Here is a 55,360-nt window from a genome sequence, read left to right on the forward strand (position 1 = left end):
CCCGATGAAGCTGTCGCTGATCCGCCAGGGCGACTGGCTCGGCATCATCACCATGGCGATCGGCCTCGCCGCGCTGCAAACCGTGCTGGAAGAAGGCAACAAGGACGACTGGTTCGGCTCGCCGTTCATCGTCCGCCTGTCTGTCATCGCAGCCGTCGCGCTGGTCGCCTTCCTGATCGTCGAATTCACCGTCGAGAAGCCGCTGCTCAATCTGCGCCTGCTCGCCCGCCGCAATTTCGGCTTCGGCATGCTGGCCAATTTCCTGCTCGGCATCGCGCTGTACGGCTCGGTGTTCATCCTGCCGCAGTATCTGGCGCGCATCCAGGGCTACAATGCCGAGCAGATCGGCATGGTGCTGGCCTGGACCGGCCTGCCGCAGCTTGCGCTGATCCCGCTGGTGCCGCGGCTGATGCAGCGCTTCGATCCCCGCATCATCATCAGCATCGGCTTCGCACTGTTCGCCGGCTCCAACTTCATGAACATCTTCATGACCAACGATTACGCCACCGACCAGCTGTTCTGGCCCAACATCGTCCGCGCCATCGGCCAGGCGCTGGTGATGGCCCCGCTGTCGGCGGTCGCGACCGCGGGCATCGAGCTGGAGAACGCGGGCTCGGCCTCCGCTTTGTTCAACATGATGCGCAATCTCGGCGGCGCGGTCGGCATTGCGGTGTTGCAGACGGTCCTGACCAAGCGCGAGCAGTATCACTCCAACGTGCTGATGCAGTCGGTCTCGCTGCTGGAACAGGCGACCCGCAGCCGGATCGAGCAGCTGACGCAGTATTTCATGAGCCACGGCGTCGCCGACCCGATGTCGGCCGCCAACCGCGCCATCGGCGCGATCGGCAAGGTCGTGCAGAAGCAGGCCTATATCCTCGCCTTCAGTGATACTTTCTATTTGCTCGGCGTGGCGCTGATCGTCGCGCTGGCGGCGACGTTGTTCCTGAAGAAGCCGGGCCAGCTCGCTGGCGGCGGTGCGCACTAATCAATATTCACCACAGCAAGGAGAACGACCATGAAACCCCGCATGAACTTCTACCAGGCCGCGCCCGAAACCATCAAAGCGCTGGTCGGCGTGGAAAGCCAGATCACCGCGAGCGGTCTCGAGCAATCGCTGATCGAGCTGGTCAAGACCCGCGCCTCCCAGATCAACGGCTGCGCCTACTGCATCAACATGCACACCGAGGACGCCCGCAAGCACGGCGAGACCGAGCAGCGGCTCTATCTGCTCGACGCCTGGCGCGAGTCGCCGCTTTACTCTGAACGCGAGCGCGCGGCGCTGGCCTGGACCGAAGCGCTGACGCTGATTGCAGAGACGCATGCGCCCGATGCCGACTACGAGGCGGTGCGCGCCCAGTTCACGGACGGCGAGCTGGTCAACCTGACTACGCTGATCGGCGCCATCAACGCCTGGAACCGGATCGCGATCGGCTTCCGCGCGGTGCATCCTGTGAAGGTGAAGGTCGCGGCGTGAGGACGATACTGTCCGCCATATATTCAGCTGTCATGCCCCGCTTCATGCGGGGCATCCAGTACGCCGCGGCTTCTCGGCTCAAGCACCGCGGTCTCTGGAATACTGGATCGCCCGGTCAAGCCGGGCGATGACATTGCGGATGGGGATTGATTAAACCGCAGTCGCCAGGGCGAACTCGACATAGATCTCGCGCAGGCGATCGGTGATCGGCCCGACCTTGCCGTTGCCGACCGTCTTGCCGTCGATCGCGACCACGCCCTGCACGAACACCGAGGCGCTGGTGATGAAGGCTTCCTTGGCGGCGAGCGCTTCCTCGACCGTGAAGGCACGCTCCTCGATCCGGAGCTGGCGCTCCTCGGCGAGCTTGACCACCGCCTTGCGGGTGCAGCCGGGCAGGATCTCGTTGCCGTTCTGCCTGGTCACGATGACATCGTCCTGGGTGACGATGAAGGACGAGGACGAGCCGCCCTCGGTGACCTTGCCGTCCTCGATCATCCAGGCCTCGCCGGCGCCGGCCGCCGCCGCGGCCTGCTTGGCCAGCACCTGCGCCAGCAGCGCCACGCTCTTGATGTCGCGCCGCTCCCAGCGGATGTCGGGCACCGTGATGACGTTGATGCCGGTCTTGGCCGACGGCGCGTTGATGATGTCCTTTTCCGAGGTGAACATCACAAGCGTCGGCTTGACGTTCGCCTCTGCCTTCGGGAAGGCGAAGTCGCGGCCCTTGTCGGCGCCGCGGGTGACCTCGAGATAGACCATGCCGTTGACGAGGTCGTTGCGCCTGACCAGTTCCTTCTGGATCTCCTCGATCCGCTCCAGCGTCTCCGGCAGCGCGAGCTGGATTTCGCCGACCGACCGCTTCAGCCGGGCCAGATGCGAGGCATTGTCGATCAGCTTGCCCTCCAGCACCGCCGCCACCTCGTAGATGCCGTCGGCGAACAGGAAACCGCGGTCGAACACCGAGACCTTGGCCTCGGAATGCGGCACGAACGAGCCGTTGACGTAAGCGATCTTTTCCACGCGAGTTCTCCTGCGGACGAAAGGCTGGGTTTCAGGCCTTCGTATACGCAAAATGTTAACGGGGGAAAACCCCTGAGGGGGCCCGTGGCCCTCCCCGTCATTGCGAGCGGAGCGAAGCAATCCATGGCTCCGCATATGCGGACAGCTGGATTGCTTCGTCGCTGCGCTCCTCGCAATGACGAGGATGGGCCCTGCCCTAGTGCTGCAAGATCTTCGACAGGAACTTCTGCGCGCGGTCGCTGCGCGGCGTGCCGAAGAAGTCGGCCTTCTTGGCGTCCTCGACGATCTCACCGCGGTCCATGAAGATCACGCGGTCGGCGACCTTGTTGGCAAAACCCATTTCGTGGGTCACGACCATCATGGTCATGCCCTCGCGGGCGAGGTCGACCATGACGTCGAGCACCTCGCTGATCATTTCCGGGTCGAGCGCCGAGGTCGGCTCGTCGAACAGCATCGCGATCGGGTCCATCGCCAGCGCGCGGGCGATCGCGACGCGCTGCTGCTGGCCGCCGGACAACTCCGCCGGATACTTCCTGGCGTGATCCTTCAGCCCGACGCGCTCCAGGAGCTTCGTCGCCTTGGCGGTGGCATCGTCATGCTTGCGGCCCAACACCTTCTCCTGCGCGAGGCGGAGATTGTCGATGATCCGCAGATGCGGGAACAGCTCGAAGTGCTGGAACACCATGCCGACGCGCGAGCGCAGCTTCGGCAGGTCGGTCTTGGGATCGTTGACCTTGACGCCGTCCAGCACGATTTCGCCGCCCTGGATCGGCTCCAGCGCGTTGACGCATTTGATCAGGGTCGACTTGCCCGAGCCGGACGGCCCGCAAACCACCACCACCTCGCCCTTGGCGACGCTGGTGGTGCAGTCCTTCAGCACCTGGAAGGCCGGCCCGTACCATTTATTGACGTGATTGATCTCGATCATGACGGCTCAACTTGTTTGTTCAGCGAACAATGGCGATCCGCGCCTGCAGGCGGCGGACGCCATAGGACGCGACACAGGAAATGACGAAGTAGACCAGCGCGGCGAACAGGTACATTTCGACCAGACGGCCGTCGCGCTGCGCGACCTTGCTGGCGGCGCCGAGGAAGTCCGGGATCGACAGCACGTAGACCAGCGAGGTGTCCTGGAACAGCACGATGGTCTGCGTCAGCAGCACCGGCAGCATGTTGCGGAACGCCTGCGGCAGCACGACGTAGCGCATCGACTGCGCGTAGGTCAGGCCGAGCGCGCTGGCCGCGGCCGGCTGGCCCTTCGAGATCGACTGGATGCCGGCGCGCATGATCTCGGAGAAATAGGCTGCCTCGAATGCAATGAAGGTGATCAGCGAGGAGGCGAAGGCGCCGACCGTGATCGGCCGCGACGCGCCGGTCAGCCACTGCCCGATATAGGGCACCAGGAAGTAGAACCAGAAGATCACCAGCACCAGCGGCAGCGAGCGGATGAAGTCGACATAGAAGCCGGCGATGCGCCCGAGCACCTTGTAGCTCGACAACCGCATCAGGGCGATCAGGGTGCCGAACACGAGGCCGCCGAACGCGGCCAGCGCCGTCAGGGTCAGCGTGAAGCGCATGCCCTCCAGAAACAGATAGGGCAGCGCGCGGCGGATGACGTCGAAATCGAAATTGCCGAGCATCGTCATTTGCCCGTGATGTAGCCGGGGATCGCGACATAGCGCTCGAGGAAGCGCATCGCGGTGACCACGACGAAATTGAGGAGAAGGTAGAGCACGGTCGCCGCGGTGAAGGCCTCGAACACCTGGAACGAGAATTCCTGCATCGAACGCGCCTGGCCGGTCAACTCGATCAGGCCGATGGTGATCGCGACCGCGCTGTTCTTGATGGTGTTGAGGAATTCGGAGGTCAGCGGCGGCAGGATGATGCGGAACGCCATCGGCAGCAGCACGTAACGATAGGTCTGCACCGTGGTCAGGCCGAGCGCGGTCGAGGCCTGCTTCTGCCCGCGCGGCAGCGAGGTGATGCCGGCCTGCAATTGCACGGCAACGCGCGCCGACATGAACAGGCCGACGCCGATCGCCGCGGTCCAGAACGGCGCGTTCGGCAATTGCTTCAGCCAAAGCCCGGCGGACCTCGGTAGCAGCTCGGGCAGCACGAAGAACCACAGGAAGAGCTGCACCAGCAGCGGCATGTTGCGGAAGAACTCGACCCAGCAAAAGCCGATCCACGACGCCGTCTTCGACGGCAGCGTGCGCAGCACGCCGATCACCGAGCCGGACACCAGCGCGATGATCCAGGCGAGCACCGACACCTTGACGGTGACCACCAGCCCCGACAGCAACAGGTCGAGATAGGTGCCGGTCCCCATCGGGTTCGGCTCGAGAAAGATGTGCCAGTTCCAATTGTAGTTCACAGGTCCCCCACGCGGCCGCGCCGGTCACGCATTACGCCGACATTGCGCGCGGCGTCTATGCAAATGTCCGGCCATTCTCCTCCAAAAATGGCCGGACACGCTATCTCAGGACCCGCCGCCGAGCGGCGACAGGTCATCCGCAGCAGTGCGATCAGTTGACCAGATACGCATCCGGATCGGGCGAGTCCGACGGCTTCGCAAACTGCTTCTTCATCTCCGGTCCAGCGGGCGAGTTGAGATTGAGGCCCTTCGGCGGGATCTTCTGGGTGAACCACTTGTCATAGATCTTCTGGCCCTCGCCGCTGGTGTAGAGCGCGGTGGTGGCGGCGTCGACGACCTTCTTGAACGGCGCGTCATCCTTGCGCAGCATGATGCCGTAGGGCTCGGGCTTGGAGAATGCGTCCTTGGAGATCACATAATCGTCCGGCGACTTCGAGCCGGCGACGAGGCTCGCGAGCAGGATGTCGTCCATCACGAAGGCCACCGCGCGATCGGTCTCGACCATCAGGAAGGCCTCGGCATGGTCCTTGGCCGGGATGATATTGACGCTCAGCCCGCGCGCGAGGTTGGCCTCGGTGAGCTGCTTGATGTTGGTGGTGCCGGCGGTCGAGACCACCGTCTTGCCCTTCAGATCATCGATCGAATTGATCTTGCTCGCCTTCTTCGTGACGTAGCGGCTGGCGGTCAGGAAGTGGGAATTGGTGAAGGCGACCTGCTTCTGGCGCTCGGCATTGTTGGTGGTCGAGCCGCATTCGAGGTCGACGGTGCCGTTGGCCATCAGCGGGATGCGCGTCGCCGAGGTCACCGGGTTGAGCTTGACCTCGAGCTTGTCGAGCTTGAGCTCCTTCTTGATCGCATCGACGATCTTGTAGCAGATGTCCATCGCGTAGCCGACGGGCTTCTGGTTGTCGTCGAGATAGGAGAACGGGATCGATGAATCGCGATAGCCGAGCGTGATCGCCCCGGTGTCCTTGATGTTCTTCAGCGTTCCGGTCAGTTCCTGGGCCTGCGCCTGGCTCGCGCCGAACGCGGCGGCGAGCGCGAGGCCGATGAGATATTTGCGTGTCATACGTCTACTCCTTCGTGGAACGGTCGATTTAGTGTGTGAGAATATCGGCGAGGACGGGTGCGATGTAGCGGCGAAACTGCTCCGGATTCTCGCTCATTGGAAAATGACCGAGCTGCTCCATGATCGTGACGCTGGCGCCCCCTATAGCCGCTGCTGTCCGCCTCGTGTCCTCGGGCGTGCAGGAGAAATCATACTCGCCCGTGAGCAGATACAGGTTGCATACTTTAGTATCGATTGACGCGACCCTGCCGCGCAGGTCGCCATCGACACGGTAGAAATACAGGTCGCCCTTGAACACGCCGGGGCCGCCCTGCTTGTAGGCCCACAGCGTTTCCATTCTCGCCGCCTCCGGACTTTGCGGCGCAATCAGCCCGGACACCAGCGCGGCGCAGACCTCGCCGCCGTGAACATCGGGGCGGTTGAGCCAAGCGGTGTCATACCACGGCGCCTGGAAATCGGCAGCCTCGAGCCCGATCAGCGCGCGAAACTCGGCGGCATATTCGATCGCAAGGTTAAGCACGATGCGGCCGCCGATCGAGCAGCCCATCACGACCGGCTTCTCCAGCCCCAACGCGCGGCAGAAGGCGCGGATGGTCTCGGTGTAGCGCGCAGTGGTGAGTTGATATTCATCGCCGGCCCAGCTCTTCGGCGGATTCGACTTGCCATGCCAGGGCATATCGAAGGCAATGATGCGGAAATTTTCGGCAAATTGCGCGTCTGCGAGCAGGTGCCGCCACTGCCGCGCGTCGGATCCCGCGGTGTGCAGGCAGACCAGCGGAATGCCCGTGCCGTTCTCCTCGAAATAGATGCGGTGCAGCTCGCCGCCGATCTCGACGTGAACATAGCGGCCGACCATCGGCTCGATATGACCGTTCATGACGCGACCGCCGCGAAATGCTGCCGCGGCAGCGCCAGCAGGTCCTTGAAATACTGTAGATGCGTCATGAAGGGATACAGATCGCCTTCCAGCACCGCCTCGCCGCGCTTGGTCAGCGCCAGGAGATCGTGCCAGCCGGGCTTCGGCTTGGCCTGCCAGTAGGCCGCCCAGGCCTGCGGCGTCGCGCGATAGGCAAAGCGCCAGGAGCGCATCAGGACCGGTGCAGGCACGAGCTCGACGATGCGCCCGGTGCGGATCACGGCATGGAACGGCCGCGCCGTCGGACCGATCAGACAGTCGCAATCGAGCAGCCGCCCGCGCGAGACCAGCGAAGGTGCCTGGTCGAGCAACGCGGGAAGGCCGGCAAACGCCGTCGTCACAGCGTCGTCGGTGGCGTCGGGCGATCGCGTCATCTGTAGGGGAAGTTTCCTGCGGCGGACAAGGCCATGATGACCGGAAGGGCGCGATCCCGCAAGGCGCCGATGCCCTTGGGTTCCCTGGATTATTCGCTTGACCAAACGGCCCATGCCGGTCAGGGCGCTGACCCGCGCACCCTCCCCGCATGCTGCCAGAAACTGCCAATCGGTCCGACCAAAGACCGAGCTAATTCCGCGGCTCGGCAGGCCGCGCAGGCCAATTGTCGCAGCCGGCGCCTTCGCTCTTCCGTTGCCCGCGCCGTTCTGTCCAATGCGCTGATACGTCCCTGCGATGACAGGGACGATCATTGCCAACGCCAAACAAGACGCGGCCGCGATCGAACGCGGCTACAAGGGAGAGATCGAGATGTCGCAGCGCAATCGCTTGATGGTCCTCGCCGCTGCCGCCGGCATGCTGCTGTCGGTCGCGGCACGGGCGCAGGATTATCCGACCAAGCCGATCACGCTGATCGTGCCGTGGCCGGCGGGCGGCTCCACCGATATCTCGATGCGCGCGATCGCCGAAAGCGCCTCGAAGGTGCTCGGCCAGCCGATCGCGGTCGACAACAAGGCGGGCGGCGGCGGCACCGTGGGTCCCGCAACCATGGCCGCGGGCGCCAAGCCCGACGGCTACACCATCGCGCAGATCCCGATCACCGTGTTCCGGCTGCCGCTGATGCAGGATGTGTCGTGGGATCCGGCGAAGGATTTCTCCTACATCATCCATCTCACCGGCTACACCTTCGGTATCACCACCAATGCGGAATCGCAGTTCAAGACCTGGCAGGACGTGGTCGATTTCGCCAAGAAGAATCCCGGCAAGGTGACCTACGCGACGCCCGGCACCGGCACCTCGCTGCACATCGGCATGGAGCAGATCGCGCTGATGGCCGGCGGGATCAAGCTGACCCAGGTGCCGTTCAAGGGCGGCGCCGAGACCAACGCCGCGGTGCTCGGCCAGCACACCATGCTGCAAGCCGATTCCACCGGCTGGCGGCCGCTGGTCGACGCCGGCAAGCTCCGCCTGTTGATGGTGTGGACCGGCGCGCGCTCGCCGAACTATCCCGACGTGCCGACGCTGAAGGAGCTCGGCTACCCCATGGTCTATGACTCGCCGTTCGGCATCGCCGGCCCCAAGGGCATGGATCCCAAGATCGTCGCCAAGCTGCACGACGCCTTCAAGAAGGCGATCGAGGATCCGGCCGTGATCGCGACGCTCGCCAAATACGACATGGTGCCGAACTACAAGAACACCGAGGACTACAAGAAATTCGTGGTCGAGGTCACCGAGTCCGAGCGCAAGGTGATCGACACGCTCGGGCTGACGAAGAAGTAGAACTTTATCAGCCACAACCACTGACGTCATCCTGAGGTGCGCGCTCTTGCGCGCCTCGAAGGATGGACCCGGGCACCGTCGCCCTTCGAGGGCTACGCTGCGCTTCGCCACCTCAGGGTGACGCTGAACCAAGAGCGAGCGCTTTCACATGACAGACCAAACCAACGTCAAACTCCGCCTCAACAATTCCGAGCTCTGGGGCGGCCTGATCGGGCTCGCGCTCGGCGCGTTCGTGATCTGGTCGGGATTAAAACTCAAGCTCGGCACCATCAACGATCCCGGCTCCGGCTATGTGCTGTTCTACACCGGCATCCTGATGTGCGGGTTCGCGGTCTCGGTCATGATCGCAGCGGTCACCGAGGGCGGCCCGACTTTTGCCTCGCGCTGGCAGAATGCGCGCTGGGGCAAGCCGGTCCTCGTCATCGCCTGCCTCACCGCGTTCGCCTTTGCGCTGGAGCCGGCAGGCTTCCTGCTCTCGGCGATCCCGCTGATGCTGCTGCTGTTGCGGGTGATCGATCCGGTGCGCTGGTCGCTGGCAATCCCGCTGTCCATCCTTGCCCCGCTCGGGATGTGGTGGGTGCTGAAGCACCTGCTTGCGATCCAGTTGCCGAGCGGCATGTTCGAGATCGGTTGAGCGCTATGGATACTCTCGTCAACGTCGCCCACGGCCTCGGCGTCGCGCTGCTGCCGGTCAACCTGCTCTACTGCTTCATCGGCGTCTTCATCGGCACGCTGGTCGGCGTGCTGCCCGGCATCGGTCCGATCTCGGCGATGTCGCTGCTGCTGCCCGTCACGCTGTCGGGCACGCCCGAGTCCGGCATCATCATGATGGCCGGCATCTATTACGGATCGATGTATGGCGGCTCGACCACCTCGATCCTGGTCAACATTCCCGGCGAAGCCGCCTCCGTGGTCACCTGCATCGACGGCCACCAGATGGCGAAGCAGGGCCGCGCCGGCCCCGCGCTCGGCATCTCCGCATTCGGCTCGTTCATTGCCGGCACCTTCTCGCTGGTCGCGTTGATGCTGGTGGCGCCCTCGCTCGCCAGCGTCGCGATCGCGTTCGGGCCGGCCGAATATTTCAGCCTGATGGTGCTCGGCCTCGTGGTGCTGACCTTCCTCACCCAGGGATCGATGGCCAAGGCGCTGCTGATGGCCTGCATCGGTGTCGTGCTCGGGCTGGTCGGGCTCGACAGCATCACCGCGCAGCCGCGGCTGACCTTCGGCCGCATCGAACTGATCGACGGCATCGGCCTCGTGCCGGTCGTGATGGGCCTGTTCGGCGTCGCCGAGGTGCTGCTCAACACCGAGCAGGCGATCAAGCGCGACATCATCAAGACCAAGATCACCCAGCTGCTGCCGAGCAAGGAGGACTGGAAGGCCAGCGCCGGACCGGTCGGCCGCGGCACCGTGCTCGGCTTCTTCCTCGGCATCCTGCCGGGCGGCGGCGCTGTCGTGGCGTCGTTCGCCTCCTACGCGCTGGAGAAGCGGCTGTCGAAACATCCCGAACGTTTCGGCCACGGCGCGATCGAGGGCGTCGCGGGACCGGAATCCGCCAACAATTCCGCGGCCGGCGGCGCCTTCATTCCGCTGATGACGCTCGGCATCCCGCCGAACGTGGTGATGGCGCTGCTGCTCGGCGCCTTCGTGATCCACGGCCTGCAGCCGGGACCGCTGATGATCTCGCAGAACCCGACGCTGTTCTGGGGCATCGTCGCCAGCATGTATATCGGCAATCTGATGCTGCTGGTGCTCAACCTGCCGATGATCGGCATGTGGGTGCAGCTGCTGCGGCTGCCCTACAACGTGCTGTTCCCGCTGATCATCCTGTTCACGATCATCGGCGTCTACTGCTCCAGCAACAACGTGTTCGACGTCCACGTCATGATCGCGTTCGGCGTGATCGGCTATTTCATGCGCAAGCTCGGCTATGAGCCGGCGCCGCTGGTGCTCGCCTTCGTGCTGGGACCGATGCTGGAGAACAATCTGCGCAAGTCGCTGATCCTCTCGCAGGGCGATCTGATGACCTTCGTAGAGCGGCCGATCTCGGCGATCTGCCTGGCTTTCGCGCTGGTGCTCTTGATCGGCCCGCTGCTGCCGTCGCTGCGCAAGAAGCGCGAGCTGGTGGCGCTGGATGAGGGGGCTTAGGAGCGAGGCTGGATCGGATTGGGAAGCGGCCGCATCGGCACTGCGCTCCCTCGCCCCGTTCTTACGGGGAGAGGGTTGGGGTGAGGGGCCGTTTCCGCGGAAGCGGTGATGGTTGTGCTCGCGGAGGCTCCCCCTCACCCGCAACGCATCTGACGATGCATTGCGGCCTCTCCCCGCACGCGGGGAGAGGCGAAGCGGAGCAGCACTGTCTCAGCCCGCCTTCGCGCTCCGCCCGTTCTTCGGGGCCTGGGCCATCGCGCGCGCCAGCACCTGGGCTTCCTTCTTCAGCATGTCGGCGAGCTCGCTTTCGCGGCGGCGAATACGATCGGTCGCGGCGCCGATCGAGAGCGCGGCGACCACCTCGCCGGCGTCGTCGCGAACGGGAACGCCGACGCCGCCCATGCCGGGGAATGCGGCGTCGAGCAGCACGGTATGGCCGGCCTTGCGCGCCAGCGCGATCCGCTCGCGCAGGAATTTCGGCGTGATGCGCGGCGATTTCGCCAGCCGCGGCACGATCACCTCGATGATGGCCTCGATCTCGGCATCCGGCAGCCAGACCAGAAGCGCCAGCGCGCCGGCACCGACGCCGAGCGGGCGGCGGCTGCCGATCTGCAGATAATTCGGCTGCAGCGGATGGCTGCCGACCGAGCGCGCGAGATACAGCGCCTCGACGCCTGATCGTACCGACAACAGCGCCGTATCGGCCGAGCGCTCCGACAGCCGCAGCAGGCTCGGCTGCGCCAGCTCGGCAATATCGACCGAGCGGCGCGCACCGACCGCCATCACCCGCGCCTCCTGGCCGAGTTCATAGGTCTTGGCGCCTGCGACCCGGCTGACGAAACCTTCCTCGATCAGCGAATTGAGGATGCGCAGCGCGGTCGCCTTGTTCAGCGAGGTGGTGTCGGCGATGTCGGTGAGCCGCAGCGGCGAGCGCTGCGCCAGCACGCGCAGGATCGCGCAGACCTTCTGGATCGCGTTGAACTTGTCGGGCTGGCCCGGCTCCGGCGGTGGCCTCTTGCGGCTGGTCCGTGCGGTCGCAGTCGTGGAGGCGTTCATGCCTGGCTTTCCTTGCCTCGATTCCAAATCCTGAACCGGGCACGAAGAGACGCGCCCGGCGGCATCATCCTAAAACGGATGACGTGTGCCGGACATCGTATACTTTCGTCAGATGAAACTTTGATTTCAACTATCTACGCTGCTTTGCAGCAATCGTGAGTTTCGAATTTCGCTTCACGAAATCAGGCGAGCTTCATCCTGCGGATCGTGAACAGCGCGCCGAGGCTGAGGATGCAAACGGCGGTGAGATAATATCCCGGCGCAAGTTCGCCGATCAGCGCAAAGCTGCCCATCCAGGTCATGATCGCCGGCCCCATGCCGCCGAACACCGTGACGCCGATATTGTAGCTGAGGCCGAGCCCGGTCGCGCGCGTGGCCGGCGGAAACAGCTCCGACATCAGCGCGGCCAGCGGCCCGTAATACAGCGATTTGAGGACGCCGAGCCAGAGCACGCCGAGCAGGATGATCGCAGGCGTCGGCTTGCCGGTGAGCATCAGGAAGGCCGGGAAGATCGACACCAGCAGCAGCAGCGCAAACAGGATCATGTGCGTGGTGCGCCCGATCTTGTCGGAGACGAGGCCCGCGATCGGCGCGAGCAGCGCGACCGCCGTTTGCGCGGCGAATGCGGCGGTGAAGCCGACCGACGGCGCGAGGTTGAGCGTCTTCACCACATAGGTCGGCATGTAGACGATCAGATAGTTGACGGCGGTCGACACCGCGAGCGCGCCGATCGCAAGGATCGTGGGGAGCATCTGCCGCGCGAACACTTCCTTGACCGGCGAGTCCTGCTGCCCCGCCGCCGGCGGCGGGGTGGCATCGTCGACATGGTTGCGGATGTAGATGCCGACCGGACCGATCAGCACGCCGAACAGGAACGGCAGCCGCCAGCCCCAAGATTGCAGATCCTCGGGACTCATCAGCGAGGTCAACAGCGCACCGAAGCCCGCGCCGAGCAGGCCGCTGACGCCCTGGCTTGCGAACTGCCAGCTCGCCACAAAGCCGCGCCGCTCCGGCATGTGCTCGACCAGAAACGCGGTCGAGGAGCCGAACTCGCCGCCCGCGGAAAAACCCTGCACCAGCCGCGCCAACAGCACCGCGATCGGCGCCACGACGCCGATGGTCTGATAGGTCGGCATCAGCGCCAGCACCAGCGTGCCAAACGTCATCAAAACGATCGACAGCATCAGCGAGGCCTTGCGGCCGTGCCGGTCGGCATAGGCGCCGAGCACGATGCCGCCGATCGGCCGGATCAAAAACGACAGGCCGAAGCTGCCGAAGGTCAGCAGCAGCGAGGTGGTCGGATCATTGGCCGGGAAGAACGCCTTGGAGAGGTAGACCGCGAAATAGGCGTAGACCGAGATGTCGTACCATTCGAGCGCATTGCCGACCGAGGTGGCGACGATCAGGCGGGTGATGTTTTTCCTGTTGACCGTGCCGTCATGGACCGGCGTTGCGGTCGGCGTCGATAATGTCATTTGATTTTCCTTGACAGCGTCGGGCCACCATTTCTTCGCCCGTCATGCCTGGGCTTGACCCGGGCATCCACGTCTCCCCGTCATCCTGAGGAGCGGCGTCAGCCGCGTCTCGAAGGATCGACGGCCACCAGCCGGGCCGTGCATCCCTCGAGGCTCGCAAGAGCTCGCACCTCAGGATGACGGGGAAAACGCCGCTCGAACGTCACCCCTTCCGCGGCGCCTCGCCGAGATCCCAGAACAGGCCGGCCATGATGGTCAGCGCCTCCTCGGTCACCGGCAGCAGGATGTGCTCGTCGGGGGCGTGCTGCGAGCAGCCCGGATAGGAGTGCGGCACCCAGATCGTCGGCAGGCCGAGGCCTTCGGAGAACACGTCGTTCGGCAGCGAGCCGCCGAAGTTCGGCAGCACCGCCGGCGCCTTGCCTGTCGTGGTGCGGATCGAGTTCGCCGCCCAGTCGATCCACGGGCTGTCCATGTCGGTGCGCGAGGCGCCGAAGCGCTGCGCGCCCGAGACCTCGACCATCGGAAAGCCGTTCTTGTGCAGATAGTCGCGCACCCCATCGATCACTTCGAGATACTTCGTGCCGACCACGAAGCGAAGTTACAGCACCGCGTTCGCCTTGCCCGGAATCGCATTGGCGGGCTTGTCGATATTGCCTGACGACATCGCCAGCACTTCCAGCGTGTTCCAGGCATAGAGCCGCTCGGCCGCGGTCAGGCCCACCTCGCCCCAATCCTCCGCCAGCTGAGGTTCGTCCGCCGTCGGCTTGATCTCGACGTCGGCGAGCGCGGCACGGACCCGGTTCGAGATCGGCGGCGGCTTGAGAATCTCGAGCTTCATGCGACCCTTGCCGTCGACCAGGCTCGCGATCGCATTCGCCAGGATCGTCGCGGGGTTGGCGAGCACGCCGCCCCAATTGCCGGAGTGGTTGCCGCCCTCGCGCAGATTGACGTCGAGATGGATGCGGTTGCCGCCGCGGCAGCCGAGGAAGATGGTCGGCCGTTCCGCCGACAGCCGCGGCCCATCGGAGGCAATGAACAGGTCGGCCTTCAGCTCCTCGCGATGCGCCTCGCAGACCTCGCGCAGATCGGGCGAGCCGATCTCCTCGCCGGTCTCGATGATGAATTTGGCGTTGAAGCCGAGCTTGCCGCCGCGCGCCTGCTTCACCGCACGCAACGCGGCCATGTTGATCGAATGCTGGCCCTTGTTGTCGGCAGTGCCGCGGCCGTAGACGCGGTCGCCCTTGACCGTGGTCTGCCACGGATTGAGCCCGTCGCGCCATTCGCCGACCATGCCGTCGACGACGTCGCCGTGGCCATAGGTCAGCACGGTCGGCCGCGCCGCATCTTCCTGGTAGTCGGCGATCAGATAAGGCCCGCGGCCGGTCGGCGATTCGATCAGCCGGGTCTTGAAATCGAGCTCAGCAAAAGCCGGCTGCAAATTCTCGACCAGATAGGCGCGCAACGCATCGGCCTTGTCGGCGTTCAGGCTCTCGGTCTGGTAGCCGACCCTGCGGTCGAGCTCCCTGAGAAACTGTCCCGATTGAAAATGCTCCCGCACGTTTGCGATTGCGTCGGCCCGTGTCGCCATGATTGTTCCTTCGTCCGGTCGCGTCTTGGCATGAACCCGTCGGATCGCTGCGTCGCACATCCGGATCATGCTTCTGGAGAGGCGCAACCTATCGGGATCGGCTCGCCGCCGGAAGAGTGTGAATCGCGAAGGGGCCTTGCCAAAACGGGGGAAGTCGCAACAAGTTGATGCGCGAGCCCGGCATCGGACCGGGCGGCACGGCGCGCAAGATTTCGACCAAGGTTTTCGACAATGACAAAACAAATCCGGCTCAACGCCTTTGCCATGAACTGCGTGGCGCATCAGTCGCCGGGGCTATGGACCCATCCGCGCGACCGCACCAAGGATTACAACAAGCTGTCCTATTGGACCGATCTGGCGAAGACGCTGGAGCGCGGCCGGTTCGACGGGCTGTTCCTCGCCGACGTGCTCGGCGTCTACGACGTCTATGCGGGCAATCCGGATGCGGCGCTGCGCAACGCGGCGCAGACCCCTGCCAACGAACCGCTGATGCTGATCCCGGCCATGGCCGCGGTGACCGAAAATCTCGGCTTCGGTGTCACCAGCAATCTCTCGTTCGAGCCGCCCTACCCGTTCGCGCGGCGGATGTCGACGCTCGACCATCTGACCAACGGCCGGGTCGGCTGGAACGTGGTGACCGGCTATCTCGACAGTGCGGCGCGCGGCGCCGGCAAGGACAAGCAGACCGCGCATGACGACCGCTACGAGCTGGCCGACGAATATATGGAGCTGGTCTACAAGCTCTGGGAAGGCAGCTGGGAAGACGACGCCGCGATTCGCGACGTCGCGCGCGGCATCTTCACCGATCCAAACAAGGTGCATCGCGTGCAGCACGAGGGTAACAACTACCGGCTCAACGCGATCCACCTGTCGGAGCCGTCGCCGCAGCGCACGCCGGTGCTCTACCAGGCCGGCACCTCGCCGCGCGGCCGCCAGTTCGCGGCCGAGCATGCCGAATGCGTGTTCATGTCGGGCCCGTCGGCGAAGGTGATCGGCCCCCGGGTATCCGCGATCCGCGAGCTTGCCGCCGCAAAAGGCCGCAACGCAGCCGAGATCCTGATGTTCTCGATGATGTGCATCGTGGTCGCGCCGACCGAGGCGGAAGCGAAAGCGAAATACGCCGAGTATCGCAGCCATATCAGCCATGAGGGCGCGCTGGCGCTGATGTCGGGCTGGACCGGTGTCGACTTCTCGACTTACTCGCTCGACCAGGAGGTGCGGCATGTGCAGAACGATGCCGGCCGCTCCGCGATGGACAACGTCACCCGCGCCGATCCCGATCGGGTCTGGACCGTGCGCGAGGTTGCCGAGCATGTCGGCATCGGCGGCGCCGGCCCCGTGGTGGTCGGCACGCCGGGGCAGGTCGCCGACAAGATCGAGCAATGGTTCGAGGACACCGACGTCGACGGCCTCAATGTCGCGTTCGCGATCTCGCCCGGTGATTTCGAGGATATCTCCGACATGCTCGTGCCCGAGCTCGTCAAGCGCGGCCGCTACAAGCGGGAATACGCCAAGGGCACGCTGCGCGAGAAACTGTTCGGCGCTGGGCGCGCGAGGCTGGACGCGAGCCACCCGGCGAGCCGGTATCGCGTGAAGAAAAAGAGCGCCGCGCAGTAGCTGCATAGGGTGGGTTAGCAAGCGCAACCCACCATCTTCGTGCAACAAGCGCCAGTGCCAATGAGACACCGGCGGTGGGTTACGCTTCGCTAACCCACCCTGCGATTGGAGTCCCGTCACCCTGAGGAGCGCGAAGCGCGTCTCGAAGGGTCGACGGCCACCAGCCGGGCCGTGCATCCTTCGAGGCTCGCTCCGCTCGCACCTCAGGATGACGGGGATAGTTTGAGCGCGCAGTGAGACTCAATTTACCGAATTGCTCACCACCACCTCGATCAGCTTCGCGCCCGGACGGCTGAACGCCGACTTCATCGCGCCCTTCAGCTCCTGCGGGTCGGTGATCCTGATCGCCTCGAGCCCGAGCGAGCGCGCAAGCGCGGTGAAATCGACCGGCGGATCGATGAAGTCCATGCCGACATAGTTGTCGTCGCCATGGAAGGCGAGCAGGCGCTGCTTGATGATGCGGTAGCCGCCATTGTTCACGATCACGAAATTCAGCGGCAGCTTGTGGTTGGCGGCGGTCCACAGCGACTGGATCGAATACATCGACGAGCCGTCGCCGGAATAGCACACCACCGGGCGCTCGGGATTGGCGAGGCTGACGCCGACCGCGGCCGGCAGGCCCCAGCCGATGCCGCCGGAGGCCAGCGCGTGATAGCCGTAGCGATCGCGATGCGGCCGCAAGCCGATGATCTGCCGCGACGAGGTCAGGCCCTCGTCGACCAGGATCGCGTTGTCGGGCATCGCCTCCACCACCTGCAGCGCGAGCCAGTCCGGATCGATCGGCGCGGTGTGGCTGGCCTTGGAGATCTGCTCGACCAGCGCCTTGCGCTTCGCCGCCCAGTTCTTGGTCGACAGCGCCGCGAGGCCCTGCTTCGCCCGCGCCTCCAGCGCGCCGCCGCCCGCCTCCTTCAAGGCCGGCACCAGCGCGCGCAGCGTCTCCTTGACGTCAGCCTTGACCGCGATCTCGGCGCCATAATTCTTGGCGAGATCGCTGTCGACCAGACCGACCTGCACGATCGAGAGCCCCTCCGGCAGCGGATCGACCTCGCTGTAGACGGACATGCGCAGCGGATCGCCGCCAAGCGCGATCAACAGGTCATGCGGCGCCAGCACATCGCGGGCGACCTTCTGCAGCCGCGCGATCGCGCCCATGAAGCTCGGACTTTCCGACAGGAAATGCGAACCATAGGGCGTCGGCGATTGCCAGGCCGGGCAGCCCAGCGCCTCGGCGAGATCGGCCGCCTCGCGCAGCGCATCGCTCTTGACGATTTCGTCGCCGACGACGATCACCGGACGCTCCGCTTTGAGGATGCGCGCGGCCAGCGCTTTCAGCGAATCCTCCGACGGCCGGACCCGCGTGTCGATCCGGGTGGAGCGGCCGAGTTCGATGCCGGCCTCGGCATTGAGGATATCGCCGGGAAGCGAGATGAACACCGGCCCGGTCGGCGGCGTGGTCGCGATCTTGGCGGCGCGGCGCACGATGCGCGGCAGGTCTTCGAGCCGCGTCACCTCGACCGCCCATTTCACGAGCGGCGTCGCCATCTGTACCAGCGGGCCGAACAGCACCGGCTCGGTCAGACCGTGGCCCTGTTCCTGCTGCCCCGCAGTCAGGATCATCGGCGTGCCGGTGAAGCTCGCGTTGTAGAGCGAGCCCATCGCATTGCCGAGACCGGGCGCGACATGGACGTTGCAGGCGACAAGCTTGCCGGAGGCGCGGCTAAAGCCATCGGCCATCGCGACGACGAGGCTCTCCTGCATCGCCATCACATAGGTGAGATCGGGATGGTCCTTCAGCGCGTGCATGATCGGCAGTTCGGTGGTGCCGGGATTGCCGAACAGATGCGTGACGCCCTCATCCTTCAGCAGTGCCAGAAATGCCGAGCGGCCGGTAATGCGATTCTTCATGTTCCCTCCAGGCCTGCCGGCGCGTTGGCCGGCGGGATCGAGGGAGATCATCAAAATTGCGCGCGAGGGGCAATCGAGCGGCCGGTCATGGCCGCATTCCGCAGGCGCGCGCCTGACGTCACGCGTTCCTCAAAACATCCCCTCTCGATCGCTGCGCTTCTTCTTTTTCGAGCGTTGCCAGACCACGCCGGGATAGCCCTTCAGCGGCACCAGCGGCTCGCCGGTGTAGGCCCATTCCTGCAGCTCCTCGATCGCGATGTGATAGAGCGGCTGCCGGCCGGTGCGCCCTGAAAACAGCGCGCGTGGAATATTGACCATGTGCGGCGAGCGCGCGCGTTCGTAGATGATGGGCGTGCCGCAATTGGCGCAGAAGCTGCGCGCGGTCTTGGTCTTTGCGTCCTCGTAGCGCGACAGCTCGCTTTCGCCCTGGGTGATGCGGAAGCGCTTGCGCCAGCTGCCGACATAGGTCGCATAGACAGCGCCATGGGCACGGCGGCTGGCTGTGGTGTGATCATGCCAGGCCCAGCGCGCCGGCACGTCGATCTCGAACCGCACCTTGCCGCACAGGCATTGGCCCGCCGCGGGCTTTGCCAGCGCGACGGGTTTTGACTTCTTGGTCGGCTCGAACTCGTCGTCCGGAAACATGAGGGGTCTCCCATCAAGGCATTGTAGCCCGGATGAGCGAAGCGATATCCGGGAACGGCCTCATGTTCGGCCCGGATGTCGCTTCGCTCATCCGGGCTACGAAGACGACGAAGCGACGAAGTCAGGCCTGCTCCAGCTCATCGTGCACGGGATAGTCCGTGTAGCCCTTCTCCTCGCCGGCATAGAAGGTGGCGCGGTTGTACTTGGTCAGGGGATAGCCGCGCTGCAGGCGGCGCGGCAGGTCCGGGTTGGAGATGAAGTAGCGGCCGAACGCGATCGCGTCGGCATGACCTTCGGCGAGCGCGCGCGCGGCGCTGTCACCGACGAAATTGCCGGCTGTGATCAGCACCCCGCTCCACATCGGGCGATACAGCACCATCGCCGACGGCACGTTCTGCCAGTCGACGTCGGCGCGGCCGGTGCCGGAGGCACGCGGCTCGATGAAATGCAGGTAGGCGAGCCCGAACTTGTCCAGCTGTTTGATGGCGTGGCTGTAGAGCGGCATCGGGTCGGCCTCGCCGCTGCCATTGGCGATGCCGTAGGGCGAAAGCCGCGCGCCGACGCGGTCGGCGCCCCACACCTCGGTCACCGCCTGCGTCACTTCCAGCAGGAAGCGGACGCGGTTCTCGATCGATCCGCCATACCGGTCGGTCCGCAGATTGCTGCGCGATTGCAGGAACTGCTCGATCAGATAGCCATTGGCGCCGTGGATCTCGACGCCGTCGAAGCCGGCGGCAAGCGCGTTCTTCGCGCCCTGCCGATAGGCTTCGACCATCCGCGCGACCTCGTCGGTCTCGAGCGCCCGCGGCGTCTCGTAGTCGACCACCTTGCCGTCCGCCGTCATGCACTTGAACTCGGCGGGGATTGCGACCGCCGACGGCGCCACCGGCAGCGCGCCATTTGGCTGGAACGAGGAATGCGAGACGCGGCCGACGTGCCAGAGCTGCAGGAAGATCAAGCCGCCCTTGGCGTGCACGGCATTGACCACCTCGCGCCAGCCCGCGATCTGGGCCTCGCTGTAGATGCCGGGGACCCCGCCGTTGCCAAAGCCGGTCGCGACCACGGGCGAGGCTTCCGCGATGATCAAGCCGCCGGGCGTGGCGCGCTGCGCGTAATATTCCGCGTTGAGCGGACGCGGCGCGAGGCTCGGCCTTGCCGCCCGCAGCCGGGTCAACGGCGCCATCACGACGCGGTGCTTGAGCTCATAGGGACCGACCTTGAGCGGCGAAAACAGCGACGGAGAAGTCATGCCTACCCCAATTAATCTTTTGTGATTTCCCGTTATATCTTGGGCATGATCGTTCGGAAAACCGGCGTCCACTTTTCCGGATCATGCCCGTTATCTAACGGGTTCATCTTGTTCATAAAAGCAGGTAGTGGCAATCTGTTGCCACGAGAACAGGTCTCCCATGTCGAAATCGAGCGCCTCATCGCTCCCCTCCCTGAGCGTCCGCATCGACCTCGATGCCGAGGACCGGATCGGGCCGGGCAAGATTCTGCTCCTCGAGCAGATCAGGGAATGCGGCTCGATCTCGGCCGCCGGCCGTGCCATGGACATGAGCTACAAGCGCGCCTGGGACCTGGTCGACGAGATCAACCGGATCTGCCGCCAGGCGGCGGTGGAACGGCAGACCGGCGGCAAGAACGGCGGCGGCGCGGTGCTGACCCCGTTCGGGCTCTCGTTGGTGGCGCGCTACCGCAAGATCGAGCGCGATGCCGCATCCGCCGTGCGCAAGGATCTCGAGGCCCTGCGCAGCGACATCGGCAAGCCCAGGAAGGCCGCAGGGCGGTAGACGCAAGGGACCTGCGGCTGTCGCAGGGGCGCGTTGCGAAAATATCGAAAACAACCCCATGCAAAGGAGCCGGCGGCGACCGGCGTTCGACAACGCAACTTGACACGTCGGGCAAATCAGGGATATATTTCTAGTATTCCGAAATGATGCAGATGTTGGGGACGGGCTCGCTCCGCGAGCAGGCTGTGCGTTGAGACCTGTACCCCCTCACCCGCCGCGCAAGGGCGCGGCGACCTCTCCCCGCCGGCGGGGAGAGGTGAAGAAAGGCAGCGTGTCGGGCGCTAGCCCGTCTTGATCCAGACCGCCTTGACGTTGAGATATTCCTCAACGTGCTGCTTGCCGGACTCGCGGCCGTAGCCGCTCATCTTGTAGCCGCCGAACGGCACCGCCGGATCCATCGCCTGGTAGCAATTGACCCAGACCGAGCCGGCGCGCAGCGCCTTCGCGACCTGGTGCGCCTTGCTGACATTGGTGGTCCAGACGCCCGAGCCGAGGCCGAAGGTGGTGGCATTGGCGCGCTTGATCAGTTCTTCCGGATCCTTGAACGAGATCGCCGAGATCACCGGGCCGAAGATCTCCTCCTGCGCGATGCGCATGTTGTCCTGCACATTGGCAAACACCGTCGGCTGCACGAAATAGCCCTTCGACAGCGCGCCCTCGGTGAGGCGGCCGCCGCCGGCAAGCGCCTTGGCGCCTTCCTTCTGGCCGATGTCGAGATAGCCGGACACGCGGTCCATCTGCTGCTGCGACACCAGCGGCCCGATCTGGGTGTTGGGATCGAGGCCGTTGCCGACCTGCAGCTTCTTGCCGAACTCGGCGACGCGGCCGACGAATTCGTCATAGACCTTCTGCTCGACGAACAGCCGCGTGCCGGCGCTGCAGATCTGCCCCGAATTGGCGAACACCGCCATCGCAGCCCCCGGCACCGCCGCGTCGAGATCGGCGTCGGCAAACACGATGTCCGGCGACTTGCCGCCGAGCTCGAGCGAGACCCGCTTGAGGTTGCCGGCCGACGCCCGGATGATCGACTGGCCCGTGATGTGCGAGCCGGTGAAGGCGACCTTGTCGACATCGGGATGCGAGGCGAGCGCGGCGCCCGCGGTCTCGCCATAGCCCGGCACGACGTTGACGACGCCGGGCGGAATGCCGGCCTCCATGCAGAGCTCGCCGATGCGCAGCGAGGTCAGCGGCGATTCCTCGGCCGGCTTCAGCACCACCGTGCAGCCGGTCGCGATCGCGGGGCCGATCTTCCAGATCGAGGCGGTCAGCGGCCCGTTCCAGGGGATGATGGCGCCGACCACGCCGATCGGCTCCTTCAGGGTGTAGGAGAAGATCTCGCCGGGCAGCGAGTTCTCGATGGTCTCGCCGTGGATCGCGGTGGCCTGGCCCGCATAGTAGCGCAGCATGCCGAGCGCGCGCAGCCGGTTGCCGCGGGTGCGGCTGATCGGCGCGCCCATGTCGAGCGTGTCGAGCTGGGACAATTCCTCGAAATTGGCTTCGACCAGCTCGGCGAGCTTGAGCAGCATGTTCTGCCGCTCGAACGGCTTGACCTTGCTCCAGGGGCCTTCAAAGGCGCGGCGCGCCGCGGCAACGGCGCGGTTGATGTCCTCGGCGTCGCCCTCGGCGACCGTCGCGAGCAATTCACCGGTGGCGGGGTTGTGAGTTTCGAATTTCTTGCCGGAGGCGGCGTCGATCCATTTGCCGTCGATCAGCATCTTCTTGTAGGAGCCATCGGCATAAGGATGGCGCGTGATCGGAACAGCCTGCGAAACAGCCATGTTTGCACTCCCTGTCAAATTTTGGGCTGAGGTCTTTTGGAAGCGTTATATCGACGATTCTACAGCGCAGGCGCGAAACCGTAAAGCCGAGCCGGCGTTGTCGAGGGCGGCGCACATGAAAACCTCCCATGCGCCTGCATCGTGCGCGCGATATGCTAGCTTGCCGATGTCAGCCACATATGTGTCCGGAGACAACAGATGCCCCATCCCGCGATATCAGCCAATCATGTTGCCGTGATCACCGGAGGCGCGTCCGGTATCGGACTTGCCGCGGCGACGCGGTTTGCCGCGGCCGGGATGAAGGTCTGCATCGCCGACCTCGGCGATGACAGGCTGAAGGGCGCTGCAACGAAACTGTCATCCGCGGCGCCGGGTGGCGCGGCCAATATCATGACCGCTGCGGTCGATGTCAGCCGCGCGGACGAGGTCGCAAGCCTCGAGGCCGCGGTCGCCAGAAAATTCGGCGGCACCGATATCCTGATGAACAATGCCGGCATCCAGCCCGGCAGCGCGATGTTCGGTCCATCAGACAATTGGCAGCGCATCCTTGGCGTCAATCTGTGGGGCGTGATCAACGGCACGCAGGCATTTGCTCCGAACATGATCAAACGCGGAAAGCCGGGGCTGATCATCAACACCGGCTCCAAGCAGGGCATCACCACGCCGCCGGGCGATCCCGCCTACAACGTCTCCAAGGCCGGCGTGAAGGCGTTCACCGAAGCGCTGCAACACGAATTGCGCAACACCGACGGCTGCAAGCTCACGGCGCATCTGTTGATCCCGGGCTTCGTCTTCACCGGGCTGACGGCGCGCGGCCGCACCGAGAAGCCGGCCGGCGCCTGGACGGCGGAGCAGACCGTCGACTTCATGATCGAGCGGCTCGACGCCGGAGACTTCTACATCCTCTGCCCCGACAACGACGTGCCGCGCGCGCTCGACGAACGGCGTATCCTGTGGGCCGCCGGCGATATCGTCGAGAACCGTCCACCGCTGTCGCGCTGGCACAAGGATTACGGCGACGCGTTTGCAGCGTTCGTGAAGGGGAAGTGAGAGCTACCGTCATTGCGAGGAGCGAAGCGACGAAGCAATCCATGGCACCGGATACGCGGAGGGATGGATTGCTTCGCTTCGCTCGCAATGACGAAGAAGCATCGTCGGCGTGGCCTAATTCGCCCGCACGCGGACCGGCGTCGCGGGCTGCGCCACCAGCGCTTCGCCGAGCTCGCTCTGCTGCGCGCGCGGGATCGAGAAGCACACGCTGAAGCCGTCCGATGTCTTCAGCGTCACCATGCCCTGGGCCGGATCGGTCGATTGCTCGATGGTCCAGGAATCCAGCGGATAGGCGTAGCGCAGCGTCTGGTCGCCGAAACGGGTCTGCAACGCCTTGCTGATCAGCCCGGGCAGCGTCATGACCAGCGCACCGACCTGGTTGATCGACAGGCGGATGGTTGCAGGCTCGCCCTTGCCGTCCACGAACCCCAGCGAGATGGCGCAGCCGTCGGGCGCGACCTCGCAGGTGGTGAGCTCCTGGGTTTCGATCTGCATGCCGGCACTCCGGATTATCGTTATATTCCATCCAATATATCGCGGAGACGACCAGCGTCCAGCCCCCAAAGTATAGCAGCCGCCGATCCGGAGCGGCTGCGCGCGGCGTTAGAATAGATTGAAGCCTGCGCTGTTCCGGTTGACGCCAGGCTGCCCGCCGCGAATAAATGAGCGTGAAGCCTGGGCCGATTTTTCGCCGCGATCTTTCCGAGAACCCGTTCATTTCGGCAGTGCGAAGCCCACGCTGGTTGGCCGTGGCGCCCTTGTTCCTGCCGTGATATACGTCAGAATATAGCGAGGCCCGCGAAGGGCCCGTTTGACCAGGGAGAGCAAAGCCTATGAGCGATTACAGTCTTCTCATCGACGGCAAGATGGTACCCGGCGACAGCACGATGCCGGTGCTCAATCCGGCGACCGAAGAGGTCGTGGCGCAATGCCCGCGCGCCTCCAAGGACCAGCTCGACAAGGCGGTCGCCGCCGCGAAGGCCGCCTACCCGGCCTGGGCCGCGACGCCGATGGACGAGCGCCGCAAGCTCGTGATCAAGATGGCCGAGGTGATCGAGGCCAACACCAACGAGCTCGCCCGCATCCTGACCAGCGAACAGGGCAAGCCGCTCGCGGATGCCACCGGCGAGGTGATGGGCATGGCCGGCTTCTTCCGCTATCTCGGCTCGCTCGATCTGCCGATGCGCGTGATCGAGAATTCCGGCGACCGCAAGGTCGAGGCCTATCGCCGCCCGCTCGGCGTGGTCGGCGCGATCATTCCCTGGAACTATCCGCTGCTGATCCTGGCATTCAAACTGCCGTCGGCGCTGCTCGCCGGCAACACCCTGGTGGTGAAGCCCGCGCCGACCACGCCGCTGGCCTCGCTGCGCTTTGCCGAGCTGGTCAAGGACATCCTGCCGAAGGGCGTGCTGAACTTCATCGCCGATGCCAACGACCTCGGCGATCACATGACCAAGCATCCCGACATCCGCAAGATCTCCTTCACCGGCTCGACCGCGACCGGCCAGAAGGTGATGGCGAGCGCATCGCAGACCTTGAAGCGGATCACGCTCGAGCTCGGCGGCAACGACGCCGGCATCGTGCTCGACGACGTCGATCCGAAGAAGGTCGCGCCCGGCATCTTCGAGGGCGCGTTCCAGAATTCCGGCCAGGTCTGCCTCGCCATCAAGCGGCTCTATGTGCACGAGTCGGTCTATGACGAGATCTGCAACGAGCTGGTCGCGATCGCGAAGAACACCGTGGTCGACGACGGCTCCAAGCAGGGCACCAAGCTCGGCCCGCTGCAGAACAAGATGCAGTACGAGAAGGTGAAGGCGTTCCTCGACGACGCCCGCAAGAACGGCAACGTGATCGCCGGCGGCGCCGCGATGGACCGTCCCGGCTACTTCATCGAGCCGACCATCGTGCGCGACATCAAGGAAGGCTCCAAGCTGGTCGACGAGGAGCAGTTCGGCCCGGTGCTGCCTGTGATCAAATATTCCGACAAGGATGACGTGATCCGCCGCGCCAACGCCACCACCTACGGCCTCGGCGCGTCGGTGTGGTCATCCGACATCAAGCGGGCGCACGAGATCGCGACCCAGATCGAGGCCGGCACGGTGTGGATCAACAAGCACCTCGACATGGCGCCGAACATCCCGTTCGGCGGCGCCAAGCAGTCCGGCATCGGCACCGAATTCGCCGAGGAAGGCCTCGCTGAATTCACCCAGTTGCAGATCATCAACGGCCCGCCGGCCGCCTGATCTTTCGAACATGCGGCCGCGACGCTTTGGAGCCCCCTTGGCGCTCCTTGGCACCGCGGCCGCCGCTCTCCTCCACAACGAACAGAGCCCATCATGTTCGACGCCCAATGCGACCTCGCCGCCCTGGTCTATGACGACAATGACGATCCCGATGCGGTGCTGCGCGCCTTCGCCGCTGACCTGAAGGCGCACGGCGCGCGCGTCGTCGGCATGGTGCAGACAGGCCAATGCGCGGATTCCAGCCTGTCCGCGGTGCTGGTCCATAGCGGCGAGACGCTGCTGCTGGCGCAGCCGCCGCGCGAAGGTGCTACCGGCTGCAAGCTCGATCTGTCGCGGCTGCAGGCCGCCGGCGTCCGCGTCGCCGACGCGCTCACCGAGGGCGCCGATCTCGTCATCGTCAACCGCTTCGGCAAGCGCGAGCGCGACGGCAAGGGCCTCGGCTTCGTGATCGAGCGCGCGCTCGATGCCGATATTCCGGTCGTGATCGCGGTGTCGCGCTCAAGCTTTGCGGACTGGATCAAGTTCGCCGGCGGCATGAGCGTGAAGCTCGCCTGCGACCGCCACGCGCTCGACGCCTGGTGGCGCAACGTCTCGCTGCGGACCGCGGCCCGGACGGCGCCGGATCACACCACGGTTTGCGAGGTCTTCAAGTAGACGCTATGCAATTCGTAGGATGGGTATCGCTTCGCTCCACCCACCCTACGCACTCCGCGCTATCGCCGTCATCCTGAGGTGCGAGCGAAGCGAGCCTCGAAGGATGCACGGCCCAGCTCGTGGCCGTCGATCCTTCGAGGGCCGCTGAAGAAGCGGCCACCTCAGGATGACGGGTTAAGATCGCAGGATGGGTTGGCTAACCCACCCAATGCAGTTGCGCCCAATCGCTCAGAGCGTTTCCTGCTTGTGGTCGCAGTTCTTGCAGGTGAACTTGACACGGGTCTGGCCCTTTTCCGCCTGCACCCGGTTCGGCGCGCCGCATTTGCCGCAGACGGCCTCGATCCGGGTGGTGCCCTGCTTGATGACCAGGTTCCGTTTTTCCATGGTCTCGCGGATCAGCCGTTCGGCCTCCTCGCGCAACGATTGCTTCGACATCATCCCACCGGTCATTGGTTTGCGGGCCGCCTCTTAGCACGGCGGCGTGAAGCTTTGACAGGGGGTACGTTCAGACAATCAACCGGTCCACCGGCAGCCGGAAATGCCGGGGTTTCAGCGGTTTCGACGGCCGGCCGATGCGGAACACGTTGACGAGGCGCAGATCCGCGCCGATCCGGCCGAGTTTTCGCAGCCGCTCGTTGAAGTCAGGATGATCCGATAACGCCGAGATCGGGCAGGCCGCAAAGCCGGCGCGATCGATCTCCAGCCAGCTGCGGTAGAAATGCCGTCCCGTCGTGAGTGGATCCTCACCGACCGGACGACAGAACAGCACGATCGCCGACGCCGACGCGGTCTTGGCGCTGTCGGCGAGCAGCGACGCAGCGAGGCCGAGACGGTCCAGCGGCCTGAACAGGCTGCCGAGCACGAAACCGGCAGCGGTGGCCTCGATGGCGTTCATGGCGAGTGCATCGCGGTTGAGCCCGTCAACCAGATAGCGCGGATGGCTCGGTGACAGCCGCATCCATTCGAGCAGCTCGGCCCGATAGTCGTCGCCGTGGACAAATGAGAATTCGGCCTGGTCGGCCCAACCGGCGATATCGGCAATCATCCGGCGATGATCGATGCAGATCAGATCGTCACGCGCGACAGCAAGTTGCGCCAGTGACGCGCCGTCATCCAGCGAGGCCACGAACTTGCCGCGCCATGACATGCGGCGTGTCACATGCCCGGCCAGCGGATCGGGCGCGACGCCCTGCCTGATCGCAAAGCTGCACAGCGCGGCAAATTGCGGCGACAGCGGCTGCTCGATCGTGGTCATGGCCGTGATGGCGAGACCGCGGCGGTTGAGCGCGAGGCTCATGCCCTCCAGCGCCGCGCCGTGCGACACCAGGACGTCATGCCCCGCGGGGTCGGCGACCGGCGCGCGGACGGCCGTCGCGTCGACCAGCGCCAGCCGGCCGTCATCGAGCAGCCGCCACCGCGTCGGCTGGATGTTGTGGACGCTCGGCGCCAGCCGCGCCTCCGCGACCAGCTCACGCAGCAAATCCGGCGTCAGCGCGCTCATGCCGCGGCCAGCCGCTTGGTGAACAGATGCAGCCGGTGCAGCGGCGTGGCGCCGGCCTTCTCGACCTGGCGCAGCGACGGGCCGTTGATGTCAGCGATCCAGGTGCCGCCGAGCGTGCGGTAGCCGGCCTCCTGCAACGCCAGCGCGGTGCGGTAGAGCATCGCGCCGTTGAGGCCGCGATTGTGCAGGTCGCGGCAGACCGACTGATAGATCAGCACGGCGCGGGTGTTCATCATGCGGTGCTGCACGAACCTGAACGGCGCCGTCAGCCCGATCCGGCCGCCGATCGCCTTGATCAGCGGGTTGAGGTCGGGGATCGCGATGATCGCGCCGGCGGGCCGGCCGCGGTGATAGACCACGGTCGAAATTCGCTTGTCGATGATCCACATCATGTCGCCGGCCTGGAACAGATATTCGGCGGCGGTCGGCGGCACGAACATCGGATTGTCGGCAAAGCCGTCGTTGAGGATCAGCCGCGCATCCTCCAGCCGCACTTTGAACGCGGAGCGCTTGATCGGCTGCCAGACGAAGTCCTTGTCGGCCAGCACCGCGCGCTGCTTGTCGCCGAGCAGTTGCTCCGGCTTGCCGCCGTCGAGCGATATCTCGAACGTCGTCATCGGGAAGGTCGCGGTGTAACCGGCGCGTTCGAGGTGCTGCGCGATATGCGGCGGCGACCACATCATGTCGGTGAACGGCGCATGGTCGAAGCCGTCGGTCATCACGCCGATCTGCTGCATCGCCGTGAGATTGAAATTGCCGGCGACCCGGCTCATGCCGCGCGCCGACAGCCACTGCTCGGCGGCGCGCAGCAGCGCATCGGCCACTTCGACGTCGTCGATACAGTCGAAGAAGCCGAACGCGCCGTGGCGGGTGCCGTGCTTGCGGTTCGAGGCATCGTGGATCGAGGCGGCGATGCGGCCGACCGGCCGTCCGTCGCGATGCGCCGAAAACAGCGCATAGCGGCCGTGGCCTTCGGTGACGAACGGGTTCTTCGCGGCATCGAACATCCGGTCGAAGTCGCTCCACAGCGGCGGCACGTAGAGGCTGTCGGGCCCATAGGCATTGAGCGCGGCGTCGAATGCCGCCCTGCGGTCGCCCTCGCGGATCTCTGTTGTCATTTGGCCTCCGGGGTCAATGCCAAGAGCCGCCGCACCAGCGCCAGCGCGGTTTCGGTGGCGGGATCGGCCGCGGTCACGGGGACGGCGAGCACGATGAGGTCGAGCGGATCGTGCGCGAGCACGATGACGTGCGTGGCATTGTTGGCGGTCATCAGCGAGACCATGCGCTCGGCGGCCGGATCGGCCGGCGCCAGCCCCCATGGCGCCTCGGACCGGCGCAGCACGCGTCTCGCCGAAAGGAAGTCGCGGAGCAGCGGCGGATCGTAAAGGCCGAGCTCGCTTTCGCGGAAGCGCCGCGCGCTCTCGAAGATCGGGTGCCGCGCGAGCTCGGCGATCAGTTGCTCCCGGGTTTGCGCCGGCGAAGACGCGACCGAGTTGAGGACGCCCGGCTCCTGCGATTCGAACAGCGCGCGCAGCGCGTCCGTCATCAGCCCGATGGTCAGGACGCCGGCGATCGCAACCGCGACGAAGCGGACCATCTGTGCCGCATCGACGTCAGGCGCCATGAAGGCGGCGGCAAGCCCGAGCAGGCCCGAAGAGATCAGCCGCAGCGCCATCATCGCAAGCCCATGCCGGCGCGTCTCGGCGCCGCCGCCGGCGATCAGCATCACGGTCACCGTGAGCAGCGCCCCCAGCGCGCCGAGCCGGACCGGAATGTCCGGAAACAGCGTGCGAAAATCGGTGAGGATGAACGGGATCACCACCAGCGCGCCGACCGCCATGCGGCCGATGCTGCGGTTCTCCGAGGCCATCAGCGCGGTGCGGTCGCGCGTCGCCAGCAGCAGCGCGCAGGTCGCAAAGCCCACGAGCTGGAACAGCGCCAGCGCGATCGCATAGGGCATCGCAAAGCGCTGCAGCCCGAACAGGCCGCCGAGCCCGAGCAGGATGGCGCCCGCGAGTGCTACGATCTTCACCGCGCGCGGCGCGTGCCGCCGCAGAATGCCCTCGGTGACGATCAAGGCGCCGAGCGGGATCAGCGCGGCCGGGATCACCGAGAGACGGTCGAGCACGAAGCTTCCCGTCCACCAGGCAAGGCCGCGGTCGAGGAACAGGGTCGCGATGACGCCGAGCGCGAGCAGCAGGCGGCGGGTCAGCGGGCTCCTTGGATCGCGCCGGTAGAACGTCATCATCGCCACCGCGACGCCGATGGCGCCGCAGAGATTGACGATGGAATCGGCGATCACCCCCGAGGTCATTTGCCGCTCGTCAACTCGTCGATGGCGCGGCGTACCAGCGGGCGCATCATAGCGGCCACCAGCGCATTGCGCGGCCTCTCGATCGCGGGCCGGTGCGGGTTGAGGAACCAGCCGCGGCAATCGGTGCCGGAGGTGCGGCCGAGGATCAGCGCGACCGCCTCATAGGCCATCAGCATGCCGGTCGAGATCACCATCGGCGCGAACGACATCCGGCTGCGGCGGCCGGCCGCGACTTCGCCGGCGATCGCGAGGTCGACATAGTTGCGCGACGAGGAATGCAGCATCACGTGCTCGATCTCGGCGCGCATCGCGGCGCGGCGGTCGTCCTCGGTGATCGCCTTCCAGTCCTTGCCTGTTGTCGGAAAGCCGAGGCGCTGCTCGGGCCGCGGATCGTGCGGGCGCACCACGATCACCGACGGCAGCGGCGACATATAGGCGTCGATCACGGTCGATTCCGCGGACTTGGCGGTCCGGTACAGATGCACGCCGGCGGCGATATCGTCCATGCCGTTGACGATGACCGGGCAACGCGCGGCAATCCCGGCGAGCTCGCTGGTCCAGTTCTCGCCGAGCACCTCGATCTCGATGGTCGGATTGATGCGCCTGGCGGCTTCGGCGGCGACTTCCGCCTTCTCGCGGCCGACCTCGTCGGCAAAGGCGAACACCTGGCGGTTGAGGTTGGAAACCTCGAACCGATCGATGTCGGCGATCACGAACTTGCCGACGCCGGCGCGCGCCAGCGCCATGAAGGCCGCGCCGCCCATGCCGCCGACGCCGCAGACGAACACCCGCGCCTGGCGCAGCAATTGCTGCTCATGCTCGTCGATGAAGCCGATGTTGCGGCCGGTGAAGGAGTAATAGTCGAAATTCATCGCACGGCCCCGTTATCCTGCTTGCGCGGCCGCAGCGTGCCGAAGGCGCGGCTGTCGTCCATCCAGTAGACCACCGGCAGCACCAGCCGCTGCAGCGCCAGCATCGCGGACGCCGCCAGCAGCGCCGGCAGCGAGCCCGAGGGCACCTCGCTCATGACATAGCGGCGCGCGCCGGCCAGATCGACGCGGCCGAGCTGCAACACATCGTCGCCGCGGCCGTAATCCAGCTCGCGCGCGCAGAACTCGTTGTAGATGGCGTCGCGATGTTTCGGCGCGATCTCAAAGGTCTTCTTCAGCGCGTCCGAGCCGCCGGTATAGGCATTGGTGATGACCGAACGCGCCTCGTCGAAGCCGGCCTCCTCGCCGACGCCGAACACCGCACGATGCCGCGCCATGATGCCGCGCGCGAGTTGCAGATGCGCAAAGCTCTGCCGCGCGCCCGGCAGCGGCGACGGAAACACGTCGGAGAAGGTGTCGCTGACCATGCCGACCACCGCCGGCACCTGGGTGACGTTGGAGATCCATTTCGGCCGCAACCCGTCGCGGGCGAACAGCACCAGCGCGGTCAGGCCGTAGAGCACCCAGGACAGCCCCTGCCCGCGCACATCGGGATCGACCATCACGAGGCCGAGATGGGTCACTTCGGTGGGCTCGCCGTCGAGCGGCACGTCCATCACCGACAGCGCGTTGAAGGCGATCGGCCGGCCGGTGTCTTCCTCCGATATCAAAGTGACGACGGCGCGCGACAGCCGCTCCGGCTCGCCGGAGAAAATGCCGTAGGTCAAACTCTCCTCGGGCAGCGTCTTGGCGGCGACGATGCGCAGCTGCTCGACCAGCGCGTCGAGCTCGACCTTCGGCAGCGACAGGCCTGGGGATTCGACGATGCGGGTGCGCTGACCGGCCTGGGTGCGCAATGTGAGATCGATGGTCGGCTGCGACAGCGCCTTCAGCCAGAAGCCGCCATGGCTGCACAGGCCGTCAAAGGCCGCGCGCGCCTTGGCAAGTCCTCTGGCAAGGCTGCTGCTGCCGCGCGAAGCGGGCGTTGGATTGTCCGTGGACGCCATTTCTCTGTCCCTCGGGCGCGATCTCTGCACTCGCCCCTGTTAAGGAGCCATGAGCGCAACCTGACGCTGTTTGCCGCAGGGTAAACAAGGCCTTCCGGAAACGGAACAGATTGGGTGTATGCGCCCGTAGCCTATCCACCCGTCATTGCGAGCTGAGCGAAGCTCGTAACGGCAGCGCGCTTGCTCCTTCACCGTCACCCTGAGGAGCGCGTAGCGCGTCTCGAAGGGTCGACGGCCCCGCTGGTGGCCGTGCATCCTTCGAGGCTCGCTCCGCTCGCACCTCAGGATGACGGGATATCCAGCGTCATTTGCTTCGTCGCTATCGCTCCTCGCACTGACGCCGGGATTCCCTGTCGCCGAAGGCGAAAGCAGCGGGTGAAAAGCACCCGCCGCTTCGTCCTGGCTCTGCCTCACGCTGCCTTGGAGACTTCCATCAGCAGGCGCTCGGCCTTGGCGTCCTCGATACGGTTCACGAACTTGCTGCTCTCGTAATTGTCGCGCACCGTCTTGGTCAGCGTGATGCAGGTCTGGATCAGCATCACGATGCCCATCGCGAGATAGCCCTGCATCCAGAGAGAGACCGGCAGGAAGAACACGCCGACGGCGACGAGGAAGGCGGACGCTGCGAAGGACACGTAGGTGAAGGTGACCCATGCGCTGCTGTGGGGTTGGATGGTCTGGTTCATGATCGTCTCCTTGATGATGATGTGGTTTGAAGGGATTTGGTTTGAGGCTTGTGGTTTCAGGCGGCCGGCGCGCGCTTGGCTTTCAGCCGCGCCAGCACGTCGTCGGCGGTCGATTTCATGCGCGGGCCAAAACCCTGCTCGGCGAGCCGCTCGGCGATGACGAGCGGTCCCGAGGCGGTATCGATCTCGAACAGCGCGTCGTCGGCCGCCTGGGCTTCGATCTGCCGCTCGCGCAGCCGCTTCAGCGTCGCCTCCGCTTCCGGCAGCGTCGACTCGTAGGGGCGCACCGCCTCGATGCCGCTCCGGCGCAGCGAGCGCACCGCTTCCGAGGCGCGGGCGAGGCGCCGGCCGCGATCGAGCTCGGCAATCCGCGCCTCGGCGTTGGCGACGTGGCGCTTCAGCCGGGTGATCTCGGTGGCGAACAGCGTGCGCGCGGTCATCGCGGCATCGCGTTCGGCTTCGAGATTGGCGATCGCCTGCGCGGCTTCGCGGGCGAGATCTTCCCGGCCGCCCTCGAGCGCCGCCGACGCGCGCACCTCGAGATCGGCGATCCTGGCGTTGGTGGCCTCGAGCCGCCGGCCTTCCTGCTGGTCGCCGGCGATGGCGAGCGCCAGGCTCCGTTTCGAGCGGTCGACGGCGGCGGCCGCATCGCGCATCTGCTGGTCGAGAACGACCAGTGCCGTCCGATCTTGCAGTTCTTCCTCGGCTGCCGCCACGCTGCCGCGGAAAATCGTCAAAACAGTTTTGAACATTTGGTCACTCCCTGTTATGAGCATCGCTCATGAATCTCTTGTACCACATACTGAGCAGCGCTCAAGAATTATTTGAGCAACGCTCAAGCATGTGGTTAACGATGGGTGAAATATGTCCAAAGCATTGGAACGACGTGCAAAACTGCGCGAGGCGCTGATCGAGGCGGCGGAACGGGCGATTGCGGCAAAGGGTCTCACCGGCCTGAAAACCCGCGAACTGGCCCAGGAAATCGGTGTCGCCAATGGCGGCGTCTACAATCTGGTGGAGGATGTCGACGAGCTGATCCTGCGCGTCGGCTCACGCACGCTGGCCCGGCTGGACGCCTCGCTGTCGCTGGCCGAGATCGGCGGATCGGCGGCGCCGCGCGAGATGCTGGTGCGGATCGCCGTCGCCTATTGCGACTTCGCCGCCGACAATCTCGAACTGTGGCGCGCGCTGTTCGAGCACCGCATGCAGCCCGGCAAGCCGGTGCCGGAATGGGCGATCACCGAGCAGATGGAATTGTTCCGCCACATCTACAAGCCGCTCGCCGCGTTGTTTCCGCAGCGCTCGCCGGCGCAGCTCGGCGTCACCGCGCGCAGCCTGTTCTCCGCCGTGCACGGCATGGTCGCGCTCGGGCTGGAGCACAAGCTGATCGCGGTGCCGATCGGCCAGCTGCGCAGCGAGATCGCGACATTGACGCGCGCGATGGTCGACGGGCTGACGGCGAAGAAAGAGTAGGCCACGACCCGCAGATGCCCCGGAAAGCAATGGATGTTCGGCAACGTAGCTGAACAGCAGCATTCCCGTTGATGTCGTCTTGCGTTGCCATTGGCGGCCCCTGCGGTGCGTCGGCCCTTCCTTCGAGCGGGCGCTTGGGGAAGTGCGGATCGCGACCCAGTTCGCTTCGGCCGTCGGCCACGCTCGCCGTGGCATAAACGAACGCAAGGGAGCCGGCCATGCGATTTCCGACCCAACACGGAGTAATCTTCGACCACACCGTTCGCAATCTGCACGCCCGCCTCTGGCGTTAGCGAAGCACGAGCCTTGCCAATACGGCAACCAACTCGCTCTGCCGGGCGACACCCACTTTCGAGAACACGCGTTTGAGCACGGTGCGGGCCGTATCTTCCGTGATTCCCAGCCGCTCCGCGGCCTCTTTGGGCGGCAGACCCGCCCCGACAAGGGCCGCCATCCGCGCTTCTCCCAGCGTCAGCTTGAGCACGTCGCGGACGACGGCCGGATCGGCCGGCTCATCAAGCTTCTGCTCGATCGCGAGCACGATGGCGCGGGTATGAGTGAGAAATTGTTCGGCGAGGCTGACACGTGGCTTAACCGGCAGCAGGTAAACCACCAGTCGACGGTCCCGTCCGGTGGAATGAACGAGGATAGGCTTCGGGTCGCCGATCAGCTCACGCGGATCTCCGCGAAGCGTGCGCGCGACGACCTCGTCGATCGATTCACGCACAACGCCAGAACCGATACGCAACTGTTCCTTCACGAGCTGAAGTTCGTCCCCGAGCATCTGCTGCCCGGCCGGATTGGAGAACACGACCCGTCCCAGCGTGTCCAGCGCGAAGACGCCTATCCCGATCCGGGCCAGCGCTTCACCCAGTCCCAACTTCGCCAGTTCGGCATCCAGCAGCCGGATCGAAAGACGCAGCGATTTCTCGATATGGCGTCCGATGCGGCGCAACGTTCCGAGTTCGGCATCGGAATACTCGGCACGACCCGCAGGGCGTTGCATGCTGAGGATGACGCCGACATGTGGGTCGGGCGATACCGCGATGCATCCGAATGCGCCGAGACCGTGGCTTGCCCTGAATTGAACGAAGAAGGGATCGCTCTCAAGCTCGCGTCGTGACAGGACATGCCGGTTCGTGAATGGCTCGCCGTTGAAGAAATAGCCGCGCTCCACCGCCCGGTTCGCTGCAGTATCTCGGCTCGTCCAATTTATCTCGTAGTCTTTTTGCGCCGCAGCCAGCCTCTCGGAAACGATGGTGCCGTAGTGCCCGTCGTCGCGTTGCCAAAGCAACACTCCACCGACATCTCCGAAGAAATCTGCGATCGCCCCCAGCGCCTGCGGCCACTGCAATGGATCCGGGGCAGCATCGTAGATGGCTTCGACGGCCTTCAGGAGGCGGCCTTCCGATGGGACCGAACTCACGAGAAGCGCACCCAGATGGGACAGCGTTCCCCGATCGAAACCAAAGCCTCTCCACCAGACGTGGCTCGAGCCAATTCGAGCAGCTTCATTTTTGTCCCCCGGTGAGCAACCGCACCCACACCAAAGAAGCAACTCAACCGTCAGCGAAGTTGCTCACGAACGACATACCACAAATGGGGGATGCGCTGAGCTGGACATCTCCCAAGAATGCGCTCAGCTCGCATAGTCAACCGCAGAATTCGCTAGAATTGCATGGTTCATCAACCGATCGAACACTCCAGAATTTCGCGGGTTCATGCCAGATTGGGTGAGGCGGCGGTCGATCCGGGCAGGTGGGGAGACCTGCTGGAAGAAATGTGCCGCGCCGTCGGCGCGGAGGGAGCCAGTCTCAGACAAGCCGGAGTTCGAACTTCGGACGTCCCCTATACCGCTTCAATGGAAGACCTGACCAAGGTCTACTTCAAGGAAGGCTGGCATCTTAGGGACATCCGCGTCCCGCGCGTCCAGAGTCTGTTCGCCTCTTCCCGTCCGATGGCGCCTGCCTTCTGCGACTCGGACATGTTCAGCTACGACGAGATGCGCCAACTGTTCCGCAACGATGGTTATTTCAACGACTTTCTGCGGCTCGGAAAGCTGAAATGGGGAGGCTGGATTCGATTCCAGGTCATGGGACAACCTTGGCTGATCGCTTTTCAGCGGACAGAAGTTCAAGGGCCATACGAACCGGGCGACATGCTTCGCCTGTCGCCGCTTGCGCAGACCCTGACCGAAGTTGCGGACTTATCGGCCGCCGTCGGACGCTCAGTTCTGACCGGCGTGTTGGACGGTTTGCAGTTGGTACGACAGCCCGCCCTGGCCCTGGACCGTAACGGTCTCGTCCTGGGCATCAATTCAGGCGCCGATGCAGTCTTCGACCGCGATTTTCGGGTCTCCAACTCCCGCCTATTCATCCGCGACGGAAAGGCACGTAGGGCGCTCGAACACATAACGTCGGACGCCGCGGCCGAAACGGAGCACCATCCGCGAACGAAAATCCGTGCGGAAAATGTGATCGCTGCCAAGCGCGAGACCAAGAAACCCGTTCTGATGAAGCTGCTACCGGTCCATGGAGCGGCGAGCGTCCCCTTTCTCGGCGCAAAATTCATCCTCACGTTGACAGACTTGGAGGCCACTCCAAGAGTGTCTCCCGACATCATCGCGCAGGTGCTTCGTTTGACCTCGGCCGAAGCCAGAGTTGCCTCGATGGTCGCGGTCGGTTCATCCCCCGAAGTGATTGCGGCCGAGCTGAAAGTCTCGCGGGAAACCGTGCGCAATCAGATCAAGGCAATCTTCGTCAAGACGAGGACCCACCGCCAGAGTGAACTCGCCGCGTTGGTGTCTCGGCTCTAAAGCATGATCCGGAAAAGTGGAAACCGGTTTTCCGAAAAGATCATGCTCAAACAAAGAGATGAGATCATGATGCGATTCCATGGAAACGCATCATGATCTAGCGAACGCCAGCGCGCCGCCCCTCACGGCTCCATCGTGTAGGCGCGCCCGGGTTCGAGCGCGTAGATCGTCAGGAAGCGTAGCGGCCGCTCCGGGTCGCAATTGCGAAACAGCGTGTGCGGGACATCAGCGCGATCCTGCAAGGTCTCGCCTGCCCGATATCGTCGCGGCGCCTCATCGCCATAGGCGGACTCGGCGGTGCCTTCGACGATGAAGATGACGCCGCCGACCGGATGCTTGTGCAGCGGAGCAACCCCGCCGGGCGGATAGGTCACCTCGGCAACGACGAGCTCGCGGTGATCCCCGGGCAGCGCGAGACGCTCGAGGGTCTTGCGCGTGACGCCGGCAAAGCCGGCCTGCTGGGCGTTTGCCTGGTTGCCTTCAGCCATGGGAACCCTTCCTCATCATGCGAACGAACGCGTCCCGATCGGATCGGGCTGCGATGACTATGGCGGCGCACGCACGACGCAACAAGCGCCCAAGCATTTCAACACATGTCACACGGGTGAGGCGAACCGGCGAGACGAAGCCCTTGCCACCCCTGCTCCCACGTTGCAGGATTCCCGCGCCGAGAACCTTCAGCAGTGGGCCTTGCATGAAAACGAGTATCGTCACGACGCGGGCGTCCGGGATCGCCGGCCTGGCGCTCATCCTTGCGGCATCAAGTGTCACGCCGGCGCGGGCGGCGCAGGCCGCGCCGGAATGCTCGATGTCGGTGACATTGGCGGATTGGGGCGAGAATTCGACCGGCGATATCGACGTCGCCTCGGGCGAGAGCTGCCAGATCCCGATCGGGATCCGCGGCACCGTGACGGATTCGGCGATCTCGCAAAAGCCGGCCTATGGCAAACTGAAGAAGATCAACGCATCGACTTTCGAGTACCGGGCGAAGGCCAAGTACAAGGGCAGCGATACGTTTGCCATCAAGGCGACCGGCCAGGGGCCGAAGGCTTCCGGCACCTCGGTCATCACCGTGCATGTGACGACCAAGTAACCGCCGCGCGCCGCATACGCGCGGCGCGCGACCAATGCGGGCTATTACGCCGGCCGCGCGCCGGTGCGGATGATCGACCCGACATGCTGGCCGCGCAGCGCCGCGGTGAGCCGGCCGGGAACCAGGCCGTTCACGACCTGCACGCGCTCGATGTGCCGCGCATTGGCCATCACCTCGAGCAGCGCAGGATCGAACGGCAGCGTGCCCTTCAGCTTGGCGAGGTCGGCGAGACTGGCCTCGCGCAGCAGCTGCGCGGTCTTGCCATTGGGACCGTTCGGATCGTCGGTGTAGACGCCATCGACGTCCTCGACGATGGTGAGCCCAGCGGCGCCGAGTGCATCGGCGAGCAGGAACGCGCCGGTGTCGGCCCGATGCAACGGGATGCGCGAGTTCGGAAACTCGTGATGGTGATAGGGTGGAAACGCGCTGCCGACCACCGCGCGAGATGCGGAGAGATGGATCGCGAGCTGGCTCGCGATGGTCGGATGCTCGATATAGGACACCCCCTCCGGCGCGAGCAGGCAGCCGAGGATATGGCCGTTCTGCCCGGCCTCGCTCGCGGCGAGCGGCTGAAGCGAGCCGACCGGCAGGCCGAGGTCGAGGCCGACGCTGTAGAGATGACGGGCGCGGATGCCGGCGCCGGTCAGGATCAGCAGCCGATGCTCCGGCAGCAGTGCACGCAGCTCGTCGACGATCGGCAGGATCGCCTCATGGCCGCGATCCATGATCGAGCGGCCGCCGATCTTCACCACCTGCACCCAGGGCAAAAGGGGGATCGGACGTCCGCCGGCGACGGGACGGGTGAGATCGCTGTCGAGCAGGGTCTGGCGCGCGAGCGGCGAAGCGACGTGCTTGATGGTGTCATCCATGGTCGTGTCTCGCTCAGTTCGCAGTGATGATGGTGCCGACATGCTCGCCCGCGAGCGCGCGGGTGAGATTGCCGGGGACGAGGCCGTTGACGACCTGCACCTGGCGGACATGGCGCGCGGTGGCGAGCAGATCGAGCACCGGGAATTCGAGGATCGAATCCTGCAATCCCTTGGCCTTCATCTCGGCGACCGAGATCTTCGGGATGAAGGTGGCGCCCTTCGAGGTCTTCGGGTTCGCGGTGTAGAGGCCGTTCTCGTCCTTCACATAGATCATCGCCTTGCAGCCGAACTGCTCGGCGACCAGGAAGCATCCGGCGTCGGTGCGATAGGGCGGGATCATGCCCTCGGCGGCCGGCCGCATCCACAGTCCGTAAGGCGGCATGCCGCTGAAGATCACCGCGTTCACCTCGGCGAGATAAAGCGGCACGGCCGACAGCCCGGCGCCGCTCACCGCGGAGATGCCGTGCTTGGCCAAGAGCTGGCCCAGCATCACGGCGTTCTGATCGGCGACCGAGGCGCCGAGTTGCGAGAGCACGCCGGCCGGCAGCCGCAGCCCGGCCGCGATCGAGTAGAGGTGGCGCGCGCGGGTGCCTGCGCCGGTCCCGATCAAGAGCTTGTGCGCCTTGCGGGCGGCGACGATCTCGTCGACCAGCGGATAGACGGCGGCGCGGCCGCGGTCGATCACGCTCTGGCCGCCGATCTTGATCACCGTGGCGTCCGGCAGGATCCGGAAATCCGATGCCGCATCCGCCGCAGCCAAAAGCTGCGGATCGGTCAGCGACCGCTGCATCAGGAGCGCTTCAAGCTCCGCCGTCGTGTTCGCCATGAGAAACGTCCTTTCTCCAATGCGCCTGGCATTGCTTCCGTCAGCCCCGCGACATCCGAACCGGTCTCCACCGGCGGCGCGCAGCGGCCTGCATTCGAATTGCACTGGTAGCGATAGTCCGGGCCGGTCTCAAGATGCAATGGCAATGATGCCGCGCGGCGCCGGGACGCCGATGACCTAACGTCAGGCAATCACGCGAGTATTCCGGGAGTGCAAACCGGCGCGAGACGCGGTCAGGCAAATCGAATGGCGATGTCTTCGAGCGGAATGCCGGCAGCTTTGGCAGTCCAACGCTCACCGGGCTTGACCGGCATCGGCAGCGTCAGGGTCCCGGTGGAGATCACCTCGCCCGCGCCCAGCGGTGGGTTGTGCGGGTCCTTTGCCAGCAATTCGACCAGATGGCGCAGCGCCTGCAACGGACTGTCGAGCACGAGCGCGCCGCAGCCGCGCTGCACGGTCTTGCCGTCGCGCTGAAGTTCGGCCTCGAAGCTGGCCAGCTCACGCTGCCAGGCGTCCTTGCGCGGCGCGATCGCGTGGCGGGTTCCAATCAGCAACGCCCCATGCACGCCATTGGCGGCCACCGTGTCGGCAGCCGCGAATTTCCAACCGGGGAAGATCGATTGCACGATCTCATAGCCGAGCGCGACCCATTCGATGCAATCGAGCAATGCGTCGTCGCGCATGGACGGCGATGGCGACGTGCCGATGCCGAACATGATCTCCGGCTCGATGCGGGGTTCGGACAAGCCATCCAGGCTCATCACCTGCACGTCCACGAGCTGGCGCGTGGTACGGCTGGTGGCATATCCCCACACCGGCGAGGCGACGCCGTAGGTCTGCCACATCTGACGATTGGTGAAGCCGATCTTGCGGCCGGTTATTCGCTCGCCGCGGGCTTCAAAAGCCGCGCGAAGCAGCGGCGTGACCTGGTAGGCCTCGGCCAGTGTGATGCCGCCGGGCCTGGAGGAAAATGTCGGGATTTGGGAATGATTGTCCAGCGAGGCGATGACCTCTCTGGCAACCGCTTCGATCTTCGCGGGCACTTTCATGCGTGATGTCTACACCGGCGCGCGGACAGCGTCCAATTGACGGCGGCAGCCCCGCGACAAGAGGGCCTTCCTTTTTGCTCGCCGCCGGTGTTTCCTCTATCGCGGGCGGAGAACGGGCATGCGGGGATCGCTGGGAGAGAAGATCGGCGCGGGCGTCTTCGCCGATGTCCACGCCTGGGCGCCCAGTCAGGTCATCAAGCTGTCCAAGCCAGGTATCCCGCAGTGGGTCGTCCAGCACGAGACGCAAATGACCCGCGCTATCTTCGCCGCCGGCGGCCCAGCGCCGGAGGTGCTCGGCGAAGTCATCCTGGACGGGCGCTTCGGCATCGTGCTGCCGCGGTTCGATGGGCCGACCCTGTTGCAGGCTACGCGCACCGGCGCCATCACGCGTGAACAAGCCGGCGCAATCCTTGCGACGCTCTGCCTTGGCGTTCACAAGACGCGACCGCCACCGGGCGCATTCTCGCTGCGCGAGGCGATGGACGCCAGATTGCGGTTCGCCGGCAGCGTGCTTCCGGAGCGCATCACCACCGGCGTCCTCGCGCTGATCGAGCACCTCGCGCCCGATGACGTGCTGTGCCATTCCGATCTTCACCCCGGCAACGTGATCATGACGGCGCAGGGTCCGAGACTGATCGACTGGCTCGGCGCGGCGCGTGCGCCCGCCGCCTACGAGATGGCACAGTGCCACGTCCTGATTGCCGAGCTTGGCCCTGAACACGCCGACGATCCGGAGCGGGCCACGATCAATTCGGCTTTGCAGACGGAGTATGCGCGGCTCGTCGGCATCACCCCTGCGGCGCTGACGGCGGCGATGCAGCCCTATTTGCCGATCGCCCGCGTCTTCCTCCTGCTCGGCGGGGCCATGCCCGACATGCATGAGCGGCTGATCCAGCGCGTCGAGGCGGCCCTGCGCTCGGAAGGTTGAATTGTCTTGGTCGTGAGTCCGGTCGCGTCCTAGTTCGGCGTGAAGATGACCTTGCCCTTGAATGCCGCCGCCTGCGCGATCGCCTGCGAGAAATCCTCCAGGCCATAGGTCCCGACAACAGGCGCGCTGATCGCACCTGACGCGACCATCGGCACGAGGTGATCGTACATCGTCGCCAATGCTTCATCCGACGCCGTCTTGCCCCAATGGCCGAGCCAGAAGCCGCGCACCGACACCTCGTTGAAGATCACGCTCAAGGCCGAGCCCGAGAACGGCTGTCCGCTCATCGCGCTGTAGATGACCAACACGCCTTTCGGTGCCAGGCAGTTCATCAGGTTCAAGGCCGACGATCCGCCGACCACGTCGAGCGCGAGCTGGATCGGCGCCTTGCCGGTTTCCCTGGCGACGCGCTTGGCGAGATCGGGCCCGTCGACCAGCACGATGTCGCCGCCGGCCGATTTAACCTCGTCCACGACCTCCTCGCGGCGGACGATGTTGACCGTCTTGAGCCCGAGCGATTTGGCGATGGCGATCACCGCGCGCGCCGTCGCCGAGTTGGCGCCGTTCTGGATCACCCAGCCGCCGCGCGGGAGCTTCACAAAATCGGTCAGCAGCAGATAGGCAGTCGCTGGATTGACGCCGATCATGGACAGCTGCCGCACATCGGCATCGTTGGGCAGCGGCCGTTGCCATGACGGCGTGAACCTGACCCGTTCGGTCCAGGTCGGGACCGTGAATGGAATCAGCGTGCGGTCGCCCTCCCTCAGATTCTTGACCTGCGATCCCGCGGCCACCACCCGCCCGACGCCCTCGATCCCGAGTGTGGCGGGCGGCGCCGGCAGATAGCCGTAGCGTCCGGCCATGATCATGAAGTCCGAATTGTTGATCGGCGCGGCCTCGACCGCGACCACCACCTCGTTGGGGCCGGGGCTGCCCACGTCAGCCACCTCGTTCAGCTTCACCACGTCTGCCGGACGTCCGAACGCAACAACCTGAACTGCCTTCATGACACGCTCTCCCGATTCCATTATGTACTTTTAAGTACAGAACTTAACGTACGTCAATGGGCCGAAGCGCCTTCACGGCAAGGTGAGAGCTTCACATCGGACGCGAGAGTACATAAAACATCGGTATGGCAAGGCCGCGCAGCTTCGATCCGGATGACGTCCTGGAAATCGCCCGTCAGGTATTCTGGCAGAAGGGCTTTCAGGCGGCCTCGCTCGACGAGATCACGGCGGCGAGCGGCATCGCCAAGCCCAGCCTCTATGCGGCCTTCGGCGACAAGCACGCGCTGTTCCTGCGCGTGCTGGACCGCTATCACGACGGCATCCTCGGCTGGGCCGAGCGCACCCTGGCGCAGCCGGGGCCGGCGCGCGAGGCGATCAGGCAGTGGCTCACCGGCTTCATCCCCTATTGCTCGGGTGAGAAGGGACAGCGCGGCTGCCTGTCGATCAATTCGGCGACCGACGGCTCGCTCGATCAGGCCGCGCTCCGCAAGAGCATCGAGCGCTACAACCGGCGGCTCGAAGAGCTGCTGTGCACGCGGCTGCGTGCCGACCGCGCCCAGTTCAAGAAGGGCTTCGACCCCGACATCACCGCGCACACGGTGATGGTGGTGCATGCCGGACTGATGGCGCTCGCGCACCAAACGCCGGATTCGAAGCAGGTGAAGGCCGTAATCGACCAGGTCATGAGCCTGCTGGCCTGATTTTTTTTTTGCGGTCCGGGCTTTCCAAATGCATTCCGCGCACCTCTCACGAACGTGATTATATGACGTATATCATACTATTGACGTTTGGAACCCGATGACCATTTCCGGATTGGCCTGACATGGGCGCCCGGAACTGGGAACCAGATGAACAAATCATGTTTGCGTATGGCGCTCACAGTGCTTACCGCCCTGCTATCGATACCGGCGATCGGTCCGGCCCGGGCCCACGACCATCAACATCCCGAACTCAACGGCTGGTATGAGAGCCTGCACAGCGGCAAGGGACCCTGCTGCGACGGCAGCGACGCCAAGCGCGTCGATGACGCCGATTGGGACACCAAGGACGGCCATTATCGCGTGCGCCTCGAGGGCGAATGGGTTGACGTTCCCGATGAGGCCGTCGTGCCCGGACCAAACCGCGCCGGCCACACAGTGGTCTGGCCGTATTACCTGAACGGTCACCCGAGGCCGCGCTGCTTCATGCCGGGCAGCATGGGCTGAGCAGGCACATCGGCGCGCGGCGCGAGCCCGGCGATCAGAGATCGAGCTGGATCCGATCGCCGCCCTCCGCCTCCGGCTTCGCCGGCACCGCACAGCAGATCAAGACCTCATCATCCGCCACCTCGGCAGTCGGCTCCTTCACATAAGTGACCGCACCCGCCTGCAATCTGGTCCGGCAGCTTCCGCAATTGCCTTCCCGGCAGCTGAACGCGGGGCTGAGGCCACGCGCTTCCGCCAGTTCGAGCAGCGTGCCGGACTCCGGCGTCCAGCGCGCTTCCTTCATCGATGCGGTGAAGGCAACCGGCACCGACGTGGTCGCGGGCGGGCGGCGCGGCGGTGCAGCCATGGCGACGTCCGGCTTCCGTACCAGCGATGACGGACCGAACGCTTCTGTGTGAATCCTGCCGTCGGCGATGTTGTAACCGCGCAGGGCGTCATAGAGCGACTGGGTGAACTGCGGTGGCCCGCACAGATAGAAGTCGTAGTCGTTGAACGGCAGCAGGCGCGACAGCAGCGCCATGTCGATCCGTCCCGCGGCGTCATAGTCGGTGCCCTGCTCGGCGCCATCGACATCACTGAGCACGCGGATGACGCGCACCGCGCCACCGGCGGCGTCAGCGAGTTGCCGCAGTTCGTCATCGAACGCGCGGTCCGCTTTCGCATGCGCGGCCTGGAACAGGAATGTCGGCCGGATGCCGCGGGTACGCAGTCCCTCATAGACCACGTGGCGCAGCATCGCGAGCATCGGCGTGATGCCGACGCCGCCGGCGAGCAGCACCGCCGGCCGCTTCTCGCGCGCATCGATGGTGAAGCCACCGGCCGGCGCGCGCGCTTCGATGATGTCGCCCACATGGACGTTGTCGTGGAGATGCTGCGACACCAGGCCGTCGCGCTTCACGCTGATGCGGTACATGCCGTCCGACGGCGCGACGGACAGCGTGTAGGTGCGAATGACCGGCTTGCCGGACCCGGGCAATGAGACGCGGATCGGCAGATGCTGTCCGGCCTGATGTCGCAGCCGCCCTGCCCCGTCGTCCGGCTGCAGATGGAACGAGCGGATCGAACGGCTCTCGTCGACAATCTTCGTGACCTTGAACGGGCGCCATTGCGTGGCGCGCTCGGTTGCCCGAATCCGGTCTGCGGCCTGCGCCCAGTCGCCGGTCATCAGCGCATTCGGCGACCAGCCCTCGGCCCGGAACGCCCAGCGCAGCGGCAGCGCGCCGCGCCGGCTCACCACGCGGCGGGCGCGGAAGCTCCACAGCCGTTCAGCGCCCTGAAATGCCGCGATCTCGGGCGAGTCGAGAATGACCTCGGCATCACCGGTCAGTTGCAGCATGTCGCCGGTTTCGAAATCGACGAACGCCAGCCCGGCCTTGCCGTTGACGAGGATGTTGCCGAGCGTGTTGAAGAACAGGTTGCCGGCAAAATCGGGGATCGTCAGCGTGCCGTCGTCGGCGACGCGAACGAAACCGGCTCTGCCGCCGCGATGCGAGACGTCGACCTGGCGACGATCCTCGCGCTCGGCATAGGACGCCACGAAGAACGTATCCGCCGCCGCGATCATGTCGCGCGCGGCCTGATCGAGCGCCGTGCTCGTCTCGATCTCTCCGGTGAACGGTTGATCCGGCTCGCGCACGAAGGCGAAATCCCGCAGCTGGATGTATTGCGGGCAGTTGCCGAAGCTCTGGTCGAGTTCGAAGCTGAGCGCCCTGGCCGACGATGCACGGAGCAACCCGTTCGCGCGGTTGCGACGCCGCGTGTGCAATTCTATGCCCAGCAATGCGATGGCGTCGCCGTCACGCATGCCTTCGCCGACGGGATCGCTGGGATCGGGCTGCGCGTCGATCTCGAGGCTGCGCGGCGTCGGCGAGGCAATGAAGCCGGGCCGGCCGGCCAGCAGCGAGGCCCACGCGTCGCCGCTGTGGTCGACGCTGCCGACGACGATGAAAGGAATCTGCGCGAAGAACTCGCGATGCTGGTCGGGCATGAAATCGCGCACCGCGCGCTGGCCGACGGCCGCCATCTTCTCGAGAACGCCGGCCTTCTGCTGGATCGCCGTCTCGCCGGCGTGCCAGGTCGGAAGCTTACTCTTGGTTCGCCTGTCGCTCATCTCGTCGCCCTCCCTTCCCGGGATTGGACGGGCGTGCCCGAGAGGCACGCCGGTCACTACGTCACGCAGCCGCCGACAGACCCACGGGGGTCTTGGCGAAGGGCACGAAGCCCGGCAGCGCCTCGATCCGGCGCAGGAACGCGTTGACGCGCGCATAGGCGGAGAGATCGACATTGCCTTCGGGCGCGCTCGACAGGTAGCTGTAGAGTGCGACATCGGCGATCGTCGGCTGCGCGCCGACCAGCCAATCGCGATCGGCGAGATGGGCCTCGAGCCGCTTCAGCAGCAGATGCGCCCGCGCGATCACTTCCTCTGAATCGCGCTTCGCGCCGAATACGGTGATGAGCCGCGCCGCGGCGGGACCGAACGCGAGATCGCCGGCGGCAACCGACAGCCAGCGCTGCACGGCCGCGGCGCCCTTGGCATCCTGCGGCAGCCAGTCGATGCGGCCGAGCTTGGTCGCGAGATAGACCAGGATCGCGTTGGAGTCGGAAATGATGGTGCCGTCATCGTCGAGCACCGGCACCTGGCCGAACGGATTGAGCGCGAGGAATTCCGGCGTCTTCTGCGCGGCGGACTTGAGGTCGACGTCGATCAGTTGGTGCGGGATGCCGAGCAGGGACATGAACAGCCGGGCGCGATGCGCATGGCCGGAGAGAGCAAAATGATAGAGCTTCATGGTGCCGTTCCTGATGTCGTGGACGGGCTGATCCCGACCGCGACCTCAAGATGGCGCATTGCAGCGATTATTATAATTCCCGCCGCCTGAACTTCATTATTGCATATATCGCAATTATTGGCACGTCACGGCCGTGGCGGAGATGAACGAACGCGCGTCCGTCAAACCTCGACGATCACGTAATTGTCCTCGATGTGCACCGGGAAGGTCTCGGCGACATACGGCCCCTTCTGCAACTCCGCGCCGCTTTCCACCGCGACCGGATAGGAGCGGATCCTGAACCGGTTCGGATCGAACCACGACTGGCCGTTGCGCATGTCGAATTCCCAGCCGTGCCACGGACAGCGCAGCATCTCGCCGACGCGGTCGCGCTGATAGACGCCGGGCTCCGGCGAGGTCAGGCGCGCGACGCAGGCCGCCTTCTCCAGCGGCGCGCCCTCATGCGGACAGCGATTGAGCAGCGCGAAGAACTCGCCATTGACGTGGAACACGACGATGTCGCGGCCCTCGAGGCCGAACACCTTGTTGCCGCCGGCTGGAATCTCGCTGGTGCGCGCGACGATGTGACGGGTCATCGGAATCCTAGCGTATTGACCGCAACGGCGGTGCGCTCCCTCGCCCCGTTCTTACGGGGAGAGGGTTGGGGTGAGGGGCCGTCTCCGCACATACGGTGATAGCTGCATTCGTGGAGACTCCCCTTCACCCGGAACGCATCTGGCGATGCGTTCCGACCTCTCCCGCAGGCGGGGCGAGGTGAAGCGGAGACCGCTGCTCGGTTAGAAGTGAAGTCATCTCGATCCTAGAATTTATAGACCGCGCGGGCGTTGCTGTTGAAGATCTTGCGCCGCTCGGCTTCCGTCAGCGGCGTCTTGAAGGCGTAGCGCGCGTCGTCATAGTCCCAGTGCGGATAATCCGACGAGAACAACAGCCGATCGATGCCGACCCATTCGATCAGCTGACGCAGATGCTTGGCTTCATCCGGCTCGTCGATCGGCTGGGTCGTGAACCAGAAATGCTCTTTCACATATTCGCTCGGCCTGCGCTTCAGATGCGGCACCTCACTGCGGAAGCGCTCGAAGTGCTGGTCCATCCGCCACATCGTCGCGGGGATCCAGCCGAAGCCGCCCTCGATGAACACGATCTTCAGTTTCGGGAAGCGCTCGGGCACGCCCTCCAGCACTAGGCTCGTGAGGTTCGAGGCCACCGTGTGCGCGTTCGACTGATGCTCCTCGCAATAATAGGACGGCCAGCCGCCGCCGGTCGGCGCATGCCCGCCATAGCCGCCGACATGGATGCCGAGCGGCAGATCGAGTTCTTGCGCTCGTTCATAGATCGGCCAGTAGCGGCGGCGGCCGAGCGGCTCGTTGGCGCGCGGCGAGACGTTGATCTGGATGTATTCGCCTGATTTCGCGCAGCGCTCGATCTCGGCGAGGCCGAGGTCGGAGCCGTCCTGCCCGACCAGGATCGAGGCCTTCAGCCTGGGATCGCGATGCGCCCAGAATGCCAGCTGCCAGTCGTTGATCGCGCGCTGGATCGCGGCACCGAATTCCAGGTTCTGCTGCGAGAAGATGAAGAGGTCGAGCACCTGCAAGATGCCGAACTCGACATCAAAGGGATCGAGATGCTGCTTGCGCATGAAATCGAGATCGGAGCCGGGCACGCCGCCGGTCGGCGGCCAGGCATCGCGCCGCGCGATCAAGGGCGAGGAGCGCGGATACGGCGTGGTGCCGATATAGGGCGTGCGCAGATGGCTGCCGTATTCCTTGAGATGCTGCTGCCAGCGCTTCGGCAGGAATTCGTTGAGGTCGCTGTGCGAATGAATGCTCGGATGGATGTCGCAATCGATGATCTTGAGCCGGGTCGCGGCGGTCTTCTCCTGGTCGAGCATCGGGCGGTCGATGACGTCACTCATGCGATCCTCCATTGAATTGAGCCGGTGTGGCCGTCACCTCTCCCCATCGGGGAGAGGTCGGATTGCATCACCAGATGCAATCCGGGTGAGGGCCTTGCGGTCCCTCGCGAGACTTGCGCCCCCTCACCCGGCGCTGCGCGCCGACCTCTCCCCGGTGGGGAGAGGTGTGGCGCTGCCGATGTGATGTCGAGCTTCGTCATGATCAAGCATTGAGCTTCAGGCGCGGGAACGTCTCTAGCGGATTGTCCTCGCTCATCCGCTTCACAAGGCTCGCAGGCAGATGCGGCGGGATCGGATCGTCGCCGTCGAACTGCCAGTGCGGATAGTCTGACGCGAACAGGAACATCTTGTCGGAGCCGATCTGGTCGATGATGTCGGCAACACTGGTTGCATCCACCGGCGCATCGAACGGCTGCATGGTGACGCGGAAATGCTCGCGGATGATCGCGGCCGGCTCGCGTTCCACCCAAGGCACCTCGACGCGGACGCCGCGCCAGGTCTTGTTGGCACGCCACATGAAGGCCGGCAGCCAGCTGACGCCTGATTCCATCAGCACCACGGTCAATCCGGGATATTTCCCGAACACGCCCTCATAGATCAGGCTCAAGGTCTGCGCCTGGAACGCCTGTGCTTCGGCGAGATAATATTCGTAGCGATAGGACGGCCAGCCGATCGAGCTCGGCGCGCCGCGATAGGCGCTGCCGGCGTGGATCGCGATCGGCAGTCTGTGCTTCTCAGCGGCCTGATAGATCGGCCAGTAGTGCCGCCGCCCGAGCAGCGTCTCGTTTTGCGAGGGCACCAGCACCGAGACGAAGCGGTTGTCGCCGGCGCGGCGCTCGATCTCCTCGACGGCGAGATCCGGCGCCTGGATCGGCACCACGATCGAGGCGCGCAGCCGCGTGTCCTTGGCGAGCCACTCGGCGGCGATCCAGTCGTTGATCGCCTTGCAGAAGTCCGCGGCCATGTAGGAATCGAACACCGCCTGCGCGCCATAGACGACATTGCAGATCGCGTGGCTGGCGCCGAGCTGGTCGAACGCGCCGCGCTGCACCATGGCAAGGTCGCTGCCGGGCTTGCTGCCGTCGGCGGGCCGCCAGTCGGCGCGGCCGGACAGCGGCATCGACGGCGGATAGGAATTGAGGTCGAGCCCGTCGATCGCGCGGCTGACGACCTGTTCCTTCCAGTGATCGCTCAGATAAGGCAGCAGCGTGGTGCGCGTTCCCCCCACCGCGGGATGGATGTCGCAGTCGATGCGCGTGGCCGCCATGGCGTTCCTCGGATTGTCTTTGTCTTCATTGTTGGCGGCTGTGCTGCCGCGAAACGGACTGTGCCGCCGATGGCGCGATCGTGCAAGCGGGTCCACGCGGGGCTGCCCTGTCCGCGCAGCCGCCCTCACGCGAAGTTGCGGGGCCGCGTGTGAACGGCGTCACCCGTTCGGGCGGCGAGGCATGCTAGCGATCCCGCGCCGCGGAAAGCGCGGGACAGGAGATGGGAATGAGACTGGGAATGGGAATGGCACTGGCCCGATTGACGATCCTCGCATGTTCATTGTCGCTGGCCGCATCGGCCGCGTCGGCCGCGCCTGCGACCATTTCGGGCTCGGTCGCGCTGGCGCTCGCCGGCGTGGTGGCGCCCTATTCGCAATTGCCGGCCAAGGAGAAGAAGGCGGTTGCCGCGTTCTTCAACGGTGACAGCCATGTCCCCATCACCAAAAAGATCACCGTCATCGCAGACAAGGTCGTCTGCCGCGCCAGCAATGTCGACATCACCTCGCGCTCCTGCGAGCTGAGCTTCGGCAGCAAGACGCGCACCGTGAAGGGCAGCACAGCCAACGCGATCTACGCCACCGTGGCGCTGGCCGGCGTGCCCGGCGACGGCGCCGCCGGTACGATCTACGAGGCGCTGTCGAAACTGTCCTGCACGCTCGACCCCAAGGTGATCGAGGACAAGGCCGGCGGCGGCGCCGACTGCGGCTTCGAGCCGGGCAACTAACGCATGATCCGGAAAAGTGCGAAGCGGTTTTCCGAGAAGATCATGCGCAAACGAGACTCTAAAGCGCGATGACGATTCAACCCGATCTCATCGCAATTTAGCCCGCGCGCTCGATCTCCCGCACGGCGACGCCCAGCCTCGCAGCCACGCGGCGCGCAGTCGCTTCCCGTTGCGCCGTGATCGCGCGCGTCACCTCGCGCGTCCGCTGCAGGATTTCGGGCGGCGCGGTCTCCGGCGTGCCGCTGTTGAACGGCGGCTCCGGCGCATACACCATATAGAGCTGGATCGCCCGCGCGGCATCGTCGCCGCGCAGTTCGGCGGCGAGCCGCAATGCACCGTCGATGCCGGCGGTGACACCGGCGGCAAAGACATAGCTTCCGTCGACCACCACGCGCGCGTCGACGGGTGTGGCGCCGAAGAACGGCAGCAGATGAAACGACGCCCAATGCGTCGTTGCCCTGCGCCCCTTCAACAGGCCGGCCGCGCCGCAGATCAGGGCGCCGGTACAGACCGAGAAGATGCGGCACGCGCCCGCCGCTTGCCGGTTGATCCAGCCGAGCACCTCGGCATCCTCCATCAGCGCCTCCTGACCGAAGCCGCCCGGCACATGCAGCACATCGAGCGGCGGCGCCTCGGCCAGCGTGGCGTCCGGCGTCAGTCGCAATCCCTTGATGTCGCGCACCGGCTCCATGGTCTTGCCGTAGATGCGGTAGGTCGAATTCGGAATCCGCGACAGCACTTCGAATGGACCGGTCAAGTCGATTTGATCGACGCCTTCGAACAGCAGCGATCCGATCCGTAAGTGGACATCATGAGCAATCATCGAATTTCCCTTGAGGTTTCGTTGCGCTATGGACAAAGCGAATCTAGCGCGGCACGTTTCGGCGATGACGCCAAAGCCCCCACGTTCTCCGCCAAATCGCCGCCGCCTGATCGAAGTGCTGGCCTATCCGGCGGTGCAGTTGCTCGACGTCACGGGACCGTTGCAGGTGTTCGCGTCCGCCAATGCACTGATGGCCAAGGCCGGCAACGCGGAGCCCTACGAGGTCCGCGTCGTCGCCAAGGACGGCCCGACGATCCAGGCATCGGCCGGCGTCGGGCTCGCGGTCAATCCATTGCCCGCGATCGGCAGCGCGGTCGACACGCTGATCATTCCGGGCGGCGACGGCGTCAATGCCGCGGCGGAAGATGACGTCCTGGTCGACTGGGTGCGCGGACGTGCGGGTGACGCGCGCCGCACCGCATCGGTCTGCACCGGCGCGTTCCTGCTCGCCGCATCGGGCGCCCTCGATGGCCGTCGCGCCGTCACCCATTGGGGATTTTGGGAGGAGCTCGCCGAGCGCTTTCCCGATGTCCGCGTCGAGTCCGATCCGATCTTCGTGCGCGACGGATCGATCTGGACCTCGGCCGGCGTCACCTCCGGCATCGATCTCGCATTGGCGCTGCTGGAGGAGGATCTCGGCCGTGCTGCGGCGCTAGCCGTCGCCCGCTATCTCGTGGTGTTCTTCAAGCGGCCGGGCGGGCAAGCGCAATTCAGCGAGATCCTGTCGCTGCAGGCAACCGACGACAGGTTCAGCGCGCTGCATGACTGGATCAGCAGCCATCTGGCCGACGACCTCTCGCTTCCGACGCTGGCAAAGCAGGCCGGCATGAGCGAGCGCAGCTTCAGCCGGCATTATGCCGAAGCAACCGGGCTGACGCCGGCGCGCGCGATCGAGCGGCTCAGGGTCGAGGGCGCACGGCACCTGCTCTCGGAGACGCGGCTGCCGATCAAGCGGATCTCACAGCGCTGCGGTTTCGGAACCGAGGAGACCATGCGCCGCAGCTTCCTGCGCTTGCTGTCGACCACGCCGCAGGACTACCGCGCCAGATTTGCGGGCTAGGTTGTGAACCCATAAGGCAGAAATGACGCGATGGTAGAAAGCGATCATCCTGTATTGTAGCGTTGCCAATGAAGCAGCGGAGTGAATCGGTTCTGCTGCCAAAGGAAACCGCGAATGTCGTATCAGGATGATGTCAGGATCGTTCACAGGCGGACGCCAGAATCCGCAGCGATGGTAGCGGAGACCAAGCGGGCAATGGCGATAACGGCCAAGATCAATCGCTTGACGTTCGACGATGCGGACGAAGTCCGGGCCTTGTTCAGCGAGCTTATCGGCAAGAAAGTCGATGATCGCTTCTTATTGATCCCACCATTCTACGCGACAGGTGGGAACGAAACCCGCGTCGGGCGCAACGTCTTCATCAATCAGAACTGCACACTGTATGACCTCGGTGGAATCACCATAGCGGACGACGTGATGATTGGACCGAACGTGAGCATCATCACGTCAGGCCATCCGCTCGACCCTTCCCAACGCCGGTCCGTTGCGGCGAAGCCCATCGTGATTGAGAGGAACGTCTGGATTGCAGCCGGCGCAACGATCATCGGCGGGGTTACCGTCGGCGAGAACTCAGTCGTCGCTGCAGGCTCGGTAGTTACTAAGGACGTGCCCCCGAATACGCTTACGGGAGGTAATCCGTCGCGGGTCATTCGCACGGTTAGCGCCTGGGCAATTCAGCTCTGGAGAAGCCTTGCTTCAGCAAGCGTCTCTATCGCGAGCGGAACCTGGTCGAGCGCTTCTTCTCCAAGCTCAAGCACTTTCGTCGCGTTGCCACACGCTACGACAAACTCGCCGGCAACTTCCTCGCCATGGTCCAGCTCGCTTCAATGCGGCTCTGGCTGCGCGCCTATGAGTCTACGACCTAGAAGGAAGGCGCACGCCGGCCGATGGCCGGCGTGCAGTGTTGATGTTCACCCATTCCAGGCATGCTCCTGCAACCCTGCCTCCAGCGGCGGATTGGTCACGCTGCCGGTGTAATTCGTGATGGTCGACGCCGCCACGATGGTGATCACTTCAAGCACGAGGTCCTTGTAGAACCCGGCCGCCAGGAAGCGCTCGACATCCTCTTCGTCGAGCCGGCCGCGCTTCTCGATCAGCGTCCTCGCCAGCATCGAGAGTGCGCCGAGTTGCTCGTTCGCGGGCGAGCGGCCGGCCCGCATCGCGTCGACATCGGCCGGATCGAGGCCCGCCTGCAGGCCGAGCGCGGAATGCAGCGCGACCGCCCAGGTGCAGCGATTGGTCACCGCGTCGGTGAGCAGCACGGTCTGGATCTGCTGCTCGGTGAAGCTGCCGCCGTGCACCTTGTCGAAGATGCCGATGAAGCTCTGGATCAGCACCGGTGACGTCGCCATCGTCGCCGCAAGGTTCGGGATCATGCCGAACCGCGCCTCCACCTCGCGCAGAGTCTGCTTTGAAGCTTCAGGGGCGGAGTCGAGCGTATGGACAGGAAAACGTGCCATTGGAACTGCCTTTCACTGTGGTGATTGAACCGGTGGCCGCGGACGCAACAGAGCTGTTGCGATCGAGGCGCGGGCGACCGGGTTCGATGCAGGCTATCTAGCCGCGCGCCGACGCGCGCGTTCGCCAAACTCCCCACATTCCGCGCCACCGGCGGCGGCCGGGCTGTTCGCCCAAAATTCCATCACCCCCCGGCGCGGTCCTTCACCCGCCGCGTCACGATGCCGAGCAGGCGGCCGAGCGTGCCGCCGGCGGGACCCTTTTTGCGCGCCAGTGCGAGCGGTGCGACCAGGCCCGCGGCGCGATCGAGGCGGAGATAGGAGACGCCCGCGGTCTCCAGCCGCGCCATCGATTCCGGCACGATCGAAATCCCGAGCCCCGCCGCGACGAGGCTGAGCGTCGAGACCATCCGCGTCGCCTCCTGCGCCACTTTCGGGCTGAAGCCTGCCGCCCGGCAGGCCGCGATGATGCTGTCGTAGAGGCCCGGCCCGGTCGGGCGGCGGTAGAGGATCAGCGGCTCGCCGGCGAGCGAGGCCAGTGCGATCCGCCGCCGGGTGTCCTTGCGGGCGCGCGGATGATGATCGGGCAACGCCACCAGCATCTCCTCGTCGAGCAGGTGCGTGATCGTCAGATTCTCCAGCCGCTCGCTCGGCGAACGCACGAACGCGGCATCGAGCCGGTCGGCCTCGACGGCCTCGATCAATTCGCCTGTCGAGGCCTCTTCCAGCGACAGCCGGATCGCCGGCGCGCGCTCGCGCATTTCACGCATCACGCCGGTGACGAAGGGATGGAAGGCGGCCGATGAGGTGAAGCCGATCGCAAGCTGGCCCTCCTGGCCGCGGCTGGCGCGGCGCGCGGCTTCCACGGCAAGCTCGGTGTCGCGCAGGATCGCGCGCGCCTTGCCGACGAAGGCGCGGCCGGCGGCGGTCAGCTCGACCCCGCGCGGCTGGCGGCGGAACAGCGGCGCGCCGATCGCGGCCTCCAGCGCCCGGATCTGCTGGCTCAGCGGCGGCTGCTGGATGCCGAGCCGCGCCGCGGCGCGGGTGATGTGGCCTTCCTCGGCGACGGCGACGGCATAGCGGAGATGGCGCAGCTCGATCATCGGGGCG

General features: G+C 65.2%; 54 protein-coding genes and 3 pseudogenes (1 of these 57 only partly in view). 20 read left to right on the top strand and 37 right to left on the bottom strand.

The window, feature by feature from the left end; genetic code table 11:
• Both BI327_RS30585 and BI327_RS30590 read left to right on the top strand, forming a co-directional pair.
• Positions 1 to 985 carry the 3' portion of an MDR family MFS transporter gene (locus BI327_RS30585; protein WP_076864994.1) on the top strand. It extends 623 nt beyond the left edge of the window, so the window shows 985 of its 1,608 coding nt (coding positions 624-1,608); its start codon lies off the left edge, out of view; it ends in the stop codon at positions 983 to 985.
• Between the two features lie 30 nt (positions 986 to 1,015).
• On the top strand, positions 1,016 to 1,474 hold the full coding sequence (locus BI327_RS30590) for a carboxymuconolactone decarboxylase family protein (protein ID WP_076864995.1): 459 nt from the start codon (positions 1,016 to 1,018) through the stop codon (positions 1,472 to 1,474).
• 150 nt (positions 1,475 to 1,624) lie between these two features.
• Here BI327_RS30590 and BI327_RS30595 read toward each other — a convergent pair whose 3' ends face one another.
• The 7 genes from BI327_RS30595 to BI327_RS30625 form a co-directional block, all read right to left on the bottom strand.
• Positions 1,625 to 2,491 (bottom strand): D-amino-acid transaminase, encoded by an 867-nt coding sequence (locus tag BI327_RS30595; protein ID WP_076864996.1) that lies wholly within the window; start codon positions 2,489 to 2,491, stop codon positions 1,625 to 1,627.
• A 196-nt stretch (positions 2,492 to 2,687) separates the two neighbouring features.
• Positions 2,688 to 3,419 carry an amino acid ABC transporter ATP-binding protein gene (locus tag BI327_RS30600; protein WP_076864997.1) on the bottom strand — a complete coding sequence of 244 codons (732 nt, stop codon included), beginning with the start codon at positions 3,417 to 3,419 and terminating at the stop codon, positions 2,688 to 2,690.
• A 19-nt stretch (positions 3,420 to 3,438) separates the two neighbouring features.
• A complete protein-coding gene (locus tag BI327_RS30605; RefSeq protein ID WP_076865476.1) occupies positions 3,439 to 4,131 on the bottom strand; it encodes an amino acid ABC transporter permease in 693 nt (230 codons plus the stop codon).
• Positions 4,132 to 4,133: 2 nt separating this feature from the next.
• Positions 4,134 to 4,865, bottom strand: coding sequence for an amino acid ABC transporter permease (locus BI327_RS30610; protein ID WP_076864998.1), 732 nt, complete (start codon positions 4,863 to 4,865; stop codon positions 4,134 to 4,136).
• A gap of 151 nt (positions 4,866 to 5,016) precedes the next feature.
• A complete protein-coding gene (locus BI327_RS30615) occupies positions 5,017 to 5,934 on the bottom strand; it encodes an amino acid ABC transporter substrate-binding protein (protein WP_076864999.1) in 918 nt (305 codons plus the stop codon).
• Positions 5,935 to 5,962: 28 nt separating this feature from the next.
• On the bottom strand, positions 5,963 to 6,811 hold the full coding sequence (locus BI327_RS30620) for an alpha/beta fold hydrolase (RefSeq protein ID WP_076865000.1): 849 nt from the start codon (positions 6,809 to 6,811) through the stop codon (positions 5,963 to 5,965).
• Positions 6,808 to 7,224 (bottom strand): hypothetical protein, encoded by a 417-nt coding sequence (locus tag BI327_RS30625; RefSeq protein ID WP_076865001.1) that lies wholly within the window; start codon positions 7,222 to 7,224, stop codon positions 6,808 to 6,810. Before BI327_RS30625 ends, BI327_RS30620 begins: the two co-directional genes overlap by 4 nt.
• A gap of 370 nt (positions 7,225 to 7,594) precedes the next feature.
• Here BI327_RS30625 and BI327_RS30630 point away from each other — a divergent pair, with 370 nt between their 5' ends.
• The 3 genes from BI327_RS30630 (at position 7,595) to BI327_RS30640 (ending at position 10,711) form a co-directional block, all read left to right on the top strand.
• Positions 7,595 to 8,563, top strand: a complete 969-nt coding sequence (locus BI327_RS30630) for a Bug family tripartite tricarboxylate transporter substrate binding protein (protein WP_076865477.1) — start codon at positions 7,595 to 7,597, stop codon at positions 8,561 to 8,563.
• Positions 8,564 to 8,711: 148 nt separating this feature from the next.
• A complete protein-coding gene (locus BI327_RS30635; protein WP_076865002.1) occupies positions 8,712 to 9,197 on the top strand; it encodes a tripartite tricarboxylate transporter TctB family protein in 486 nt (161 codons plus the stop codon).
• Between the two features lie 5 nt (positions 9,198 to 9,202).
• Positions 9,203 to 10,711, top strand: coding sequence for a tripartite tricarboxylate transporter permease (locus BI327_RS30640; RefSeq protein ID WP_076865003.1), 1,509 nt, complete (start codon positions 9,203 to 9,205; stop codon positions 10,709 to 10,711).
• A gap of 210 nt (positions 10,712 to 10,921) precedes the next feature.
• Here the strand turns inward: BI327_RS30640 and BI327_RS30645 are convergent, their stop codons facing one another.
• The 3 genes and pseudogenes from BI327_RS30645 to BI327_RS30655 all read right to left on the bottom strand — a co-directional run bounded on the left by BI327_RS30645 (position 10,922) and on the right by BI327_RS30655 (position 14,830).
• Complete coding sequence (locus BI327_RS30645; RefSeq protein ID WP_083742267.1) at positions 10,922 to 11,767, bottom strand: IclR family transcriptional regulator; 846 nt, start codon at positions 11,765 to 11,767, stop codon at positions 10,922 to 10,924.
• A gap of 182 nt (positions 11,768 to 11,949) precedes the next feature.
• Positions 11,950 to 13,242 carry an MFS transporter gene (locus BI327_RS30650; RefSeq protein ID WP_076865004.1) on the bottom strand — a complete coding sequence of 431 codons (1,293 nt, stop codon included), beginning with the start codon at positions 13,240 to 13,242 and terminating at the stop codon, positions 11,950 to 11,952.
• Positions 13,243 to 13,444: 202 nt separating this feature from the next.
• Positions 13,445 to 14,830: pseudogene (locus BI327_RS30655) on the bottom strand (M20 family metallopeptidase).
• Between the two features lie 231 nt (positions 14,831 to 15,061).
• Here BI327_RS30655 and BI327_RS30660 point away from each other — a divergent pair.
• Complete coding sequence (locus BI327_RS30660) at positions 15,062 to 16,447, top strand: LLM class flavin-dependent oxidoreductase (protein ID WP_076865005.1); 1,386 nt, start codon at positions 15,062 to 15,064, stop codon at positions 16,445 to 16,447.
• A gap of 240 nt (positions 16,448 to 16,687) precedes the next feature.
• On the opposite strand, the gene BI327_RS30665 is transcribed toward BI327_RS30660, so the two are convergent.
• The 3 genes from BI327_RS30665 to BI327_RS30675 form a co-directional block, all read right to left on the bottom strand.
• Positions 16,688 to 18,352, bottom strand: a complete 1,665-nt coding sequence (locus tag BI327_RS30665; RefSeq protein WP_076865478.1) for a thiamine pyrophosphate-binding protein — start codon at positions 18,350 to 18,352, stop codon at positions 16,688 to 16,690.
• A gap of 129 nt (positions 18,353 to 18,481) precedes the next feature.
• The gene (locus tag BI327_RS30670; RefSeq protein WP_076865006.1) at positions 18,482 to 18,997 is read right to left on the bottom strand and encodes a GFA family protein; all 516 of its coding nucleotides are present in this window, start codon (positions 18,995 to 18,997) and stop codon (positions 18,482 to 18,484) included.
• Between the two features lie 121 nt (positions 18,998 to 19,118).
• Complete coding sequence (locus BI327_RS30675) at positions 19,119 to 20,246, bottom strand: alkene reductase (protein ID WP_076865007.1); 1,128 nt, start codon at positions 20,244 to 20,246, stop codon at positions 19,119 to 19,121.
• Positions 20,247 to 20,406: 160 nt separating this feature from the next.
• Here BI327_RS30675 and BI327_RS30680 point away from each other — a divergent pair, with 160 nt between their 5' ends.
• A complete protein-coding gene (locus BI327_RS30680) occupies positions 20,407 to 20,790 on the top strand; it encodes a winged helix-turn-helix domain-containing protein (protein ID WP_076865008.1) in 384 nt (127 codons plus the stop codon).
• Positions 20,791 to 21,071: 281 nt separating this feature from the next.
• Here the strand turns inward: BI327_RS30680 and BI327_RS30685 are convergent, their stop codons facing one another.
• A complete protein-coding gene (locus BI327_RS30685; RefSeq protein WP_076865009.1) occupies positions 21,072 to 22,568 on the bottom strand; it encodes an aldehyde dehydrogenase family protein in 1,497 nt (498 codons plus the stop codon).
• 198 nt (positions 22,569 to 22,766) lie between these two features.
• Between BI327_RS30685 and BI327_RS30690 the strand changes: the two genes are divergently transcribed.
• Positions 22,767 to 23,618, top strand: coding sequence for an SDR family NAD(P)-dependent oxidoreductase (locus tag BI327_RS30690; protein WP_076865010.1), 852 nt, complete (start codon positions 22,767 to 22,769; stop codon positions 23,616 to 23,618).
• Between the two features lie 114 nt (positions 23,619 to 23,732).
• On the opposite strand, the gene BI327_RS30695 is transcribed toward BI327_RS30690, so the two are convergent.
• Positions 23,733 to 24,113 carry a hypothetical protein gene (locus BI327_RS30695; RefSeq protein ID WP_076865011.1) on the bottom strand — a complete coding sequence of 127 codons (381 nt, stop codon included), beginning with the start codon at positions 24,111 to 24,113 and terminating at the stop codon, positions 23,733 to 23,735.
• Positions 24,114 to 24,451: 338 nt separating this feature from the next.
• Here BI327_RS30695 and BI327_RS30700 point away from each other — a divergent pair, with 338 nt between their 5' ends.
• The gene (locus tag BI327_RS30700) at positions 24,452 to 25,861 is read left to right on the top strand and encodes an aldehyde dehydrogenase family protein (RefSeq protein ID WP_076865012.1); all 1,410 of its coding nucleotides are present in this window, start codon (positions 24,452 to 24,454) and stop codon (positions 25,859 to 25,861) included.
• Between the two features lie 93 nt (positions 25,862 to 25,954).
• Positions 25,955 to 26,515 (top strand): DUF2478 domain-containing protein, encoded by a 561-nt coding sequence (locus tag BI327_RS30705; RefSeq protein ID WP_076865013.1) that lies wholly within the window; start codon positions 25,955 to 25,957, stop codon positions 26,513 to 26,515.
• Positions 26,516 to 26,743: 228 nt separating this feature from the next.
• On the opposite strand, the gene BI327_RS30710 is transcribed toward BI327_RS30705, so the two are convergent.
• From BI327_RS30710 to BI327_RS30745, 8 genes are all read right to left on the bottom strand, one after another.
• Positions 26,744 to 26,950: a hypothetical protein gene (locus tag BI327_RS30710; RefSeq protein WP_035651034.1), complete on the bottom strand. Its 207-nt coding sequence runs from the start codon at positions 26,948 to 26,950 to the stop codon at positions 26,744 to 26,746.
• 70 nt (positions 26,951 to 27,020) lie between these two features.
• Entirely contained in the window at positions 27,021 to 28,016 is a 996-nt protein-coding gene (locus tag BI327_RS30715) for a hypothetical protein (RefSeq protein ID WP_076865014.1), read from the bottom strand.
• Positions 28,013 to 29,134, bottom strand: a complete 1,122-nt coding sequence (locus BI327_RS30720; protein WP_076865015.1) for a GNAT family N-acetyltransferase — start codon at positions 29,132 to 29,134, stop codon at positions 28,013 to 28,015. The genes BI327_RS30715 and BI327_RS30720 overlap by 4 nt, the downstream gene beginning before the upstream one ends.
• Positions 29,131 to 30,330: a hypothetical protein gene (locus BI327_RS30725; protein ID WP_076865016.1), complete on the bottom strand. Its 1,200-nt coding sequence runs from the start codon at positions 30,328 to 30,330 to the stop codon at positions 29,131 to 29,133. Before BI327_RS30725 ends, BI327_RS30720 begins: the two co-directional genes overlap by 4 nt.
• Positions 30,327 to 31,202, bottom strand: coding sequence for a HesA/MoeB/ThiF family protein (locus tag BI327_RS30730; protein WP_076865017.1), 876 nt, complete (start codon positions 31,200 to 31,202; stop codon positions 30,327 to 30,329). Before BI327_RS30730 ends, BI327_RS30725 begins: the two co-directional genes overlap by 4 nt.
• Positions 31,199 to 32,266 carry a hypothetical protein gene (locus tag BI327_RS30735; RefSeq protein ID WP_210191238.1) on the bottom strand — a complete coding sequence of 356 codons (1,068 nt, stop codon included), beginning with the start codon at positions 32,264 to 32,266 and terminating at the stop codon, positions 31,199 to 31,201. The genes BI327_RS30730 and BI327_RS30735 overlap by 4 nt, the downstream gene beginning before the upstream one ends.
• A 410-nt stretch (positions 32,267 to 32,676) precedes the next feature.
• Entirely contained in the window at positions 32,677 to 32,952 is a 276-nt protein-coding gene (locus tag BI327_RS30740; protein WP_076865018.1) for a YiaA/YiaB family inner membrane protein, read from the bottom strand.
• 56 nt (positions 32,953 to 33,008) lie between these two features.
• Positions 33,009 to 33,704 (bottom strand): PspA/IM30 family protein, encoded by a 696-nt coding sequence (locus BI327_RS30745; RefSeq protein ID WP_076865019.1) that lies wholly within the window; start codon positions 33,702 to 33,704, stop codon positions 33,009 to 33,011.
• Between the two features lie 112 nt (positions 33,705 to 33,816).
• On the opposite strand from BI327_RS30745, the gene BI327_RS30750 reads away from it, so the two are divergent.
• Positions 33,817 to 34,425, top strand: a complete 609-nt coding sequence (locus BI327_RS30750) for a TetR/AcrR family transcriptional regulator (RefSeq protein WP_076865020.1) — start codon at positions 33,817 to 33,819, stop codon at positions 34,423 to 34,425.
• Between the two features lie 289 nt (positions 34,426 to 34,714).
• Here BI327_RS30750 and BI327_RS30755 read toward each other — a convergent pair whose 3' ends face one another.
• Positions 34,715 to 35,851: a helix-turn-helix transcriptional regulator gene (locus BI327_RS30755; RefSeq protein WP_076865021.1), complete on the bottom strand. Its 1,137-nt coding sequence runs from the start codon at positions 35,849 to 35,851 to the stop codon at positions 34,715 to 34,717.
• A 252-nt stretch (positions 35,852 to 36,103) separates the two neighbouring features.
• Here BI327_RS30755 and BI327_RS30760 point away from each other — a divergent pair, with 252 nt between their 5' ends.
• A complete protein-coding gene (locus BI327_RS30760) occupies positions 36,104 to 37,240 on the top strand; it encodes a helix-turn-helix transcriptional regulator (RefSeq protein WP_083742269.1) in 1,137 nt (378 codons plus the stop codon).
• A 122-nt stretch (positions 37,241 to 37,362) separates the two neighbouring features.
• Here the strand turns inward: BI327_RS30760 and BI327_RS30765 are convergent, their stop codons facing one another.
• Complete coding sequence (locus BI327_RS30765; RefSeq protein ID WP_076865023.1) at positions 37,363 to 37,728, bottom strand: cupin domain-containing protein; 366 nt, start codon at positions 37,726 to 37,728, stop codon at positions 37,363 to 37,365.
• A 206-nt stretch (positions 37,729 to 37,934) separates the two neighbouring features.
• Here BI327_RS30765 and BI327_RS30775 point away from each other — a divergent pair, with 206 nt between their 5' ends.
• The gene (locus BI327_RS30775; protein ID WP_245334988.1) at positions 37,935 to 38,333 is read left to right on the top strand and encodes a hypothetical protein; all 399 of its coding nucleotides are present in this window, start codon (positions 37,935 to 37,937) and stop codon (positions 38,331 to 38,333) included.
• A 44-nt stretch (positions 38,334 to 38,377) separates the two neighbouring features.
• Here BI327_RS30775 and BI327_RS30780 read toward each other — a convergent pair whose 3' ends face one another.
• The 3 genes from BI327_RS30780 to BI327_RS30790 all read right to left on the bottom strand — a co-directional run bounded on the left by BI327_RS30780 (position 38,378) and on the right by BI327_RS30790 (position 41,077).
• On the bottom strand, positions 38,378 to 39,202 hold the full coding sequence (locus BI327_RS30780; protein ID WP_076865025.1) for an amino acid kinase family protein: 825 nt from the start codon (positions 39,200 to 39,202) through the stop codon (positions 38,378 to 38,380).
• 13 nt (positions 39,203 to 39,215) lie between these two features.
• Positions 39,216 to 40,028, bottom strand: a complete 813-nt coding sequence (locus tag BI327_RS30785; protein WP_076865026.1) for an amino acid kinase family protein — start codon at positions 40,026 to 40,028, stop codon at positions 39,216 to 39,218.
• Between the two features lie 233 nt (positions 40,029 to 40,261).
• Positions 40,262 to 41,077 (bottom strand): 2-keto-4-pentenoate hydratase, encoded by an 816-nt coding sequence (locus BI327_RS30790; RefSeq protein ID WP_076865027.1) that lies wholly within the window; start codon positions 41,075 to 41,077, stop codon positions 40,262 to 40,264.
• Between the two features lie 118 nt (positions 41,078 to 41,195).
• On the opposite strand from BI327_RS30790, the gene BI327_RS30795 reads away from it, so the two are divergent.
• Complete coding sequence (locus BI327_RS30795; RefSeq protein ID WP_076865028.1) at positions 41,196 to 42,005, top strand: phosphotransferase; 810 nt, start codon at positions 41,196 to 41,198, stop codon at positions 42,003 to 42,005.
• 29 nt (positions 42,006 to 42,034) lie between these two features.
• Here the strand turns inward: BI327_RS30795 and BI327_RS30800 are convergent, their stop codons facing one another.
• Positions 42,035 to 43,012 (bottom strand): zinc-dependent alcohol dehydrogenase family protein, encoded by a 978-nt coding sequence (locus tag BI327_RS30800; RefSeq protein WP_076865029.1) that lies wholly within the window; start codon positions 43,010 to 43,012, stop codon positions 42,035 to 42,037.
• 125 nt (positions 43,013 to 43,137) lie between these two features.
• Here BI327_RS30800 and BI327_RS30805 point away from each other — a divergent pair, with 125 nt between their 5' ends.
• The gene (locus BI327_RS30805; RefSeq protein ID WP_076865030.1) at positions 43,138 to 43,713 is read left to right on the top strand and encodes a TetR/AcrR family transcriptional regulator; all 576 of its coding nucleotides are present in this window, start codon (positions 43,138 to 43,140) and stop codon (positions 43,711 to 43,713) included.
• A 168-nt stretch (positions 43,714 to 43,881) separates the two neighbouring features.
• Positions 43,882 to 44,217, top strand: a complete 336-nt coding sequence (locus BI327_RS30810; protein WP_089025643.1) for a hypothetical protein — start codon at positions 43,882 to 43,884, stop codon at positions 44,215 to 44,217.
• Between the two features lie 34 nt (positions 44,218 to 44,251).
• Here BI327_RS30810 and BI327_RS30815 read toward each other — a convergent pair whose 3' ends face one another.
• The 5 genes from BI327_RS30815 to BI327_RS30835 form a co-directional block, all read right to left on the bottom strand.
• A complete protein-coding gene (locus tag BI327_RS30815) occupies positions 44,252 to 46,327 on the bottom strand; it encodes an FAD-binding oxidoreductase (protein ID WP_076865032.1) in 2,076 nt (691 codons plus the stop codon).
• A 61-nt stretch (positions 46,328 to 46,388) separates the two neighbouring features.
• Entirely contained in the window at positions 46,389 to 47,006 is a 618-nt protein-coding gene (locus tag BI327_RS30820; protein WP_076865033.1) for a glutathione S-transferase family protein, read from the bottom strand.
• A gap of 161 nt (positions 47,007 to 47,167) precedes the next feature.
• Positions 47,168 to 47,581, bottom strand: coding sequence for a Rieske (2Fe-2S) protein (locus tag BI327_RS30825; RefSeq protein ID WP_076865034.1), 414 nt, complete (start codon positions 47,579 to 47,581; stop codon positions 47,168 to 47,170).
• A gap of 224 nt (positions 47,582 to 47,805) precedes the next feature.
• Positions 47,806 to 48,918, bottom strand: coding sequence for an amidohydrolase family protein (locus BI327_RS30830; protein ID WP_076865481.1), 1,113 nt, complete (start codon positions 48,916 to 48,918; stop codon positions 47,806 to 47,808).
• Positions 48,919 to 49,120: 202 nt separating this feature from the next.
• Positions 49,121 to 50,185 carry an amidohydrolase family protein gene (locus BI327_RS30835; protein ID WP_076865035.1) on the bottom strand — a complete coding sequence of 355 codons (1,065 nt, stop codon included), beginning with the start codon at positions 50,183 to 50,185 and terminating at the stop codon, positions 49,121 to 49,123.
• A gap of 227 nt (positions 50,186 to 50,412) precedes the next feature.
• Here BI327_RS30835 and BI327_RS30840 point away from each other — a divergent pair, with 227 nt between their 5' ends.
• A complete protein-coding gene (locus BI327_RS30840; protein ID WP_394329897.1) occupies positions 50,413 to 50,910 on the top strand; it encodes a hypothetical protein in 498 nt (165 codons plus the stop codon).
• A 97-nt stretch (positions 50,911 to 51,007) separates the two neighbouring features.
• Here BI327_RS30840 and BI327_RS30845 read toward each other — a convergent pair whose 3' ends face one another.
• Entirely contained in the window at positions 51,008 to 51,733 is a 726-nt protein-coding gene (locus tag BI327_RS30845; RefSeq protein WP_076865037.1) for a DJ-1/PfpI family protein, read from the bottom strand.
• Between the two features lie 64 nt (positions 51,734 to 51,797).
• Here BI327_RS30845 and BI327_RS30850 point away from each other — a divergent pair, with 64 nt between their 5' ends.
• From BI327_RS30850 to BI327_RS30860, 3 genes and pseudogenes are all read left to right on the top strand, one after another.
• A complete protein-coding gene (locus BI327_RS30850; RefSeq protein WP_076865482.1) occupies positions 51,798 to 52,793 on the top strand; it encodes a GlxA family transcriptional regulator in 996 nt (331 codons plus the stop codon).
• A 417-nt stretch (positions 52,794 to 53,210) separates the two neighbouring features.
• Positions 53,211 to 53,384, top strand: a pseudogene (locus tag BI327_RS43315) (DapH/DapD/GlmU-related protein); the annotation flags it as partial.
• Between the two features lie 110 nt (positions 53,385 to 53,494).
• A pseudogene (locus BI327_RS30860) lies at positions 53,495 to 53,659 on the top strand (transposase); the annotation flags it as partial.
• A 45-nt stretch (positions 53,660 to 53,704) separates the two neighbouring features.
• On the opposite strand, the gene BI327_RS30865 reads toward BI327_RS30860, so the two are convergent.
• Together BI327_RS30865 and BI327_RS30870 are read right to left on the bottom strand one after the other, a co-directional pair.
• The gene (locus tag BI327_RS30865) at positions 53,705 to 54,253 is read right to left on the bottom strand and encodes a carboxymuconolactone decarboxylase family protein (RefSeq protein WP_076865038.1); all 549 of its coding nucleotides are present in this window, start codon (positions 54,251 to 54,253) and stop codon (positions 53,705 to 53,707) included.
• 182 nt (positions 54,254 to 54,435) lie between these two features.
• The gene (locus BI327_RS30870) at positions 54,436 to 55,350 is read right to left on the bottom strand and encodes a LysR family transcriptional regulator (RefSeq protein ID WP_394329902.1); all 915 of its coding nucleotides are present in this window, start codon (positions 55,348 to 55,350) and stop codon (positions 54,436 to 54,438) included.
• Positions 55,351 to 55,360 lie beyond the last annotated feature (10 nt).

This window comes from Bradyrhizobium mercantei, from assembly GCF_001982635.1.
Classification (GTDB): domain Bacteria; phylum Pseudomonadota; class Alphaproteobacteria; order Rhizobiales; family Xanthobacteraceae; genus Bradyrhizobium; species Bradyrhizobium mercantei.

Coding starts and splice junctions, on each gene's coding strand:
- BI327_RS30590 (WP_076864995.1), top strand. CDS start 1,016: ATGAAACCCCGCATGAACTTCTACCAGGCCGCGCCCGAAACCATCAAA.
- BI327_RS30600 (WP_076864997.1), bottom strand. CDS start 3,419: ATGATCGAGATCAATCACGTCAATAAATGGTACGGGCCGGCCTTCCAG.
- BI327_RS30605 (WP_076865476.1), bottom strand. CDS start 4,131: ATGCTCGGCAATTTCGATTTCGACGTCATCCGCCGCGCGCTGCCCTAT.
- BI327_RS30615 (WP_076864999.1), bottom strand. CDS start 5,934: ATGACACGCAAATATCTCATCGGCCTCGCGCTCGCCGCCGCGTTCGGC.
- BI327_RS30620 (WP_076865000.1), bottom strand. CDS start 6,811: ATGAACGGTCATATCGAGCCGATGGTCGGCCGCTATGTTCACGTCGAG.
- BI327_RS30625 (WP_076865001.1), bottom strand. CDS start 7,224: ATGACGCGATCGCCCGACGCCACCGACGACGCTGTGACGACGGCGTTT.
- BI327_RS30630 (WP_076865477.1), top strand. CDS start 7,595: ATGTCGCAGCGCAATCGCTTGATGGTCCTCGCCGCTGCCGCCGGCATG.
- BI327_RS30635 (WP_076865002.1), top strand. CDS start 8,712: ATGACAGACCAAACCAACGTCAAACTCCGCCTCAACAATTCCGAGCTC.
- BI327_RS30640 (WP_076865003.1), top strand. CDS start 9,203: ATGGATACTCTCGTCAACGTCGCCCACGGCCTCGGCGTCGCGCTGCTG.
- BI327_RS30645 (WP_083742267.1), bottom strand. CDS start 11,767: ATGAACGCCTCCACGACTGCGACCGCACGGACCAGCCGCAAGAGGCCA.
- BI327_RS30650 (WP_076865004.1), bottom strand. CDS start 13,242: ATGACATTATCGACGCCGACCGCAACGCCGGTCCATGACGGCACGGTC.
- BI327_RS30660 (WP_076865005.1), top strand. CDS start 15,062: ATGACAAAACAAATCCGGCTCAACGCCTTTGCCATGAACTGCGTGGCG.
- BI327_RS30665 (WP_076865478.1), bottom strand. CDS start 18,352: ATGAAGAATCGCATTACCGGCCGCTCGGCATTTCTGGCACTGCTGAAG.
- BI327_RS30670 (WP_076865006.1), bottom strand. CDS start 18,997: ATGTTTCCGGACGACGAGTTCGAGCCGACCAAGAAGTCAAAACCCGTC.
- BI327_RS30675 (WP_076865007.1), bottom strand. CDS start 20,246: ATGACTTCTCCGTCGCTGTTTTCGCCGCTCAAGGTCGGTCCCTATGAG.
- BI327_RS30680 (WP_076865008.1), top strand. CDS start 20,407: ATGTCGAAATCGAGCGCCTCATCGCTCCCCTCCCTGAGCGTCCGCATC.
- BI327_RS30685 (WP_076865009.1), bottom strand. CDS start 22,568: ATGGCTGTTTCGCAGGCTGTTCCGATCACGCGCCATCCTTATGCCGAT.
- BI327_RS30690 (WP_076865010.1), top strand. CDS start 22,767: ATGCCCCATCCCGCGATATCAGCCAATCATGTTGCCGTGATCACCGGA.
- BI327_RS30695 (WP_076865011.1), bottom strand. CDS start 24,113: ATGCAGATCGAAACCCAGGAGCTCACCACCTGCGAGGTCGCGCCCGAC.
- BI327_RS30700 (WP_076865012.1), top strand. CDS start 24,452: ATGAGCGATTACAGTCTTCTCATCGACGGCAAGATGGTACCCGGCGAC.
- BI327_RS30705 (WP_076865013.1), top strand. CDS start 25,955: ATGTTCGACGCCCAATGCGACCTCGCCGCCCTGGTCTATGACGACAAT.
- BI327_RS30710 (WP_035651034.1), bottom strand. CDS start 26,950: ATGTCGAAGCAATCGTTGCGCGAGGAGGCCGAACGGCTGATCCGCGAG.
- BI327_RS30715 (WP_076865014.1), bottom strand. CDS start 28,016: ATGAGCGCGCTGACGCCGGATTTGCTGCGTGAGCTGGTCGCGGAGGCG.
- BI327_RS30720 (WP_076865015.1), bottom strand. CDS start 29,134: ATGACAACAGAGATCCGCGAGGGCGACCGCAGGGCGGCATTCGACGCC.
- BI327_RS30725 (WP_076865016.1), bottom strand. CDS start 30,330: ATGACCTCGGGGGTGATCGCCGATTCCATCGTCAATCTCTGCGGCGCC.
- BI327_RS30730 (WP_076865017.1), bottom strand. CDS start 31,202: ATGAATTTCGACTATTACTCCTTCACCGGCCGCAACATCGGCTTCATC.
- BI327_RS30735 (WP_210191238.1), bottom strand. CDS start 32,266: ATGGCGTCCACGGACAATCCAACGCCCGCTTCGCGCGGCAGCAGCAGC.
- BI327_RS30740 (WP_076865018.1), bottom strand. CDS start 32,952: ATGAACCAGACCATCCAACCCCACAGCAGCGCATGGGTCACCTTCACC.
- BI327_RS30745 (WP_076865019.1), bottom strand. CDS start 33,704: ATGTTCAAAACTGTTTTGACGATTTTCCGCGGCAGCGTGGCGGCAGCC.
- BI327_RS30750 (WP_076865020.1), top strand. CDS start 33,817: ATGTCCAAAGCATTGGAACGACGTGCAAAACTGCGCGAGGCGCTGATC.
- BI327_RS30760 (WP_083742269.1), top strand. CDS start 36,104: ATGGTTCATCAACCGATCGAACACTCCAGAATTTCGCGGGTTCATGCC.
- BI327_RS30765 (WP_076865023.1), bottom strand. CDS start 37,728: ATGGCTGAAGGCAACCAGGCAAACGCCCAGCAGGCCGGCTTTGCCGGC.
- BI327_RS30775 (WP_245334988.1), top strand. CDS start 37,935: ATGAAAACGAGTATCGTCACGACGCGGGCGTCCGGGATCGCCGGCCTG.
- BI327_RS30780 (WP_076865025.1), bottom strand. CDS start 39,202: ATGGATGACACCATCAAGCACGTCGCTTCGCCGCTCGCGCGCCAGACC.
- BI327_RS30785 (WP_076865026.1), bottom strand. CDS start 40,028: ATGGCGAACACGACGGCGGAGCTTGAAGCGCTCCTGATGCAGCGGTCG.
- BI327_RS30790 (WP_076865027.1), bottom strand. CDS start 41,077: ATGAAAGTGCCCGCGAAGATCGAAGCGGTTGCCAGAGAGGTCATCGCC.
- BI327_RS30795 (WP_076865028.1), top strand. CDS start 41,196: ATGCGGGGATCGCTGGGAGAGAAGATCGGCGCGGGCGTCTTCGCCGAT.
- BI327_RS30800 (WP_076865029.1), bottom strand. CDS start 43,012: ATGAAGGCAGTTCAGGTTGTTGCGTTCGGACGTCCGGCAGACGTGGTG.
- BI327_RS30805 (WP_076865030.1), top strand. CDS start 43,138: ATGGCAAGGCCGCGCAGCTTCGATCCGGATGACGTCCTGGAAATCGCC.
- BI327_RS30810 (WP_089025643.1), top strand. CDS start 43,882: ATGGCGCTCACAGTGCTTACCGCCCTGCTATCGATACCGGCGATCGGT.
- BI327_RS30815 (WP_076865032.1), bottom strand. CDS start 46,327: ATGAGCGACAGGCGAACCAAGAGTAAGCTTCCGACCTGGCACGCCGGC.
- BI327_RS30820 (WP_076865033.1), bottom strand. CDS start 47,006: ATGAAGCTCTATCATTTTGCTCTCTCCGGCCATGCGCATCGCGCCCGG.
- BI327_RS30825 (WP_076865034.1), bottom strand. CDS start 47,581: ATGACCCGTCACATCGTCGCGCGCACCAGCGAGATTCCAGCCGGCGGC.
- BI327_RS30830 (WP_076865481.1), bottom strand. CDS start 48,918: ATGAGTGACGTCATCGACCGCCCGATGCTCGACCAGGAGAAGACCGCC.
- BI327_RS30835 (WP_076865035.1), bottom strand. CDS start 50,185: ATGGCGGCCACGCGCATCGACTGCGACATCCATCCCGCGGTGGGGGGA.
- BI327_RS30840 (WP_394329897.1), top strand. CDS start 50,413: ATGAGACTGGGAATGGGAATGGCACTGGCCCGATTGACGATCCTCGCA.
- BI327_RS30845 (WP_076865037.1), bottom strand. CDS start 51,733: ATGATTGCTCATGATGTCCACTTACGGATCGGATCGCTGCTGTTCGAA.
- BI327_RS30850 (WP_076865482.1), top strand. CDS start 51,798: ATGACGCCAAAGCCCCCACGTTCTCCGCCAAATCGCCGCCGCCTGATC.
- BI327_RS30865 (WP_076865038.1), bottom strand. CDS start 54,253: ATGGCACGTTTTCCTGTCCATACGCTCGACTCCGCCCCTGAAGCTTCA.